The sequence below is a fragment of the Brevibacterium iodinum ATCC 49514 genome (genome assembly GCF_900169265.1).
Lineage (GTDB): Bacteria > Actinomycetota > Actinomycetes > Actinomycetales > Brevibacteriaceae > Brevibacterium > Brevibacterium iodinum.
Map to the genome: position 1 here is coordinate 115,344 of NZ_FXYX01000001.1, position 57,671 is coordinate 173,014.

At 62.9% G+C, this 57,671-nt stretch carries 52 protein-coding genes (2 of these 52 cut by a window edge); 25 read left to right on the top strand and 27 right to left on the bottom strand.

The window, feature by feature from the left end; genetic code table 11:
- The 6 genes from BI49514_RS00510 to BI49514_RS00535 all read left to right on the top strand — a co-directional run.
- On the top strand, positions 1 to 1,330 hold the 3' portion of the coding sequence (locus BI49514_RS00510) for an acylneuraminate cytidylyltransferase (protein WP_244195182.1). 164 nt of this gene lie to the left of the window's left edge; the window shows 1,330 of its 1,494 coding nt (coding positions 165-1,494); its start codon lies beyond the left edge, outside the window; it ends in the stop codon at positions 1,328 to 1,330.
- Entirely contained in the window at positions 1,327 to 2,214 is an 888-nt protein-coding gene (locus BI49514_RS00515) for an N-acetylneuraminate synthase family protein (protein ID WP_101543395.1), read from the top strand. Before BI49514_RS00510 ends, BI49514_RS00515 begins: the two co-directional genes overlap by 4 nt.
- A gap of 114 nt (positions 2,215 to 2,328) precedes the next feature.
- Positions 2,329 to 3,324, top strand: coding sequence for a glycosyltransferase family 2 protein (locus tag BI49514_RS00520; RefSeq protein WP_101543397.1), 996 nt, complete (start codon positions 2,329 to 2,331; stop codon positions 3,322 to 3,324).
- Positions 3,321 to 4,781 (top strand): polysialyltransferase family glycosyltransferase, encoded by a 1,461-nt coding sequence (locus tag BI49514_RS00525; RefSeq protein WP_101543400.1) that lies wholly within the window; start codon positions 3,321 to 3,323, stop codon positions 4,779 to 4,781. Before BI49514_RS00520 ends, BI49514_RS00525 begins: the two co-directional genes overlap by 4 nt.
- Positions 4,778 to 5,776 (top strand): polysialyltransferase family glycosyltransferase, encoded by a 999-nt coding sequence (locus BI49514_RS00530; RefSeq protein WP_101543402.1) that lies wholly within the window; start codon positions 4,778 to 4,780, stop codon positions 5,774 to 5,776. Before BI49514_RS00525 ends, BI49514_RS00530 begins: the two co-directional genes overlap by 4 nt.
- Positions 5,763 to 7,205: a DUF6716 putative glycosyltransferase gene (locus BI49514_RS00535; RefSeq protein WP_244195183.1), complete on the top strand. Its 1,443-nt coding sequence runs from the start codon at positions 5,763 to 5,765 to the stop codon at positions 7,203 to 7,205. Before BI49514_RS00530 ends, BI49514_RS00535 begins: the two co-directional genes overlap by 14 nt.
- 285 nt (positions 7,206 to 7,490) lie before the next feature.
- Here BI49514_RS00535 and BI49514_RS00540 read toward each other — a convergent pair whose 3' ends face one another.
- From BI49514_RS00540 to BI49514_RS16730, 4 genes are all read right to left on the bottom strand, one after another.
- Positions 7,491 to 8,003 (bottom strand): GtrA family protein, encoded by a 513-nt coding sequence (locus BI49514_RS00540; RefSeq protein ID WP_101543404.1) that lies wholly within the window; start codon positions 8,001 to 8,003, stop codon positions 7,491 to 7,493.
- A gap of 13 nt (positions 8,004 to 8,016) precedes the next feature.
- Positions 8,017 to 9,537: a hypothetical protein gene (locus BI49514_RS00545; protein ID WP_101543406.1), complete on the bottom strand. Its 1,521-nt coding sequence runs from the start codon at positions 9,535 to 9,537 to the stop codon at positions 8,017 to 8,019.
- The gene (locus tag BI49514_RS16725; RefSeq protein WP_244195184.1) at positions 9,534 to 9,887 is read right to left on the bottom strand and encodes a hypothetical protein; all 354 of its coding nucleotides are present in this window, start codon (positions 9,885 to 9,887) and stop codon (positions 9,534 to 9,536) included. Before BI49514_RS16725 ends, BI49514_RS00545 begins: the two co-directional genes overlap by 4 nt.
- 99 nt (positions 9,888 to 9,986) lie before the next feature.
- Positions 9,987 to 10,604, bottom strand: coding sequence for a glycosyltransferase (locus tag BI49514_RS16730; protein ID WP_244195185.1), 618 nt, complete (start codon positions 10,602 to 10,604; stop codon positions 9,987 to 9,989).
- Between the two features lie 385 nt (positions 10,605 to 10,989).
- Here BI49514_RS16730 and BI49514_RS00555 point away from each other — a divergent pair, with 385 nt between their 5' ends.
- The 5 genes from BI49514_RS00555 to BI49514_RS00575 all read left to right on the top strand — a co-directional run bounded on the left by BI49514_RS00555 (position 10,990) and on the right by BI49514_RS00575 (position 15,642).
- Positions 10,990 to 11,958, top strand: coding sequence for a methionine ABC transporter ATP-binding protein (locus BI49514_RS00555; protein WP_101543408.1), 969 nt, complete (start codon positions 10,990 to 10,992; stop codon positions 11,956 to 11,958).
- Positions 11,958 to 12,632 carry a methionine ABC transporter permease gene (locus BI49514_RS00560; RefSeq protein WP_101543410.1) on the top strand — a complete coding sequence of 225 codons (675 nt, stop codon included), beginning with the start codon at positions 11,958 to 11,960 and terminating at the stop codon, positions 12,630 to 12,632. The genes BI49514_RS00555 and BI49514_RS00560 overlap by 1 nt, the downstream gene beginning before the upstream one ends.
- A 65-nt stretch (positions 12,633 to 12,697) precedes the next feature.
- Complete coding sequence (locus BI49514_RS00565; protein WP_101543412.1) at positions 12,698 to 13,534, top strand: MetQ/NlpA family ABC transporter substrate-binding protein; 837 nt, start codon at positions 12,698 to 12,700, stop codon at positions 13,532 to 13,534.
- Positions 13,535 to 13,755: 221 nt separating this feature from the next.
- Positions 13,756 to 14,688 carry a class A beta-lactamase gene (bla, locus tag BI49514_RS00570; RefSeq protein ID WP_101543413.1) on the top strand — a complete coding sequence of 311 codons (933 nt, stop codon included), beginning with the start codon at positions 13,756 to 13,758 and terminating at the stop codon, positions 14,686 to 14,688.
- Between the two features lie 177 nt (positions 14,689 to 14,865).
- Positions 14,866 to 15,642, top strand: a complete 777-nt coding sequence (locus BI49514_RS00575; protein WP_101543415.1) for an NAD(P)-binding domain-containing protein — start codon at positions 14,866 to 14,868, stop codon at positions 15,640 to 15,642.
- A gap of 75 nt (positions 15,643 to 15,717) precedes the next feature.
- Here BI49514_RS00575 and BI49514_RS00580 read toward each other — a convergent pair whose 3' ends face one another.
- Together BI49514_RS00580 and BI49514_RS17230 are read right to left on the bottom strand one after the other, a co-directional pair.
- On the bottom strand, positions 15,718 to 17,424 hold the full coding sequence (locus BI49514_RS00580) for a formate--tetrahydrofolate ligase (RefSeq protein WP_101543416.1): 1,707 nt from the start codon (positions 17,422 to 17,424) through the stop codon (positions 15,718 to 15,720).
- Between the two features lie 149 nt (positions 17,425 to 17,573).
- A complete protein-coding gene (locus BI49514_RS17230; RefSeq protein ID WP_101543418.1) occupies positions 17,574 to 17,936 on the bottom strand; it encodes a MerR family transcriptional regulator in 363 nt (120 codons plus the stop codon).
- A 54-nt stretch (positions 17,937 to 17,990) separates the two neighbouring features.
- Between BI49514_RS17230 and BI49514_RS00590 the strand changes: the two genes are divergently transcribed.
- Positions 17,991 to 18,971, top strand: coding sequence for an alpha/beta fold hydrolase (locus BI49514_RS00590; protein WP_101543419.1), 981 nt, complete (start codon positions 17,991 to 17,993; stop codon positions 18,969 to 18,971).
- Positions 18,972 to 18,996: 25 nt separating this feature from the next.
- Positions 18,997 to 19,746: a class I SAM-dependent methyltransferase gene (locus BI49514_RS00595; RefSeq protein ID WP_101543421.1), complete on the top strand. Its 750-nt coding sequence runs from the start codon at positions 18,997 to 18,999 to the stop codon at positions 19,744 to 19,746.
- A gap of 46 nt (positions 19,747 to 19,792) precedes the next feature.
- Here BI49514_RS00595 and BI49514_RS00600 read toward each other — a convergent pair whose 3' ends face one another.
- Both BI49514_RS00600 and BI49514_RS00605 read right to left on the bottom strand, forming a co-directional pair.
- A complete protein-coding gene (locus BI49514_RS00600) occupies positions 19,793 to 20,941 on the bottom strand; it encodes an FAD-dependent oxidoreductase (protein WP_101543422.1) in 1,149 nt (382 codons plus the stop codon).
- 51 nt (positions 20,942 to 20,992) lie between these two features.
- Positions 20,993 to 21,463 (bottom strand): CueP family metal-binding protein, encoded by a 471-nt coding sequence (locus tag BI49514_RS00605; RefSeq protein WP_244195186.1) that lies wholly within the window; start codon positions 21,461 to 21,463, stop codon positions 20,993 to 20,995.
- Between the two features lie 309 nt (positions 21,464 to 21,772).
- On the opposite strand from BI49514_RS00605, the gene BI49514_RS00610 reads away from it, so the two are divergent.
- Positions 21,773 to 22,417, top strand: a complete 645-nt coding sequence (locus BI49514_RS00610; protein WP_101543426.1) for a YdhK family protein — start codon at positions 21,773 to 21,775, stop codon at positions 22,415 to 22,417.
- A gap of 9 nt (positions 22,418 to 22,426) precedes the next feature.
- Here BI49514_RS00610 and BI49514_RS00615 read toward each other — a convergent pair whose 3' ends face one another.
- Positions 22,427 to 22,684, bottom strand: coding sequence for a hypothetical protein (locus BI49514_RS00615; protein ID WP_101543427.1), 258 nt, complete (start codon positions 22,682 to 22,684; stop codon positions 22,427 to 22,429).
- Positions 22,685 to 22,723: 39 nt separating this feature from the next.
- The gene (gene galE, locus BI49514_RS00620) at positions 22,724 to 23,716 is read right to left on the bottom strand and encodes a UDP-glucose 4-epimerase GalE (RefSeq protein WP_101543429.1); all 993 of its coding nucleotides are present in this window, start codon (positions 23,714 to 23,716) and stop codon (positions 22,724 to 22,726) included.
- A 246-nt stretch (positions 23,717 to 23,962) separates the two neighbouring features.
- On the opposite strand from galE, the gene BI49514_RS00625 reads away from it, so the two are divergent.
- Entirely contained in the window at positions 23,963 to 24,487 is a 525-nt protein-coding gene (locus BI49514_RS00625; protein ID WP_101543431.1) for a Dps family protein, read from the top strand.
- A gap of 206 nt (positions 24,488 to 24,693) precedes the next feature.
- Here the strand turns inward: BI49514_RS00625 and BI49514_RS00630 are convergent, their stop codons facing one another.
- Positions 24,694 to 26,223, bottom strand: a complete 1,530-nt coding sequence (locus BI49514_RS00630; protein ID WP_101543432.1) for a deoxyguanosinetriphosphate triphosphohydrolase family protein — start codon at positions 26,221 to 26,223, stop codon at positions 24,694 to 24,696.
- Between the two features lie 162 nt (positions 26,224 to 26,385).
- Here BI49514_RS00630 and BI49514_RS00635 point away from each other — a divergent pair, with 162 nt between their 5' ends.
- Positions 26,386 to 26,565 (top strand): hypothetical protein, encoded by a 180-nt coding sequence (locus tag BI49514_RS00635; RefSeq protein WP_101543434.1) that lies wholly within the window; start codon positions 26,386 to 26,388, stop codon positions 26,563 to 26,565.
- Positions 26,566 to 26,654: 89 nt separating this feature from the next.
- On the opposite strand, the gene BI49514_RS00640 is transcribed toward BI49514_RS00635, so the two are convergent.
- The gene (locus BI49514_RS00640; RefSeq protein WP_101543435.1) at positions 26,655 to 27,344 is read right to left on the bottom strand and encodes an aminoacyl-tRNA hydrolase; all 690 of its coding nucleotides are present in this window, start codon (positions 27,342 to 27,344) and stop codon (positions 26,655 to 26,657) included.
- 364 nt (positions 27,345 to 27,708) lie between these two features.
- Here BI49514_RS00640 and BI49514_RS00645 point away from each other — a divergent pair, with 364 nt between their 5' ends.
- Complete coding sequence (locus BI49514_RS00645; protein WP_101543437.1) at positions 27,709 to 28,587, top strand: alpha/beta hydrolase fold domain-containing protein; 879 nt, start codon at positions 27,709 to 27,711, stop codon at positions 28,585 to 28,587.
- 46 nt (positions 28,588 to 28,633) lie between these two features.
- Here the strand turns inward: BI49514_RS00645 and BI49514_RS00650 are convergent, their stop codons facing one another.
- Positions 28,634 to 29,617 carry a YihY/virulence factor BrkB family protein gene (locus BI49514_RS00650; RefSeq protein ID WP_167443967.1) on the bottom strand — a complete coding sequence of 328 codons (984 nt, stop codon included), beginning with the start codon at positions 29,615 to 29,617 and terminating at the stop codon, positions 28,634 to 28,636.
- Between the two features lie 26 nt (positions 29,618 to 29,643).
- On the bottom strand, positions 29,644 to 30,729 hold the full coding sequence (locus BI49514_RS00655; RefSeq protein ID WP_101543441.1) for an AI-2E family transporter: 1,086 nt from the start codon (positions 30,727 to 30,729) through the stop codon (positions 29,644 to 29,646).
- A gap of 177 nt (positions 30,730 to 30,906) precedes the next feature.
- On the opposite strand from BI49514_RS00655, the gene BI49514_RS00660 reads away from it, so the two are divergent.
- The 4 genes from BI49514_RS00660 to BI49514_RS00675 all read left to right on the top strand — a co-directional run bounded on the left by BI49514_RS00660 (position 30,907) and on the right by BI49514_RS00675 (position 36,306).
- A complete protein-coding gene (locus BI49514_RS00660; RefSeq protein ID WP_101543443.1) occupies positions 30,907 to 31,956 on the top strand; it encodes a phosphatase PAP2 family protein in 1,050 nt (349 codons plus the stop codon).
- A gap of 130 nt (positions 31,957 to 32,086) precedes the next feature.
- Positions 32,087 to 33,889, top strand: a complete 1,803-nt coding sequence (locus BI49514_RS00665; RefSeq protein WP_101543445.1) for a DEAD/DEAH box helicase — start codon at positions 32,087 to 32,089, stop codon at positions 33,887 to 33,889.
- Positions 33,890 to 33,976: 87 nt separating this feature from the next.
- Complete coding sequence (locus BI49514_RS00670; RefSeq protein ID WP_101543447.1) at positions 33,977 to 35,443, top strand: cryptochrome/photolyase family protein; 1,467 nt, start codon at positions 33,977 to 33,979, stop codon at positions 35,441 to 35,443.
- Positions 35,440 to 36,306 (top strand): Rossmann-fold NAD(P)-binding domain-containing protein, encoded by an 867-nt coding sequence (locus BI49514_RS00675; RefSeq protein ID WP_101543449.1) that lies wholly within the window; start codon positions 35,440 to 35,442, stop codon positions 36,304 to 36,306. The genes BI49514_RS00670 and BI49514_RS00675 overlap by 4 nt, the downstream gene beginning before the upstream one ends.
- 22 nt (positions 36,307 to 36,328) lie before the next feature.
- Here BI49514_RS00675 and BI49514_RS00680 read toward each other — a convergent pair whose 3' ends face one another.
- Positions 36,329 to 37,873 carry an SDR family oxidoreductase gene (locus tag BI49514_RS00680; RefSeq protein WP_101543451.1) on the bottom strand — a complete coding sequence of 515 codons (1,545 nt, stop codon included), beginning with the start codon at positions 37,871 to 37,873 and terminating at the stop codon, positions 36,329 to 36,331.
- A gap of 94 nt (positions 37,874 to 37,967) precedes the next feature.
- Positions 37,968 to 39,008, bottom strand: coding sequence for a baeRF2 domain-containing protein (locus tag BI49514_RS00685; protein ID WP_101543453.1), 1,041 nt, complete (start codon positions 39,006 to 39,008; stop codon positions 37,968 to 37,970).
- Between the two features lie 183 nt (positions 39,009 to 39,191).
- On the opposite strand from BI49514_RS00685, the gene BI49514_RS00690 reads away from it, so the two are divergent.
- A complete protein-coding gene (locus tag BI49514_RS00690) occupies positions 39,192 to 40,157 on the top strand; it encodes an NADP-dependent oxidoreductase (protein WP_208634988.1) in 966 nt (321 codons plus the stop codon).
- A gap of 107 nt (positions 40,158 to 40,264) precedes the next feature.
- Here the strand turns inward: BI49514_RS00690 and BI49514_RS16445 are convergent, their stop codons facing one another.
- Positions 40,265 to 40,438, bottom strand: coding sequence for a hypothetical protein (locus tag BI49514_RS16445; protein WP_167443900.1), 174 nt, complete (start codon positions 40,436 to 40,438; stop codon positions 40,265 to 40,267).
- 168 nt (positions 40,439 to 40,606) lie between these two features.
- On the opposite strand from BI49514_RS16445, the gene BI49514_RS00700 reads away from it, so the two are divergent.
- Positions 40,607 to 40,837, top strand: coding sequence for a hypothetical protein (locus BI49514_RS00700; protein WP_101543457.1), 231 nt, complete (start codon positions 40,607 to 40,609; stop codon positions 40,835 to 40,837).
- Positions 40,838 to 40,931: 94 nt separating this feature from the next.
- Here BI49514_RS00700 and BI49514_RS00705 read toward each other — a convergent pair whose 3' ends face one another.
- Together BI49514_RS00705 and BI49514_RS00710 are read right to left on the bottom strand one after the other, a co-directional pair.
- Entirely contained in the window at positions 40,932 to 41,591 is a 660-nt protein-coding gene (locus BI49514_RS00705) for an ABC transporter ATP-binding protein (RefSeq protein WP_338063750.1), read from the bottom strand.
- 11 nt (positions 41,592 to 41,602) lie between these two features.
- Entirely contained in the window at positions 41,603 to 42,649 is a 1,047-nt protein-coding gene (locus tag BI49514_RS00710; protein WP_244195187.1) for a TetR/AcrR family transcriptional regulator, read from the bottom strand.
- Positions 42,650 to 42,881: 232 nt separating this feature from the next.
- Between BI49514_RS00710 and BI49514_RS00715 the strand changes: the two genes are divergently transcribed.
- Positions 42,882 to 44,699, top strand: coding sequence for a glycosyltransferase family 2 protein (locus BI49514_RS00715; protein WP_167443968.1), 1,818 nt, complete (start codon positions 42,882 to 42,884; stop codon positions 44,697 to 44,699).
- 105 nt (positions 44,700 to 44,804) lie between these two features.
- Here BI49514_RS00715 and BI49514_RS00720 read toward each other — a convergent pair whose 3' ends face one another.
- The 5 genes from BI49514_RS00720 to BI49514_RS00740 all read right to left on the bottom strand — a co-directional run bounded on the left by BI49514_RS00720 (position 44,805) and on the right by BI49514_RS00740 (position 51,112).
- On the bottom strand, positions 44,805 to 46,160 hold the full coding sequence (locus BI49514_RS00720; RefSeq protein ID WP_167443969.1) for a polysaccharide pyruvyl transferase family protein: 1,356 nt from the start codon (positions 46,158 to 46,160) through the stop codon (positions 44,805 to 44,807).
- Between the two features lie 27 nt (positions 46,161 to 46,187).
- Positions 46,188 to 47,612 carry a polysaccharide pyruvyl transferase family protein gene (locus BI49514_RS00725; protein ID WP_101543461.1) on the bottom strand — a complete coding sequence of 475 codons (1,425 nt, stop codon included), beginning with the start codon at positions 47,610 to 47,612 and terminating at the stop codon, positions 46,188 to 46,190.
- A gap of 101 nt (positions 47,613 to 47,713) precedes the next feature.
- Positions 47,714 to 48,820: an NAD-dependent epimerase/dehydratase family protein gene (locus BI49514_RS00730; RefSeq protein WP_101543463.1), complete on the bottom strand. Its 1,107-nt coding sequence runs from the start codon at positions 48,818 to 48,820 to the stop codon at positions 47,714 to 47,716.
- Positions 48,813 to 49,535: an IspD/TarI family cytidylyltransferase gene (locus BI49514_RS00735; RefSeq protein WP_101543465.1), complete on the bottom strand. Its 723-nt coding sequence runs from the start codon at positions 49,533 to 49,535 to the stop codon at positions 48,813 to 48,815. The genes BI49514_RS00730 and BI49514_RS00735 overlap by 8 nt, the downstream gene beginning before the upstream one ends.
- Entirely contained in the window at positions 49,517 to 51,112 is a 1,596-nt protein-coding gene (locus tag BI49514_RS00740) for a CDP-glycerol glycerophosphotransferase family protein (RefSeq protein WP_244195188.1), read from the bottom strand. The genes BI49514_RS00735 and BI49514_RS00740 overlap by 19 nt, the downstream gene beginning before the upstream one ends.
- A 429-nt stretch (positions 51,113 to 51,541) precedes the next feature.
- On the opposite strand from BI49514_RS00740, the gene BI49514_RS00745 reads away from it, so the two are divergent.
- Positions 51,542 to 52,822, top strand: a complete 1,281-nt coding sequence (locus BI49514_RS00745; RefSeq protein ID WP_244195189.1) for a CDP-glycerol glycerophosphotransferase family protein — start codon at positions 51,542 to 51,544, stop codon at positions 52,820 to 52,822.
- A 76-nt stretch (positions 52,823 to 52,898) separates the two neighbouring features.
- Here BI49514_RS00745 and BI49514_RS00750 read toward each other — a convergent pair whose 3' ends face one another.
- The 3 genes from BI49514_RS00750 to BI49514_RS00760 all read right to left on the bottom strand — a co-directional run.
- The gene (locus BI49514_RS00750) at positions 52,899 to 54,599 is read right to left on the bottom strand and encodes a glycosyltransferase (protein WP_167443970.1); all 1,701 of its coding nucleotides are present in this window, start codon (positions 54,597 to 54,599) and stop codon (positions 52,899 to 52,901) included.
- Positions 54,600 to 54,825: 226 nt separating this feature from the next.
- Entirely contained in the window at positions 54,826 to 57,474 is a 2,649-nt protein-coding gene (locus BI49514_RS00755; protein ID WP_101543471.1) for a glycosyltransferase family protein, read from the bottom strand.
- Between the two features lie 130 nt (positions 57,475 to 57,604).
- A protein-coding gene (locus BI49514_RS00760; RefSeq protein WP_101543472.1) for an acyltransferase family protein crosses the window boundary here: on the bottom strand, positions 57,605 to 57,671 show its final stretch. The gene runs 2,054 nt beyond the window's last position; 67 of the gene's 2,121 nt are visible here — the last part of the coding sequence; its start codon lies off the right edge, out of view — the gene reads right to left on this strand; the stop codon is at positions 57,605 to 57,607.

Below are 57,671 nucleotides of genomic sequence, written 5' to 3' on the forward strand. Positions count from 1 at the left end.
CATCCCGCTGAAGAACCTGCAGAAGGTCGCGGGAATCTCCCTGCTCGCCCGCGCCATCAACGCCGCCCAGGCCAGCCCCAGCATCGACCGTGTGATCGTCTCGACCGACCACGACGGAATCGCAGCCGAAGCCCTGCGTGCCGGCGCCGAGGTGGCCCACCGCCCCGCCGAGATCGCCGGCGACACCGCCACCAGCGAATCCGCGCTCATCCACACACTGTCGACCCTCGATGAAGACTTCGACATCACCGTGTTCATGCAGTGCACCTCCCCCTTCATCGACTCCGCCTCGATCGAGAACGCGGTGCGCACGGTCCGTGACGACGACGCCGATGTCGTCTTCTCCGCCGTCGAAGACCACTCCTTCCTGTGGCGCCTCGACGACGACACCCAGGCAGTGGCCGTCGGACACGAAGCCAGCTTCCGGCCGCGCCGCCAGGACCGCGCCAAGCACTTCAACGAAACCGGTGCGTTCTACGTCATGCGCACCTCCGGCCTCATCGAGCACGAGCACCGCTTCTTCGGCCGCATCGGCATCGAAGAGGTCCCGCCCGAGCACGCCCGCGAGATCGACGACATGTCCGACCTCACTCTCGTCCGCGCCATCGCAGCATCGCAGACCCAGGAAACCACTCAGGTCATCGACGTCGACGCCCTCGTCACCGACTTCGACGGCGTCCACACCGACGACGGCGCCTATGTCGACGAGGACGGAAACGAACAGGTGCGCGTCCATCGCGGCGACGGCATGGGCATCTCCCGACTCGTGAAGTCCGGCGTGCCCGTGATGATCCTGTCGAAGGAACGCAACCCCGTCGTCACCCGCCGCGCGGAGAAGCTGCGCGTCGACGTCGCCCAGGGCATCGACAACAAGGCCAGCATCCTCGACGCATGGATCACCGCCAACGACCTCGACCCGGCTCGCGTCGCCTACGTCGGCAACGACATCAACGATCTCGAGGCCTTCGACGTCGTCGGCTGGCCCATCGCCGTCGCCGACGCCCACCCGCGCGTCCTCGCCGCCGCCCGCGTCATCCTCGACACACCCGGCGGACGGGGTGCGGTGCGTGAGGTCTGCGACCTCATTCCCATCCCCGTCGAGGCGGCCGAACCCCTGCCGAATCCAACCCTGACCTCACTGCGGTCGCCCACCGGACACCCATCGACCTTGGCAGAGCACCAGTCAGGACACCCGGCCGGCCACCAGTCGGCGGCCCTGTCCGGCCACGCGTCCGCCTTCCCCGACCAGCAACCGTCCGTCCCGCGGCACCAGCCGCAGTTCACTAACCGCGCGGAGATTTCGCGTGCCAACCGAAAGCAGGTTTCATGACTGATCAACTCGCCCCCGTGGCCATCGGAGAGCACCTCGTCGGCCCGAACCAGCCCGTGTACATGATCGGTGAGATCGGCATCAACCACAACGGCGACGTCGACATCGCCAAGCAGCTCATGGATGTCGCCGTCACCGCCGGTGCGCAGGCAGTGAAGTTCCAGAAGCGCAACCCCGAGGTGGCCGTTCCCGAACACCAGAAGTCGAAGATGCGCTCGACCCCGTGGGGCGAGATGACCTACATCGACTACAAGCACCGCGTCGAGTTCGGCATCGACGAATACACTGAGATCGACCGCTATGCCAAGGAAGTCGGACTGCAGTGGTTCGCCTCCCCATGGGACACCGACTCCGTCGACTTCCTCGAGAACGAATTCGATGCTCTGACCTACAAGGTGGCCTCGGCCTCGCTGACGGACTTCGAACTGCTGCGCGCGATCGCCGCCACCGGAAAGCCCGTCCTGTGCTCCTCGGGCATGTCCGATTGGGAGACCCTGGACAAGGCCGTCGAGGTCTTCGACCGGGACAAGCTCGTGCTCATGCACGCCACCTCGACCTACCCGCTGCCGGCCGAAGAGGTCAACCTCAAGGCCATCCCGGCCATGCGCGAGCGCTACGGAGTTCCCGTCGGCTACTCCGGGCACGAACTCGGCCTCGAGATCTCGTTCGCCGCAGCCGCACTGGGTGCCGTGACCATCGAACGTCACATCACCCTGGATTCCTCCATGTGGGGATCCGACCAGTCCGCCTCGATGGAACCGCGCGAGTTCGCCTCCCTCGTCAAGGGCGTCCGCGTCCTCGAAACCGCATTCGGCGACGGAGTCAAGCGCGTCATGCCGGGCGAGGAATCGAAGATCGATTCCCTGCGCAAGGTCACGGCCTGAGCAAGCGGCTGAGCCACCTCGGCGAGGATTTTCTGCGCCGAGGTGGCTCAGCCATGTCCGATCCACTGATTTTCTGGTGGACCAATCCATGACCGCAATCTTCGGAGAAGGCCCGTGACCGATTTCGACCTGAGCATCATCATTCCCGCAAAAGATGGTGCCCCCTACCTGAGCACGCTGTTCCGCTCACTGAGGCAGCAGGGCCCCGTCTGGGACCGCACTCAGCTGATCTTCGTCAATGACGGATCAAGTGATGAGACGCCGGAGCTGCTCGATGAGTTCAGCACTTGGTTCCCTCATTTCGAGGTCCTCACCAACCCGGAGGCGACCGGACTTGCCAATGCCCGAAACAAGGGGCTGGCATCTGCCCGCGGAGAGCACATCATCTTCCTCGATGGGGACGACTGGTTGGCCCCGGGGCATCTGTCCTCGATGCTTGCCGCAGCACATAGGCTCGGAGTCGATTTCATCCGCTGTGACCATACGACGGTCGAGGGGACCAAACGGGTGCGCAAACTCGCGCCGATATCGGTGCGTGACGTGCCATTGGATCCCAAGGTGGGGATCCTGCCCGTCTACGAATCGACGATGGTCGACTATCCGTTCGCCTGGGCCGGCATCTTCCACCGGCGAGTGCTCGAACAGGGGATCCTCCATTTCCCGGAGAACTTCATGACTGCCGAAGACCGGTCCTGGATCTGGCGACTGCACCTGCAGGCCGAGTCCTTCGCCGTCGTCGATGCTCCAGGGATTCTCTATCGAAGAGGAATGGCGGGTTCTCTGTCGCGTGTCGTCGACATTCGACAGCTGGATTTCATCCGCGCATTCGGACAGATCTTCGATCTCGTCGCTGCCGAACCGGACGCCGACCGACTATGGCCGAAGGCCATCCGCAACTGGTTGGCAATCCTCGACCATCAGATCAATCGTTTCGCAGCGTCGCCGGCGTCCCTGCGAAACCAGTTGCGAAGGGGTGCACGAACGATTTCGGCGAAGATTCCGCCACAGTATCTGCGTGAGGAGTTCGTTCTGCAGAAACAGGGACGACAGCTCAACGTCAGCAGCTACCTCAATGACGCACCTTCGTTAATGCTGGAGATGGTGAAGTGAAACAGATCTTTCTGGCCTCGACCCTGTTCGAACTCGTCTGCTTGGCGGCAGGAATCGATGGCGGTGACTACGACCGGCCAGCGGCTCCGGCGCTGATGGGAACCGATGGATTCGCGCCCGAGGACACCCCGGCTCCGACCGAACGGATCCTTCTGGTCAGCAACAACGCCGTGGTCATGGAGCTCTCGGAAACCTTCGTCGATTCGCCGGGAGCCGCCTCGTTGATCGCCCGGTTCGATCGGGTCGTCAACCTCAATGAGGCGCTCGCGCCTCTGCACGTCCATCCTTCGTCATGGCGGCCCGATCATACGGATCTGCCGGTCGTGGAATCGTATCTGCGTAGCCGGTGGGGGTTGGACGAAACCGACGAGATCGAACTCGTAATCGAATCGCCCCAGGTCAACCCGGCCATTGCGCTTGGCCGAGTGTTCTCCCGCGCGACGATCAGGGTACATGCCGACGGGCTGATGAGCTTCGGCCCGACCCGCAATCAGATTCCGCTGACGAACGGTCAGCGCATGTCCGTGCTGCATTACTTGCCGCTGGTGCCGGGAATCTCGCCGAAACTGCTCCGCGAGTTCGGAATCGTCCACCGCCCACTGGGTGTTGAGTCGTTCACCGGTGTGGTGCGCGAGCTCGGCGAGCATTCGGCCGAAGCACTGGAGGACGAGCTGGGAGGGGTTCTCAGCGCCGCGCCGTCGAGCAAACGTCCGTGGGCACTGGTTGTCGGCCAGTATCTGTCGGCGCTCGGACTCATCACTTCTGAGGAAGAGACGCAGCTGCACATCGACATGATCGAGGCCGCCGCTGCGCGCGGAATGGAAGTCGTGGTGTTCAAACCGCACCCGGCCGCTCCTCCCTCGCAGACAGGACCACTGTTCGAGGCAGCACAGAAACTCGGGATCACTCTGCAACTTTTCGACCTGCCCGTCATGGCCGAGGTCATCATCGATCGTCTGGCTCCCGACCTGATCGTCGGCGGCTTCTCGACCGCGCTGATGACTGCTCGCCAGATCTATCAGGTACCTGCCCTGGCTGTGGGTACGGATCTGCTGCTCGAAGCCATCGCTCCTTATCAGAACAGCAATCGCATCCCATTGACGATCATCTCCGAGATCTGCGACGGCAGCACCCCGGAAAAGGCCGACGCACATCCGCAGCTGAGCCGTCTGCTCGCCGCCGTCACCTACTGCATGGCACCGACGCAGTCGCACGATCTGCGTGACGCGGCAACAGACTTCCTCACAGAGGTCTTCGACGTCAGCACAGGCCACGGCGAGTCAGCCGACCGATTCAGTCGCTATTTCAAGCGCCGACGCCTGACCGCGCTCGCTCTGCCGGGCAGCACGTCGAAGGCGTTTGCTCCTAAGCGGATGATCAAACGATCAGGAACGCTCGTGATCAAAGCCGTGGCAAGAAAACAACAACGCATCATGAAACGGATCCAACAGCGGTGACACCGAAGAAGCGCCGGAGCGCCATCGCTTTCGTCGAGTCCCCACTGCAGTTCCTCTCAGCTCTCGAATCCCACGAGCCGACCGAAGACCTGCTCATCCGGGCGCGGGCGAACGCAAAAGGAATGACGTCCTTCCTTGATGCTTTCGACACTGCCTGGCTGCCGAAGAACGTGCGCCTCGAGCGTGAAGGGGCGAAGCCGGGGGTGCTGCGGAAGACGAACTTCGACCGGATCTACCTCGGTGATGCGTGCTCGGGTCAGGTGCACAAGGCTTTGGCGTTGGCCTATCTCGAACGTCGAATGCCCGAAGTCGTCATCCTCGACGACGGATTGGCCACGTATTCGGCGATCGAGATTCTCACAGCCAAGCGCGGTCCGCTGGTCCGTCCACGACAGAAGCTCAAGGCCTCGCGCACAGTGATGGCCGCACACGTCGCCGATCGACTGCGCCACCTCGCCACTGTGGGCAAGCTGCGCTGGCACACGGCGCTGCCGGTGGCGAAGCCGCTGCGCAAAGCGTTCCTCAAATCCGGCGGCGAGATCACCCGCCACCAGTTCGAACACCTGCAGACACTGCCCACCGGCGGCAGCCATCCACGTGACAATCCAGTCATCGGTTCGTCGCTGGCCGCCGACGGACTCATCGACGCCTTCGCCTACCGCGCTTGGGTCGACGGCATCATCGACGCCCACGGGTCGATCACCTATTACCCGCATCGCCGTGAGACCGAGGAGTTCCTCGCCGATCTCGCCCGTGACGACCGGGTGCGGATCAAGCATCTCGGTCTGCCGATCGAGCTGCGGCTGATCAACCTGCCGCCGAGATCGACGATCCGCAGCCTGCCCTCGACGGCGGCGGTGTCCCTGGCTGTGCTCAACCCCGATGTCGACATCCAGGTCACCGAGATCCCCGCTGACTGGTGGACCGGTGCCTCACCCGATAGTCTGCGAAAGTCCCTCAACGCCCAGTCGGTCAAGGCAGATGACGATTCCTGAATCCAGCGACCCCCACTACAGCGGTCCCATCCTGCCGCCGTCACTCGCCGACGCCGCGCCTCGCCCCTCGCATCTGTCCGAGCGCACACGCGCGGACAATCAGTCGTCGCAGTCGACTCGCCCGGACGGGCCGGTGCTGCCGCCTCGGCGATCGGCCGGGCTTGAGCCTATCCGCATCCTCTCGATTTCCGACAGTGAGTCGTATCTCAAGTGGGCGACCCAGCTGCTATCGTCCCTGCCCGACGTGGAGGGACGCGTGTTCCTCGTCGACAATCCGATTCTGCCGACAGATGAGCAGATCGCCAGCGCCGTCGCCGGCACCGATTGGGAGCACCGCGAGGTTCCCGTCATCACGCGGGCCGACCTCGCTCAGGTCATCGCCGATCACTCCCCCGATATCGTCCTCGGCGCCGCCACCGGCCCGATCGTCGCACAGGTCTTCCTCACCGCGCACACCCGCACGGACCGTCCTGCCCTGGTCTCTGGGCTGCCCGGAATGGGTCTGCCGGCCAGCGGCAAGGGGATGAATTATCGCCGGCTGATGGATGCGTTCCTCGCCCATTCCTCCGCCGAGGTGGCCGCCTACACCCAGGCGAGCGCACGATCGCAGGTGCCCTGCGAAGTTCTGTTGGCGCGCTTGCCGATGCTGCGTTCGGAAGGCATTCCGCAGCTCGCGGCACCAGCGGAATCCCTCGCCGAGGCGCCCCCACCATCCGACGCCGCCGCGCCTTCCTCGGCGGGTGCCGCACGAACCGGTGCCCCTGCGGCCCCAAGGACTCTGCTCTTCGCCCCGCAGGCGAAGGTTCCGGCCGAGCGTGCCGACCGTGAGGCGATCATTGCGGCCCTGGCCGAGTTCGCCGACAGGCGCCCGGATTCGACGGCGGTCATCAAGATGCGGTCGCGTCCCGGTGAGTTCGAAACCCATCACGAACAGCATTCCTACTTCGAGATCATCGACGACTTCCGCACCCGCCGAGTACCTGGAGCGGACCGCATCGAGCTCGGATATGGTCCCCTCAGCGACTTCCTCACCGACGGCTCGGCACTGGTCACTGTGTCCTCGACTGCGGCCCTCGAATCCATCGATCGGGGCATTCCGACCCTGCTCGTCTCTGACTTCGGCTTCAATGCCGAGCTGCTCAACGAGGTCTTCGAAGGCTCGGGCGCCACCGGAACATTGGCCGATGTGGCTGCCGGGTCAATCGGATTCCCTGACCAGGAATGGCTGACCGAGAACTACTTCCACGCGCAAGACGGACAGCTGCGCCGAGACCTGGGGCTGTTGGCCACCCGAGCACGGTCCGGTCAACTGCCGAACCGTCGGTCGGCATTGCTCAAGCAGAAGCGGATGCTCATTCGAGCCGAACTGCGCACCGTCACCCCGGCCCCCGTCGTCAGCGCCTACCGCAAGCTGCGCCGCACCCGCTGACGGCGCGGCACCTGGCGCCCCGAGAATAGGTCACCAATGGACATTCGAGACCAAACATAGGTCAGCACCGGATAATTTCAGCGCCCGAGACTATCCGATAGCGACCTGGATTCTTGACCAGCGGCGAGCAGTTGCTCATCGGGGTCCCTAGGTGGTCCAAATGGTCACAGAAAACTGCGGCGGGCGCGACCATTTGTCCCACCCAAGCGGAGGTACGAGGAAGCGGGCAAGCACCCAAGCCGCCGGAAGAGAGGCGGAGCCAGCAGCGCGAGCGGCCGGTGGCGCTCAGCCCCGGTCGTCGGGGACCCGGCTCGATTCCTCCATGGGAACGACCACCTCGGTGTCGGGGGCCTGGTCCTTGAACACCCAGGTGCGGTAGGCGTAGAAGCGGAAGATCATCGCCAGTCCGATGCCGATGACATTCGTCGAGATGTTATAGGTGAGCTGGTCGCGCATATCGAGCAGGTACCAGGTCACACCGAGGGGGATGACCGTGATGATCATGCCGACGAGGTTGACCGCGACGAACAGGACGATGCCGCGCATGTTCGAGTTCGTGGTCCGGTCGCCGTAGGTCCAGAGCTTGTTGCCCATCCATACGACGATCATCGACAGGATCGTCGAGATGATCTTCGACTTGATCGGGCTGCCCTCGAGGAGGGCGGGAATCGGACCGAACCCGTACGCCAGAAGGTTCGACAGGCCGACGTCGACGATATAGCCGAGCCCGCCGACGGTGAGGAACTTGAAGGCTTCCACCGCCAGGCGCCGGAGACGGTCCGAGAATGACTCTTTCATAACTGCACTCAGTCTATGGCCCTAGGATTCGGACTTGCTGGATGCGGCGCTGAGCGAGCCAGAGGACGATCGCGAAGGTAACGGCGAGCGCCGGCCAGAACGTGTACCGGAAATGGTTCGCCGGCACGATCGGGAAGTACCCGAAGATGTAGCACAGCGCCGAGGCGGCCAGGACCGTGATCTCGGGCCAGAAGGACCGCGGCCGGTGGGCAGACGCGTTCAGTTCGCGACGGGTGCGGCTGCGCGATCGGTACTCGAGACCGAGCAGCAGAACGGCGACGAGGGTCCAGAACCAGGGCTTGAAGAGCATCGGGAAAGTTCCCAGCGCGAAGTCCTCGACATACGGTCGGAAGATGTAGTCAGCCTTTGCGCTCCCTGCAGGCAAACGTGCCCTCTGCGCATCGCCGTCCCAGTCGGCCTCCCAGTATTCGAGCTTCGAGGTGAAGAAGTAGGAGGAGTAGACCGATGTCCGATATTCGATGTAGCTGACCGGATGAGTCACGACTTCGTTCAACCACAGCGACTTCAGCTCATCCTGGTAGGCAATGGGACTGAAGGCCTTCCCAGTCGTGCCTCTGCCGTAGCAGTTCCAGTACGAGTCCCAGATCTCGCCCTTCTCCAGGCACTTGTCGCGGGCCGAACTAATGTGGTCGGTGAGTTCCTTCGGTGCCCCGGACTTCCTGAGTTCGGCGTCCGGCACGGAGAACATCACGTCGTCGAGGAAGATCTGTGAGATCTGGCCGGTCTTCGTCACTCCCAACTGCGAGGCGATGACAGCATCGGTGACTTTGACGCCTCCGCCGATGAGTCCGAGCACGATCAGCGACGAAACCGCCGTCAGCAGAAGCGGGCGTCCTTCCTTCGCGGCGTCTGCTGTCGGTTCTGAAGTCTCAGGTGACTCGGAGACCGTCGCGGCTGAGTCTCCGGAACGTCCTCGACGGTTGCGCCACAGCTGCATCAGGCACCATCCGCCGTACACGGCGATCGGCACGACCGCGAACACCGCGTTCTTCCGCACCCCCACCGCATAGACGAGGAGGGCCAGCGCCGGAAGCCTCAGCAGCCATGTCTTCGGGAGGAAGCGGGTGATCATGATGAGGACGACGGCGAGCAGGATGGCCACGGCCATCTGCGTGTCCTTCCACAGCGTCGTCATCTGGGAGACGACCCAAGGCGTGACCATGATGGTCGGCCCCAAGAGCGACACCCACCTCGGCGCCCCAGAACGGTGGACGAGCACCCCGATCCCCCACGCGGCCGCGGCCAGCAGACCGACCTGCAGCAGGAGCAGACTGCCCGGGTCTCCGGTGATGTCGATGAGGATTCGCCACACCGCGCTCATCACCGGCGGATGCCAATCGGAGTACGGGATCTTCCCGGTTGCCTGCAGGTACTGATTGGCGATATCGACGTTGACCCGACCGGGCCAGAACAGGCGCAGGAAAAGCGCCGACCAGATCGCGACGAGTACTCCGAGCAGCAGATCCCATGCCAGAGGGGACGTCAGCCACCTGCGAATAGCAGAACGACTCATGAAGCGAAGCGTGCCCGCACCTGCCGGCTCGGCTTCATCCGTGCTGCGTCGGCAAAGATCTCTGCCTCCGGAGCCGAGAACTCTTCGTCCGCGGGACCGGTCTGTCGCGGAGCCTGCCGCCGCGTGACGGGTCGTCCGGTCACGGCGGGCAGGCTGAGGTAGACCAGGCGGGAGGTTTCGCGACGAGCCCTGCGGAGACCGTCCAAGGTCAGGCCGACGCTGCCGAGCAGGAACGCCAGCCCCATGAGTGCGGTGGCAAGAATCGCAGTCGGGAACCTCGGCACCAGCCCGGTCTGCCAGAACTCCCACACCACGGGCAGACCGAAGACCAGCGACAGGGCGGCGAGCACGGCGGTGAGCGTGCCGTAGAACAGGCGGGGTCGTTCGTGGCGGACGAGAGCGGAGATGAGCCCGAGGATGCGGAACCCGTCCTTGAAGGTCGAGAGTTTCTACTCGCTTCCGTCGGGTCGGTCACGGAAGTCCACGGCCTCCTCGGTGGTGGGAAGGCGCAGCGACATCGTGTGCACGGTCAGTTCGGTTTCGATCTCGAACCGGCGGCTGATCGCGGGGAACGACTTGACGAAACGGCGGGAGAAGACGCGGTAGCCCGAGAGCATGTCGGACACCTGCGAACCGAAGAGCCACCCGGTCAGCCGGTTGAACATCTTGTTCCCGGCTTCGTGGCCGGGACGGTAGGACGTGGTCTCCTGATTGTCCTGGCGAACCCCGAGCACGTGATCGTAGGGGCCGGAGATCAGGGTGTCGATCATCTCGGGCAGGTGGGCCGCCTCGTAGGTGTCGTCGCCGTCGATCATCACGTAGATATCGGCGTCGATGTCGGCGAAGGCGCGGCGGACGACATTGCCCTTGCCGGGGACGTTCTCCTTGCGCACGATGGCACCGGCTTCGGCGGCGCGCTGGGAGGTGCGATCGCTCGAGCAGTTGTCGTAGACGTAGACCGTGATGCCGGGGACTGCGGACTTGAGGTCGCCGACGACCTTGGCCACGGTGATCTCCTCGTTGTGGCAGGGAACGATCGCTGCGATCCTGCTCGATTCTTCGTGCATTCACCGGTCCCGCCGTGGAGCTCGTCCGCGCGCCGGGTACACCGGGCAAGCGAACCTGTCGATCAACCACAGGTACGCCCCGGACATGGACATCGGGTTACGTCGGAGGAAAATGCTGCTGGATTCTGCCCCGACTTCGACCACCGTTCACCGTCTCGTCATCTCTGCCTCCCCGAGGCGGACCGCTGCGTTTCCCTCTTTCCGCAGTGAGGCCTTCGTCACGATAGGCCGCCTATGCGTCCTTTTATGACATCTCATGACAGCGCCGAGACGATTCCTTGTCATCCTGAATCGTCGGCCCTACTGGACCGTAGACCGACCCATCCCCATTTTTCTGCCGTCCACCACCGTGCGCGGCATTCGTCAACCACACGAGGAGGCGCCTGTGATCGAACTGCGCGCACTGCGGAAGGTGTTCGGAGAGACCGTCGCCCTGGAGGAGATCGACCTCTCGGTCCCCGCCGGAGAGATCCACGGCATCGTCGGCCGCTCCGGCGCCGGCAAGTCCACGCTCATCCGCTGCCTGACGGGACTCGAGTCCCCCACCTCCGGAACGGTGTCGATCAACGGCGTCGACCTCACGAACCAGTCCGGTGCCGGATTGCGCGAAGCCCGTCGCAGCATCGGCATGGTCTTCCAGCACGTCAACCTCCTCGACTCGAGCACGGCGCTGAAAAACGTCGCCCACCCGCTCAAGATCGCCGGAGTGCCGAAGGCCGAACGCCTGGACAAGGCCCGTGAACTCCTCGAATTCGTCGGCCTCGGCGACCGAGTCGACAACTATCCGTCCCAGCTCTCGGGCGGACAGAAGCAGCGCGTCGGCATCGCCCGAGCCCTGGCCGCAGAGCCGAAGGTGCTGCTGTGCGATGAGCCCACCTCGGCGCTGGATTCGACGACGACGGATCAGATCCTCGGCCTCATCCGCTCCCTGCGCGACCGCCTGGGCATCACCGTCCTCATCATCACCCACGAGATGTCCGTCATCCGTGAGATCTGCGACTCCGTGACGCTGCTCGCCGACGGGCGCGTGGCCAAGACCGGGAAACTCGCCGAGGTCATCGCCGAGCCCGGATCGGTCCTGGCCAAGGATCTCGTCCCCCTGCCTCCGGTCAGCATCGATGACGGGGCGGGCAGCCTCGTCGAGGTGTCACTGGCCGGAACCGATCTGCCCACCGTGCTCACCGCCGCGCAGAATGCCGGTGCGAGCGCCGAGGCGATCCTCGCCGGAGCCGTGGAAACGATCGAGGGCCGCCAGGTCGGTCGACTGCGCTTCTCCGTCGACTCGGCCGAGCAGGCGAAAGAGCTGATCAGCGCCCTGAAAGCCGATGGAATCTATGCGGAGGAGGCCGCCTGATGAACGATCCCACATGGTTCGACAACCCGGCGATCACCGATCAGATGTGGCCGGCAACCATCGAGACTCTGCTCATGACGGCCTGGTCGACCGGACTCGCCGTGCTCTTCGGACTGCCCTTGGGCATCTGGCTGTTCACCGCTTCGAAGGGCGGGCTGAACTCGAACCCGGTCGTCTATCGGGTGCTGTCCTTCATCGTCGACATCACGCGCTCGATCCCCTTCATCATCCTTATCATCGCCCTCATCCCCTTCGCCCGATTCGTCGTCGGTTCGGCGCTGGGCTGGCAGGCGACCGTGGTGTCGCTGACGATCGGCGCGATCCCCTTCTACGCCCGCCTGGTCGAGAACTCGCTGCGCGAGGTCTCCGAAGGCAAGATCGAAGCCGCACTGATGATGGGCGCCTCAAATGGGCAGGTCGTCCGCCAGGTCTACGTTCCCGAAGCGATGCCCGGTCTCATCGGAGCAGCCACGGTCACCTCGGTGACGTTGGTGTCCTATACCGCGATGGCCGGTGCCGTGGGCGGCGGCGGTCTGGGTGCGCTGGCGATCTCCTACGGCTACCAGCGCTACCAGGCGGACACGATGATCGCCTGCATCATCGTCCTCGTCCTCATCGTCACGCTCATCCAGTTCATCGGCGATCGGCTGGCCCGCACGGTCGACCACCGGTGAGCCGCCTCGGCGATATTCACCTCACCCGCACTCTTCACAACACACAGAACACATCAAGGAGAATCATGAAGACGAAACTCATTGCGATCGCGGCCAGCGCGACTCTGCTGCTCTCGGGCTGCGGACTCGTCGGCGGCGGCACCGACTCCGTCGGTGAGAAGGACGGCGACATCACGAAGCTCACCGTGGGGGCGACCCCGGTGCCGCAGGGCGACATCCTGCGCTACGTGGATGAGAACCTCGCCGAGGATGCCGGCCTCGACATCGAGGTCACCGAGTACACGGACTACACGCTGCCGAACAAGGCGCTCAACGACGGTGACATCGACGCGAACTACTTCCAGCACAAGCCCTACCTCGACTCCGAGGTCGAAGGCCAGGGATACGAGATCACCGGCTTCAAGCCCATCAACCTCGAACCCTTCGCGCTGTTCTCGAACGACATCAAGGACGTGGGTGACATCCCGAAGAACGCGAAGATCGGCATCAACAACGACCCGTCGAACCAGGGTCGTGCGCTGAAGATGCTCGAAGACGCGAAGCTCATCACCCTCAAGGACGGCGTGGACGCGATCGACGCGAAGCTCTCCGACGTCGAGGAGAACCCGAAGAACGTGAAGTTCGTCGAGGCCGACGCCGCACAGCTGGCTCGCACCCTCGAAGACGTCGACGCATCGGTCATCAACGGCAACAACGCCCTCGAGGCCGGCCTGAACCCGGCCAAGGATGGCATCCTGCTGGAGAAGGCCGACGACAACCCGTACGGCAACTTCCTCGCTGTACGCACCGAAAACAAGGATGACGAGAACATCAAGAAGCTCGACGAGCTGCTCCACTCCCCCGAGGTGAAGAAGTTCATCGAGAAGAAGTGGGCCGACGGCTCCGTCCTCCCCAGCTTCTGATCCCAATTACTACCCGACGGCGGCTCAGATACCTCGCGCGGGGTATCTGGGCCGCCGTCGGGTTGTTTGGGGAGTGCAACGTTGCTCGATTCGCGTAGGACCGCGATGACGGAGGAGACTGGTCGTTGCTGAGGTTCGAGAACGTACCGGGGGGGCCGTTCGAGCCTCGCCAGCGGAGACTGCCCACGTCGACTCCCGCAGGGAGAGAACGGAACGATTCGATGGCCGTACGAACTCTGCAGCTTCTCGCGTCGGCAACGTTGGTTGCCTTGGCAGTCAGCGGCTGTGCTGCCAATGAGGCACAGCCCTCGGCCAGCGCCGACTCCCACACCGAAACCACAACCAGCTCAAAGGACGCCTCCGCCCACCAAGAGGTCGAAGACCAACTCAAAGACCTTGAAGATCGCTACGACGCGAGAGTCGGCGTCAGCGCGGTCGATACCGGTTCCGACGAATCAGTTGATCATCGAGCAGACGAGCGCTTCGGTTTCGCCTCCTCTCTCAAGGTGTTCGCCGTCGCCGAACTCCTTGATCGCACGACGCCGAAAGAGCTTGAGAAGAACGTGACCTGGACACAGGCCGATGTCGACGAAGCCGGGTGGACACCGGTGACGGAGAAGCACGTCGCCGACGGACTGCCGCTGGAAGACGTTGCCGAGAGCGCACTGCGGGTCAGCGACAACCTGGCGATGAACATTGTGCTCGATGAGCTGGGCGGGTCCAAGGCCCTCGACGATGCCCTGGACAGGGCCGGTGACACGACGACCGAGGTGACTGACGAAGAGCCGGAGCTCAACGACGTCGAAGAGGGTGACACGGACAACACCACCACCCCGGCCGCTTTCACCACCGACCTGCTAGGCCTCCTCGACCCGCAGCGACTCTCGGACGATGATCGCAAAGTTCTCTTCGACTGGATGTCGGCGAACGAGACCGGCGACCCGCTCATTCGCGCTGGCGCGCCCGAAGGCTGGGTCGTCAGAGACAAATCGGGGCACTCAGGTGCGATTCAGAACGACATCGCTGTGGTCACGCCACACGATCGCGAGCCCACCGTCATCTCCGTGATGACAGAAACCGACGATCCCAAATCGGAGGACGGGCCGGCCCTGGTCGCCGCCGTCGCCGAGGTGGTGCTTAACGAATTCGAGTGAAGCCGACCCGCTCCATTTGCTACCCGACGGCGGCCCAGATCCCTTGCGCGAAGTATCTGGGCCGCCGTCGGGTTGTTTGGACACGCGTCAGCTCGCCTCCCCTTCGAGGTCCGCGCACCCGGACCATTGAGTCGATGACAGAATGCGAACAGGAACAAGCCACTCGAGGAGGAGCACATGACACGCATTGGTTTCATCGGAGTCGGAGAGATCGCCTCGGCGATAGTCGAAGGGCTTGCTGGCAGTGAGGCGAAAGCCGACCTCCAGATCTTCCTCTCCCCACGCAATGCCGACCGTGCAGCGAAACTCAGTGAGTCCATCGAGTCTGCCACGGCCTGCCAGAGCAATCAGGATGTCGTCGACCACAGCGACCTCATCGTCCTCGCAGTTCTGCCGCAGCAGACTGACGCAGTCCTGGACGAACTCGACATCCCTGCAGAGAAGACCTTGGTCAGCGCCGTCGCCGGCGTTTCAACGGACACGCTCGACACCCATCTTCCGCAATCCCCTACGATCGTGCGCGTCATCCCCCTGCCCGCCGTCCGCGAGCGCAAGGGAGTGACCGCCGTGTTCCCGGCCAACGACGCGGTCGAAAACATGCTGAGCCACCTCGGCGGATCGGTGACCGCGGCCGATGAGACGATGTTCTCCACGCTCTCGGCCGTGACAGCAACAATGTCGGCGCACTTCGCGTTCTTGCAGACGATCACTGCATGGCTCGTCAATCGCGGTTGGGACCAGGCGGATGCCGATCATTTCATCCGCGGCCAGTTCGTCGGTCTCGGCACCACCCTCGCCCAGACCACCGACCCCATCGACGACCTCGTCGCCGCACACGAGACGCCGGGCGGCCTCAACGAAATGCTCAATAACGCGTGGATGAACGAAGCCAACCGCGACTCTCTCGCAGCAGCTCTCGACGCCGTCTTCGATCGCGTCACGAAATCCGACTGACCCCTATTGCTACATGACGGCGGCTGAGCAACCTGGCGCCAGGTTGCTGAGCCGCCGTCGGGTAGTAATTAGCTCTTAGAAGAGGCCGGTGATGTTGCCGTCCTCAGTGACGTCGATCTTCAGCGCTGAGGGCTCGCGCGGCAGGCCGGGCATCGTCATGATGTCGCCGGCGATGACGACGATGAACCCGGCTCCGGCCGACAGCCGCACGTCCTTGACCTCGATGATGTGGTCGGTCGGCGCACCGCGCAGGCTCCCATCCGTCGACAGCGAGTACTGCGTCTTCGCGATGCACACGGGCGCATCACCGTAGCCCTCCTCGGTGAATTGCTTGAGCTTCCGCTTGACCTTGGTCGGCAGATCGACGTCCTTGGCCTGGTAGATCCGCTGCGCGATGGTCCGGATCTTCTCCTCCAACGGCAGGTCCAACTCGTACGAATACTTCGCCGAGGCAGCCGGATCCTCCGGTGCCCCGCCCGCAGCTTCGACGACTGCCTCGGCCAGGGCGATCGCGCCCTTGCCGCCATCGGCCCAGTGCGTCGACTCGACAGCGGCAACGCCCAGCCCGTCGAGGTGCGAGATCGCCGCGGCCATCTCCTCGTCGGTGTCGGTGGGGAACCGGTTGAAGCACACGACCGGCGTCAGTCCGTAGATCTCGCGCAGGTTCCGGCAGTGCAGTTCGAGGTTGCTCATCCCCTCCAGCACCGCTGACACATCGGGAGAGTTCACGTCCTTCACGTCGACTCCCCCGTGGTATTTCAGGGCTCGCAGCGTCGCGACGACAACCGCTGCAGAGGGCCAGATGCCGGCGGTGCGGCATTTGATGTCGAGGAACTTCTCGGCGCCGAGATCGGCACCGAATCCGGCTTCGGTCACCACCCAATCCCCCAACGCCAGGCCGGCTTTGGTAGCCAGCAGGCTGTTGCAGCCGTGGGCGATATTGGCGAACGGTCCACCGTGGATGAATGCCGGCGAATATTCCAAGGACTGCACGAGGTTCGGCGCCAGAGCGTTGCGCAGCAGCGCGGTCATCGCGCCTGCGGCCCCGATGTCCGCGACGGTGATGGGTTCGCGGGATCGGCTGTGGGCGAGCACGATCCGTCCCAGCCGGTCCTTGAGGTCGGCCAACGAGGTGGCCAGGCAGAACACAGCCATGACCTCGCTGGCGACGACGATGTCGAAGGCATCCTCGCGGGGCACTCCCCCGTTGAGTCCGCCGAGCCCGACGACGACTCCCCGCAGCGCCCGATCATTGAGGTCGACGACGCGGCGGAGGTGGATGCGCCGCGGGTCGACGTCGAGGTCATTGCCGAAGTGGATGTGGTTATCGAGCATGGTCGCGGCGAGGTTGTTCGCCGCCGCGATGGCCGCGAAGTCGCCGGTGAAGTGGAGGTTGATGTCCTCCATCGGCACGACCTGCGCGTATCCGCCGCCGGCCGCCCCGCCCTTCATTCCGAAGACCGGACCCATGCTCGGCTCCCGCAGCGCGAGCACGGCCTTGCCGACCTCGGGCTTCGACCGCGCGAGTTCGTTGAGTCCGTCGGCCAGGCCGATGCTCGTCGTGGTCTTTCCCTCGCCGGCAGGGGTCGGGCTCATGGCCGTAACGAGGATGAGTTTGCCATCCGTAGCGGTCTCGGACGCCTGGTCGAGGACGTCGATCGGCACCTTCGCCTTCGTCCATCCGTGGGGAATGATGTCCTTCGCGTCGAGACCCAGCCCAGCGGCGATGTCGACGATGGGATCGAGCTCGGCGCTGAGCGCAATATCCATATCTGTGGTCATAAGGCCATCATGCCCGTTCCGCGAGATTTTGTGACCATCACCGACCCGAGAATTCGCGCAATGTGCACCGAGTTCCGCCCACCGCAACATCAACCTCGCCGAGGCGGCCCCGCACCATCGCCTCACGTGCAATCCCAGCGCGGCCCACCTCACCCTGCGTACTCCGAGCAGTCCGGACACCGTGTCATGAGATCGTGCCGACAACTGCGGACGTGGAGGAGGAACTTCTCCGCTGAGTCGAGTGAGGTCCGCTGTGCACGGATCACCGACAGCCGATCAGCGATCACCTCCGCACGCCCTGCCTCACCGCGATGCAGAACCGCCCGGATCTCGGCGAGGCTCATGCCCACGCTCTGGCATGACAGCACGATCCGGCACCTGCTCAGGTGCTCTGACGAATAGTCACGGTGCCCGCTCGCAGTCCGGTCAGGCACGACGACGCCTTCATCTTCCCAGTGCCTGAGCACATGCGTAGCCGTTCCCAATTGCGCGGCCGCATCCCCGATCTTCATGACTCCATGATGACACCTTGACTTCAGGTCGACCTGAAGTTCTACCGTCGCTTCATGAACAACCCGGAAATCTGCATCAGCACCGACCGCATCACCTTGAGTGACGGCACCGAGGTCGCCACCACGACCGTCGAACCAGCGTATGACGGAGGCTCGGATCCCCAAGGCAGGGACCGCCTCGGCGAGGTGATCATCTGCCACGGGACCCCGTGGTCAGCGCGGATGTGGCTGCCGCTTGCCCGCGAGCTCGCGCAGACGAACCGCGTCCGCCTCTGGGACATGCCCGGCTACGGCGACTCGACTCCCGCCACATCCGGCGATTCCGTCCCCGGCCCCTCCGAAACGTCGGCACAGTCGACGGACAATCCCCTCGCCGAGGCCGCCCCCGCCGTCGATCTCGTCACCCAACGTCATCGACTGGCCGAGCTCATCGACTGCTGGGACGTCTCGAATCCCCACGTCATCGCCCATGACATCGGCGGCGCTGTCGCTCTCGGCGCACACCTGCTCGAAGGCTGCGATTTCGCGTCGTTGTATCTGCTCGACATCGTCACTCTCGATCCGTGGGGTTCGCCGTTCTTCCGCCTCGTCGCCGAGAACGAAAAGGTCTTCGCCGCCCTCGCACCTCGACTCCATCGCGCCTTGGTCCGCGAATACATTTCCGGGGCGGCGGCCATGCCAGCCGACGAATCGCCATCGGTCGAAGACCGTTCGAGTCTCAGCGAGGAATGGATCGCCGCACTCAGCGCACCCTGGCGCACCGACGCCGGTCAAGCTGCGTTCTACCGGCAGATCGCCGCGCTGCGCCCCGAGCACACGGCGCCCGTCGTCGACCGCCTCGGCGAGGTGCGCTGCCCGGTCCGTATCGGGTGGGGTGAGGACGATCCGTGGATTCCGGTCGACCAGGCCGATCGCCTCGCCGAGGCGCTTCCCGGAAACCCGCACGTGGCCCGGTTCCCGCACTCAGGCCACCTCGTGCCGCTCGAGGCACCGCACGATCTGTTCGTCGATGTGACCGCTTGGCTCGACGGGTGAGAGTCGTGTGCGCGAGGATGGACACATGCGCGCATTCGACGAGCTCGTCACCGAAGCACAGTCCGCCGATGTCACTGGCTGGGGATTCGACTGGCTCGATGGACGTGCCACCGAGGAGCGGCCTCCGTGGAGGTACTCGTCTCTGCTGGCCAGGCGGCTGTCGACGGCGACCGCGGCCCTCGACATCGACACCGGCGGCGGTGAGGTCGTCGATGAGGCACCGGTGCTTCCGCCGCGCATGGCGGTGACCGAGTCGCACCGCCCCAATATCGCTGTGGCCCGTCACCGGCTCGGTCCGCGAGGAGTCGATGTCGTCGAAGCCGACCCGCGCCGATTGCCGTTTGCCAATGGCAGCTTCGACCTCGTCACTTCGCGGCATCCCGTGAGTCCTGCGTGGTCAGAGATCAGCCGTGTGCTCGTCCCCGGCGGCACTTACCTCGCACAGCACGTCGGTCCGGCCTCGGCGTTCGAACTCATCGAGTTCTTCCTCGGACCGCTTCCCGAGAACCGCCGGGCACGGCATCCGCAGACAGAATCAGAAGCCGCCGAGGCGGCCGGACTCACCGTCGAAACGCTGCGCACCGCGCGCTGCCGCATGGAGTTCTACGACGTCGGCGCGATCGTGTGGATCCTGCGCAAGTGCCCGTGGTGGGTGCCCGACTTCGCGGTCGCCGACTACCTTCCGCAGCTGCGCGAGCTCGACACCCGGATGCGCCAGGGTCAGCCCTTCGTCGCCCATTCGACGAGGCATCTCGTCATCGCGTCAAAGCGCTGAGGCAGCCCCGCGCTAAGACACCGAGTCCCCGAGGCACCCCACCCGATCACATCGTCGAAGCGCCACCCACCCGGAACCGATCCGGAACATCGCCGGCACCCGTAGCGAGGTCGGCGGCAAATTCGCCGAGCAGCGGCGCGAATTTCGCCCCGTGCCCCGAACAGGCCGAGACGATGACGAGACCGTCAACCTCGTCGATGACGAAATCCTCGTTCGGGGTGTTCGTGAACAGGCACGTCGTCTCCGCATACGGTTCCGGAATGAGTCCCGGCAGGTTCCGCTTCGCATAGTCGATCATCCGAGTCCGCATCTCCTCGGTGATCTGTCCGTCCTGGTCAAGGGCCGAACCGATCACCTTCCCGCCGTTGAACTGCGCGAACTTCTGTCCCGCGAAACCGGCGTCCCGCCCGCCGGGCAGTCCGTAGGTGAACATCTCCCCGGATTTGTGGATGAACGTCGGCCAGTCGGTGCTCGGCCGACCGTCCGCACCGACATCGCGGTAGGGCATGTGGAACGCCTGTTCCTGCCGCACTTCGAATGTGGGCAGCGCCTCGTGGAACGCTTGCGGAAGACCAAGATCGCCGAGGAGGTCAGGCAGCCACCCGCCCGCCGCGACGATGACGCGGTCACCTTCGACAATGTCCCCCTTCGCCGAGGTGACACGGAAGCCGTCCGCGGATCGTCGGGCCACCTCGGTGACCGTCCAATCTGTGAGGATCCGGGCACGCCCGGTGTCCACCGCACGGTCGAGCATGGTGGTCACCGTGGTCTCGGCGTCGATGACGCCGGCGTCGGGGTGCCATAGCACGTCGGTGTCGAAGGCGAACTGCGGCCACCGTTCTGCGGCACTCTCAGGGTCGAGGACCTCGTACTCGACGCCAACCTCGTCGAAGATCTCGGCGAGCAGATCCGTGTGCTGGGCGTCGCCGAAGTCGAGAGCTCCGGTGCGAGTGATCAGCTCGATCCCCGATTTCGCCTCGAGGTCGTCCCACAGCTCACGGGCACGCACGACGAGGTCGGTGTAGAGACGATCCGGGTAGGCGTAACGGAAGATGCGGGCCGAACCGTGGGAGCTGCCGCGGTCGTTGGCCGGGGTATGCCGCTCGAGCACGGTGACGTCCTCGCCGCGCGCAGTCAGGGAATACGCGGCCGCGGCACCGGCCAAGCCCGCTCCGATGACGATGTGGTGGGTCACAGCAGTACTCCTATTGAGTGGGTGAAGATCGTCGGCCCGGCTGCCTCGTGACTACTTCAGCTTGAGGTCGGTCACGCAGGTGGGCCCATCGCTTCTCGTCGAAAACTCGGTCGCACCGGTCTTGCCCTCGGCGGTGACCTCGATGGTACCGGTGATGTCGGACGGCACCCAGAAGCCGACGAAACCGTTGTCGAAGGTCGTCGTCGACTGACCGACCACTGCTTCGCCTGAAGCCGAATCGGTGATCACCACATCGACGTCCTTCCCGCTCATCTCGCCGAGGCAGGTCGTGAGGCTGTGATAGAAGCAGTCGTGTGTCTCATCGACGAAGGGAGCGATGGACACGTAGCTCTTCCCCTTTGGCAGTGCCATCGTCGCCTCTTGCTGCCCGTCGGTGAGGACGAGTTCGTCCGGCTGCACCGAGGCCATGAGGTCGGCGGGCCTCTCGTCGACAGGCAGGCGATCGAGGTGATCGATGACTCCTGTGACATCTTCGTCGGCCAGATCGAGATCCGCCAGCATTTTTTCGGCCGAACCCGGCTGCACTGCCGCAGACTCTTCTGAGTCTGCCGATGGTTCGCTTCCAGCCCCGGGAGCAGAACACCCAGCCAGTGCAAGAGCGAGGGCCGCGGGCCCCAGCACGAATCGCGTCGTTCTCATATATTTCCCCATGTCACTACGGGTGCAGAGCACCTGATCCGTTTTGTCAATCATACCCATAAGGGGTATAGAGTGGCCCTGGCGGGTCCACGAGATGGGATGCCCTGAAAGGTTCCCATCTGCCGCCGAGCGAATCCGACGCGACCGTCTCACCGAACCAGGAGACCACTCATGAAGAAGCTCAATCCGACCGCCCGCCTCGCTGCGGTCACAGCAGCACTCGGACTGGCACTGGCGGGCTGCTCGACCGGCAGTGACGACGCCCAGGGGTCCGGTGGCGAAGAGTCCCACGGCAGCCACGAGTCCTCCTCGAGCGAAACCAGCAGCTCCGAACACGAAGATATGGCCAGCACCGAATCCGGACACGGATCAGGTGGGCACGAAGGGCACGCCGCCGATGGCGGCGACCCGCCGAAGGGAATCACGAAGGCCGCCGACCCGAAGTTCGACGTCGGCGACACAGTCGTCCTCTCCGCCGACCACATGCCGGGAATGAAGGGTGCCGAGGCAACCGTCTCCGGCGCTTTCGACACCACGACCTACTCGATCAGTTACACCCCGACCGACGGCGGCGACCCGGTCAAGGATCACAAGTGGGTCGTCCACGAAGAGCTCAAGGACCCGGGCAAGGCACCGCTGAAGAAGGGCGACAAGGCCACCGTCAACGCCGATCATATGCCCGGAATGAAGGGCGCCGAGGCGACGATCGACTCAGCGACGGACGAGACCGTCTACATGGTCGACATCAAGACCGATGAGATGGAGATGACGAACCACAAATGGGTCGTCGAAAGCGAGATGAAACCCGCGAAGTAACGGAGTGGTTCACCAGGTCCGACCAAATCGTGCGAGGCAGTGCCAGACCTTCTTGCTCTGCTGCCCGTCGAGGTCCCATACACGCCTGGCCCGTGCGACATGAATGGGGAGCAACTGGGTTGAGTTCGCCAGCCTCTCGATGATCCGCTGCGCGAGCTCGACCACATCCTGGCCCCGATATTCCGGGTGCGCGGCAATTTCGGCAACCTCGGCGACATAGCCGGGGTGAGTCTCGACGACGAGGCCGCAGCGGCCGGCTCTCTCCACGACCGCATGATCCTGTCGCGGATGGGTCCGGCTGGTTCATCAGTCCTGCTCGGGCAGCATCCCGGCGGCCTCGACGGCGCTGCGGACGATCTCCTCGAGACCGAACTCGGCCTTCCAGCTGAGCAGGGCGGAGATCCGGGTGACGTCGGCGACCAGTGCCGGCGGGTCACCAGCACGACGCTCGCCCATGTCGGGGACGATCTCACGGCCGGTCACCTCGGCGATGGTGTCGATGACTTCCTTCACCGAGGCGCCGGTTCCGGTCCCGACATTGAACACGGTCTCCGTGGTGTCGCCGGCCTTCATGTAGTCGAGGGCGGCGATATGCGCCTCGGCGAGGTCCTTGACGTGGACGTAATCGCGGATGCACGTGCCGTCGGGGGTGTCGTAGTCGTCGCCGAAGATGACGGGCGCCTTGCCGTCTTTCAACCGTCCGAGCACGATCGGGATGAGGTTCATGACGGCCGTGTCGGCGAGTTCGTTCCAGCCGGCGCCGGCGACATTGAAGTAGCGCAGCTTGACGGCATTGAAGGACGTTCCGCGCATCTGCGAGGCGGTGATCTGGTTGTCGATCATCCATTCGCCGATGAGCTTGGTCTGGCCGTAGGGGTTGATCGGGCGGCAGTCGAGGTCTTCGCCGACCATGTCGACGTCGGGCATTCCGTAGGTGGCGGCCGAGGAGGAGAAGACGAGCGAGGTGATCCCGGTGCGTTCCACGGCGGCAAGGATGTTCGTCAGGCCGCCGATGTTCTGCCGGTAGTACATGACCGGTTCCGCGACGGATTCGCCGACCTGCTTCTTTGCGGCGAAGTGGATGATCGAGTCGACGCCGTGTTCCCTGATCGCCTCGACGAGTCGGTCGGCAGCATCCGCTGCGGCCAGGTCGAGATGGACCACGGGCAGCCCCTCGACGCGAGCGCCGATCCCGGTGGAGAAATCGTCGACGACGAGGACGTCGTCACCGCGTTGGGTGAGCAGCCGCACCACGTGTGAACCGATGTAGCCTGCTCCGCCTGTGACCAGTACCGCCATGGCCGGCCTCTCCTTCATCTCGACGACTCTTCACTGTCAGAATGCTCGGTATCAGAATACGCGCTGAGACGCTGAAGCTCTGATTCGGGCTGAATGCGCGGTGGGAAAGCATCGTGCACGAAGACGTTGCATGTCCAGGCCGACCACCAGCCGGAGCTGACGGGGGTTACGCGTCATCTGCGGCAGCGTTATGGTGGTAATAGACTCCGGGTCAACGCGAAACCGGAGAGAACAGGAGCAAAAATCATGACACAGTCAGTGACAGTTCCCGACCCCCATGGCTCAGAGAAGACCACTCGCGAGAACGCCGAACGCGGCTTCATCGCCTCCGACGCCCTGACCAAGAACCTCCAAACGGTTCTGGTCGACTTCATCGCTCTGAGCCTGACTGCCAAGCAGGCGCATTGGAATATCGTGGGCACGAACTTCCGCGACCTCCACCTCAACCTCGACGAAGTCACGGACATCGCCCGTGCAGGCAGCGATGAGATCGCTGAACGCATGCGTGCCCTCCACGCCTCTCCGGACGGTCGCCCCGCGGTGATCGCCGAACAGACAGGGCTGCCTGAGTTCCCGAACGGAGAGATCAGCACCCACGACGCCATCGACCACATGGTCGCATCGATCGAGGCAACCGTGGCGTCGATGCGTGACTGCCATGACGAGGTCGACTCGGCGGATCCGACCACCGCCGACATCTTCCACAGCTACATCGCTCAGCTCGAGCAGCAGGCCTGGTTCATCAGCGCAGAGACCCGCACTCCCAAGTGAGTCGGTGCGACTGAGCAGCCACTCTGGTCTTCGGGCCGCCTCCCCGTCCTCACGGTCGGGCAGGCGGCCCTTCGTCGTCGAGGCCCGGCACCGGCATCATCGCCCGTCGATGATGCCGACGAGGTGTTCGGCAATGATCAGCACCGATGTGGGCCACGACCCCGGACAAGAGATCGCAGCAAGCCCCAACCCGGGCGGGCCAAAGACTACAACCCGCGCCCGGCCTCCCACGGCTCTTCCGAGGCACCGGTGATCAGGGCGTTGACCGACATCGCCTGCGCATCGGTGAACGAGGCGATATAGTCCACCACCGCCCGTGCCCGACCACGCCTTACGATCCCGGCCGCGCCTTCCTCCCCCAGCGCTTGAGGGTTGCGCGCGTACAGATCCGAATACTCCTGCGTGGCCGCCTCGACGGAATCGACCAGACGCCGGGGAATCCGCGTGGCTTCATCCGGGTCGAGCAGCCACTCGTGGAATCCCTCGACCAGGGACGCGATGATCCGCGTCTGCCCACGCTGATACACGGCCAGGTCAGACCGTTCGAGCACGAACCGCGAATGCACGAATTTCAGCACCACGACATCGTGCCAAGCCTCCTGGCTCAGCCGCACGTGACCGCTGCGGATATGCGGGTCCGGATCGACGACGATCGAGGCCTGCAACCGGTCGATCCACCGCCGGGTGAACCCGGTGACCGCCCGGTCCGCTTCCAATCCCCCGTCGTAGGGGACGCCGAGGAGTCCCTCGACGAGATCCCGGTTGACCCGCTCCACCGACTCCCGAAACGCCTCCTCCGAGGCAATCCACGGATCCTTCTCCCCGATGTGTCGCCGGATTGCTTCGAGGGCATGGCCGGGACGGCGCCGATCCAACTCCGCAGAGTCCAGGGCCGCCAACTCGCGATGATCGCGCAGCCACCGCCCGAGCTCAGCGGACACAGCCGTGTACTGCAGCACGTTCGACCGGTAGAAGTCGTCCAGGTCGTGCACCGCGTAGGCAATGTCGTCAGCGACGTCCATGACCGCGCACTCGAGCGTCTGCTGATACTTCCCGATCGCCGGGAACGCCGAGAGCACGTCCGCCATCTCTTCGACCTCAGTGTCGTAGGCGGAGAATTTCATGGCGCCCTCACTGACATCGTCGCCGACTCCGCGTGGCATCCGAGCCGCCGACGACGCCCGGTCGCCGGTCCATTCCCCGCGCTCCCACGGATATTTGAGCACCGCGGCCCGAATCGCGCGTGTGAGGTTGAGACCGCGCGCCGTGGCCTCGCAGCTGTCGAGGGCGGTGAGGATCCGAAACGTCTGCGCATTCCCCTCGAACCCGTCCTCGAGGCGCAGCACCTGCCGCGACACCCGGTCGAGTTCCTTCTCGCCGAGGTGGCCGAACGGAGGGTGCCCCAGATCGTGGGCGGCCGCGGCCGCCTGGACGACAACCGGATCACACCCGCCAAGGCGGTTGACCGTTTCCCGAGTCCCTTCGTCAGCGTTGTTCAACGTGATCGCGATCGACCGGGCCACCGCGGAGACCTTGAGCGAATGCGTCAGCCGGTTGTGGATGACGGTGCCGGAACCGGCCTGCGGAATGACCTGGGTGACCGAAGCCAGGCGGGAGAAGAACGGGGAGAACCGGATCCGTTCGATATCGACGCGGAACTCGTCCTCTCCGGGACGGGCCTCCTCGGCGACATTGCGATCGCGACCTCCGGACAAGTGAAATCTCTGTCGTTCCATGAACTCAGACTACCGATTCGCACCCTGAAGACCCTCTATTGCTACCTGACGGGGGCCCAGCAACCTGGCGCCAGGTTGCTGGGCCCCGTCAGGTAGCAAGGGGGTTATTGAGTCTCTTGTCACACTCGCGTATGGTCAGAAGACCTGTAGGAGGTAGTCACGATGACCGGAGTCAATGAGAATTTCTACCAGCCAGCGACCCAACCTGGTGACATCATCGAAGTCGAGGACGAAGAGACCGGTGAGATGGTCAAACACGTCATCTACCTGGACGAATTCGGCAACGGCACGAAGACGCGGCCGCTGACCGAAGACGAGGTCGAAGATCTCAACGAAGCCTGAACTTTCCCGAAACTGATCCCGGCCACCCCTCACCGAGGCGGCTTCCCGACTTCCCGTTTCACCGCGGACCCTGAGGGTGGGTCACGAACTCACCAACTGGCGCGGACGGTTTCCGTGGGGCCGTCGACTTCGGTGAAACCCGCGTCGACGACGCTGACCTGCTGTTCGTTCGCCGCCCACGCGTCCTTCGTCGCAGTCTGCACGCGCAGACTGAAGCCCGACTCACGCCAGCGGTCCCGCACATCGTCGGGCATCTGCTCGAACGCCAGCTGCGCGGCGTGTCCGCATTGCGCGGCGGCCTTCCCGGTCGTCAGCGTCAGCTCGGGAGAGAGCTCGATCGTCACGACCGCCTCAGCGGCGGGGATCGAGGATTCGCCCTCATCCGGGAACTCGGTGCCGCCGACCTGCAGCTTCTTCAGCTCCGGTGGCAGGGGTTCGACGGGGCCGGGTGCGAAGACGAACGCCTCGGCGGGAGCGAAATCGTCGGTGCCGCCGAAGGTCACGCTCACGCACCCGAGTGCCCGTGCGTCCTCGAGCTTCTTCCCGTCACCGCGACGCACGACCTTGCGGATCGCTCCGTCACGCCAGTATTCGACGGCCTCGTTCCAGTCCCCGCCCGGCTGTGAGCGCGGATCGTCGAGGAAGGTCACGACAGCACGAGAGGTGGCCTCGAGGACGTCGATGTGGCGAGCGATGGCGGTCTTGGACCGGCGCACGACGATCGGCAGTGACCAAGGGATTTCGTGGTCGGTCTCGTGCCTGCGTATGTGTTCGGTCAAGGGTTGGCTCCTGCAGTGTCTTCGGCGGTGAAGGACTGGTGTCACAGTCCCCTCGTCATAACAGCGACGATCGGCGGATATTCCGGATCTTCGCAGGTGAGTCCTACCGCGGCGGCCGACGCTGGCCTCGCTAAGCTGGGAATCATTGCCGCCGACCAAGAATGAGGCTGATGATTCCCGGCGTGACAGTCGACCCCGCGCTCACCGAAGCGCTGCTGGCCACTATTCCTGCTGACATCGTGGCGTCGATGTCGCCACAGATGCGCGAGGTCATGGCCGTCCAGGCCACTCGGCCGACGAGTGCCGCCGAGCCGGTGAGGATTTCGCCGCTGCCACCGGTGACCTCTCCTCTGCCGCTCGATCCTTGGCCGCCAAACGCGCCGAATACCGGACCGAACGCACGCTGTGGAACGAAGGCGGCCCGACCATGGCCCGCACCGATGATCACCACATCCGCACCGCCGGGATCGACGTTCCGATCCGCATCCATCGCCCCACCACCGAGGCGGCCCTGCCCGGTCTCCTGTTCCTCCACGGCGGTGGGTTCAGCCTCGGCGACCTCGATACACATGACCGGATCATGCGCGTGGTCGCCGCTGCCGGCGGCTTCGCCGTGATCGGAGTCGACTATTCGCTGTCGCCGGAGGTGAAGTTCCCACAGGCGCTGCACGAGTGTGCCGGGGTCGTCGACCACCTCGCCGGCCACGGTGAGGATTTGGGCATCGACGGCACACGTCTGGCCATCTCCGGAGATTCTGCCGGGGCGGTTCTCACCCTCGGCGCAGGTCTGCTTCTGCGCGATGAACCGGAGACCATCGGGGCGAATCCCGCGAGCTTCTCGGCTCTGCGCGCCCTCCTGCCCATCTACGGCAGCCACGGTCTCATCGACTCGGCCAGTCGCAGGCTCTACGGCGGCGACTGGGACGGCATGGGCATCCACGACCTCAGCAACCTCCTCGACGACTACCTGCCGACCCCGGAGGACGAACACTCACCGCTCGTCGCGCATCTGACCGCCGACCTCTCCGGTCTGCCGCCGGTATTCGTCGCGGCCGCCGGGCTCGATCCGCTGCGCGATGACTGCCGGGCATTGGCCAGGACCCTGCAGCGGGCAGGCAACGACGTCCGCTTCGAGGAGTATCCGCATGTGCTCCATTCGTTCCTCCACTTCGGTCGGATCCTCGACGACACAACCACGGTGCTCCACAACGCTGCGGCTTTCGCTGCACACCATCTGAACTGATTCGTGCGGTCGGCGCCCAGCGGACGCGGACGAGACGGGTTTCCGGTCAGCGGCCCGTGGCCTGGTTCCTCGGCCCCGAGTTGCTGTGACTGCGGTCAGCAGGACGCCCAGGGCTGCTGTGAGTGCCGTCACCAGGACGCTCCTGGCTGCCGCGATCCGAACGACCGCCTCCCCTCGGCCGTCGGAACAGCACGTCTGCGTCACCGTCGGACTGCCGTTGCCGCTCGCGTTCGATCTCGGCGTCGAACTCGGCGCCGAGGAGCAGCGAGAGGTTGACCATCCACACCCAGGCGAGCCCGACGATCACTCCCCCGATCGACCCATAGGTGACGTTGTAGCTGCTGAAATTGTTGATGTAGAGCACGAAGCAGGCCGACACGGCAAGCAGCACGAACATGGCGACGAACGCACCGAGGCTAACCCACCGGAACTTCGGCTGCCTGACGTTCGGGGTCACGTAGTAGAGCAGGGCGATGAGCAGCATGACGAAGAAGACGAAGACCGGCCATCTGACCACGTTCCAGATCAGCAGGGCAACCGCGCCCATTCCGATGAGCTCGCCGAGCGTTTCGGCGATAGGCCCGGACAGCACGAGCAGCAGCCCCAGAGCGGCCAGGACGATGAGCGTGACCACGGTCATCAGGAGCATGAGCGGCTTGAACTTCCAATACGGCCTGGTCTCCTCGACCCGGTAGACAGCGTTCAGGGCACGACCGAGCGCGCCGATGTATTTCGACGACGACCAGATCGCCAGCAGCAGGCTGCCGATGAGGGTGACTCCGGCCGAGGACGACTCGGTGAGTTCGACGATGAGCGGGCGGATCGCCTTGGCCGCCTCGGCCGAGACTCCGTGGACCACGGAGAGCACCGCCTTCGTGGTCGACTCGGCTTCCCCGACCACGCCGAGCAGCGACACCATGGCGAGGATCGCCGGGGCAGCAGAGAGCAGAGCGTAGAAGCTCAGCCCGGCTGCTCTGTCGAGGCACTCGTCGTCGAGCAGACGCCGAAGAGCGCCCTTGACGATTCGCACTCGATTCAACCGTGGCCCGGCCCGTCTCAACGCTGTCCCACTCTGTAGTCCTTGGCCGCGTGGATCATCGCATTGAGAGTCGCGATGACCGGCACGGAGAAGAAGGCCCCGGCGATGCCCGCCACCGCTGCTCCCGCTGTCACCCCGAGGATCACAGCCAGGGGGTGGATCTTCACTGTGGGCCCTGTCAGCCACGGCTGCAGGACGTGGCTTTCGAGCTGCTGGACGACGATGACGATCCCGAGCATGATCAGGCCGTGCACCCAGCCGTTGAAGAGCAGCGCCAAGCCCACCGCGACCGCTCCGCCCACGATCGCTCCGACGAACGGCACGAAGGCACCGAGGAAGACCACCATGGCGATCGGCACCGCCAAGGGGACGCCGAGGATCAGTGCGCCCACCCCGATTCCGATCGCATCGCTGGCCGCGACGACGAGCTGGATCCGAATGAAGTTCGTCAGCGTCTTCCAACCGGCCTCACCGGCCGCGGAGATCCGCGCATGCGCCTTCTTCGGCCAGATGTTGACGACCCAGGCCCAGATGCCGCGTCCGTCGATGAGCGCGAAGAGGGTGACGAACAGGATGATGATGACGCCTTCGATGACATGCGCCGCCGTCGTGCCCACCTCGGCGGCACCGGAGCCGAGACCGGCGGCGTTGTCCTGCAGCCACTTCCCCGAGGAATCGACGAGGTCATTGAGTTTGGCTTCGGTGATTCCGAACGGCTGCGTGGCCAAGAGCTGCTTCGCCGCGTCCAGGGTCGTCGCCACCTGCTTCTGGATCTCAGGTATCTCACTCCTGATCTGAAAGGTGATGAGGAGGACGAGTCCGGCCAACAGGCCGAGGACGACGACCCAGACTGTGACCACCGCCAACCATTTCGGCCACCGATGCCGCTGCAGGAACGTCGACATGGGGACTAGGAGGGCAGAGAGGACGAGGCCGGCCAGGAATGGAACGACGATCTGTGCGACCTGCAGTGCCACGAAGATCGCGACTGTGATTCCCGCGATGATCACCAGCAGGTATCCGGTGAAGCGGGCACCGAGTTTGAGTCCCTCGGGTATCGGGTCATCGCGATTCGGAGGCGCGTTCAATGGACCTTCTGTCATGGACCAACACTAATGCCGCGAGCCGCACAGTGGGTGGACCATTCTGTTCTGGCCCGCCGACACGGGCGAGACGGGGCTACGGTCAGCGGCTTCCGAGGAAAATCCGAAGATGTACCAAAAGTGAATCACTACGGTGTTCCGATGACCAGATTGCGACGTTGGCCCTACACTTTTGCCATGGTGCTCGCTCTCCTCGTCGGAGCGGCCGCCGTGTTCTCTTCCCTCTTCCTCGATCTCCCGCTGCGGGACCCCGACGGATTCCTCGGCCCCTCATACATCCGTCTGCCTCTGCTGGTTCTCGGATTCATCGGCGCCGGGCTGATCGTGGAAACGGTGAGGCGAAGCGGGTGGCGAAATCTGCCGACGTCTGTCGTCGACATCGCTAAGAAGGAGTGGAACACCCACCGGCTGCTGTGCATCGGCGCCGGGCTGCTGAGTTTCTACGTCTGCTACGTCGCCTACCGCAATCTCAAGAGCGTGCTGCCGGTGTACCGCGAGGGCACCCTCTTCGATCAGCAGCTGTTCCGCCTCGACCAGTGGCTCATGGGCGGGAACACTCCGGCCGTACTCCTGCACGAACTCCTCGGCACCGGCATCGCGGCGAACCTCCTGTCGATCGCCTACCTCGCCTACCTGCCGCTCATTCCGATCAGCCTCGGCGCGGTCCTCGTGCTCAATCGCAGACTCGCCGTCGGCGCTTGGTATACGACGATGTTGAGTCTCAATTGGGTGCTCGGCACCGTCAGCTACTATCTCCTGCCGTCGGTCGGTCCCGTGTTCAGCCACCCCGAGGTCTTCCGGGCGCTGCCTGCCACCGGAGTCAGTGAGCTCCAGGAGTCACTCATCGACACTCGCCTCGACTACCTGAGCAACCCGATCGGCAGTGACTCAATCCAGGGTGTCGCCGCGTTCGCATCGCTTCACGTCTCCGTCACCTTCGCCGCTGCTCTGTTCATGACGCTGACGAAACAGCATCGCGCCGTTCTAGCGTTCACCTGGATCTTCTTCGGTGTGACGGTCGTGGCCACCCTCTACTTCGGGTGGCATTACATCCTCGACGACATCGCGGGCATCGGCATCGGCGGGGCGTCGGTGGCACTCTCCGCATGGGTGACCGGGCACCGCAGAGCACGCCGACGGCCGGTCGCCGCAGTCTCCGAGCCTGATTCCGTGTCCGCCGCGAAGTCCGCGGATTCTGTCTCACGCACCGCCGGGGCTATACTGTAATCACCTGCGAACCCGTTTTCGGGTTCCCTGCGTCGTCAGGACGCCTCGTCTCTGCAGCTGGGTGAAAGAACCCGCGCATTTCCGAAGCCGTTTTCTCGCGGCGATCGAGAGCGCCGACAGCGCTCATTCCATGACCGGAAGCGGCTGCCTGCCACCTATTCACGGCACCGGCACGCCCTCCGGCACGTCGAAGGGCCACCCCATCACTACGTCACAGACTCGCACCAATCCCCGCAGCACCCGCACCCGCGGAGGCAGCAACAGAAACACCGCCACAACCGCCGCCGACGCCTCGGGCGATCGCACGAAGAAGGCCTCCCCAGCCCCGACCACTTTCGCCGAGCTCGGTGTCCCCCAGAAACTGGTCGACACGCTGAGCAAGGAGGGCAAGACCCAGGCCTTCCCGATCCAGCAGGACACTCTGCCCGACACGCTGGCCGGCCGTGATGTGCTCGGCCGCGGAAAAACCGGGTCCGGCAAGACCCTGGCGTTCTCCATTCCGCTCGTCACTCGCCTGGCCGAATCCGGCAAGGGTTCGCAGAAGTTCCGCCATCCGCGCGGGCTCGTCCTTGCTCCCACCCGTGAGCTCGCCACGCAGATCACCGAGGTCATCGATCCGTTGGCCAAGGCCGTGGGCCTGCGGACGACGACGATCTTCGGCGGCGTCAAGCAGCGTCGCCAGGAGGTCGCACTCAAGGCCGGAGTCGACATCGTCGTGGCCTGCCCGGGTCGCCTCGAGGACCTGCTCCAGCAGGACATCCTCACGCTCGAGAACATCGAGGTCACCATCCTCGACGAGGCCGACCACATGGCTGACCTCGGGTTCCTGCCCGGAGTCACCCGAATCCTCAACCAGACCCCGACTGAAGGACAGCGGATGTTCTTCTCCGCCACCTTGGACAACGACGTCGACAAACTCGTCCGTCGTTTCCTCCACAACGAGGTCCTCCACTCCGTGGATGAGGCGACCTCCCACGTTTCGGCCATGACCCACCACGTGTTCGAGGTGTCGGTCGACGACAAGAACGAACTCGTACACAAGCTCGCCTCCGGCACGGGCCGCCGCATCCTCTTCACCCGCACGAAGCACCGGGCCAAACGCTTCGCCCGCCAACTCACGGCAGCCGGTATCCCCGCGGTCGACCTGCACGGCAATCTGTCGCAGGGTGCGCGCGACCGCAACCTCGCCGCGTTCACCGATGGTGAGGCGAAGGTGCTCGTGGCCACAGACATCGCCGCCCGCGGCGTCCACGTCGACTCCGTCGAGCTCGTCGTCCACGTCGATCCCCCGACCGAGCACAAGGCGTACCTGCACCGCTCCGGTCGCACCGCACGTGCCGGCAGCGCCGGTGACGTCGTCACGGTGATGACCGCCGAAGAGCGCAAGGACACTCAGATCCTCCTGCGCAAGGCCGCCATCAAGGCGACCCCGCAGAAGGTCAACGCAGAGTCCCCCGAGGTGACCGAGCTCGTCGGTGAGATCGCCGAGTTCGTCGCCCCGCAGCCGAAGGAACCCGTCCAGCCGCGCAAGAAGACCGAAACTTCCACGTCGAATGGTCGTTCATCCCGCCGTCGCCGAGGTGGCCGTGGCGGACGCGGCGGAAGCTCGGGTCGCGGTGACGCCGGCAACGGCGGCAGCGACCGCAGCCGTGAGAACTCGGGCGCCACCGGTGGCGGTCGCAGCGGCGAATCGCGTCGCAGTGAGAGCGGCGGCCGGGGCGCCGGGCACACCGGCGAGAGAAATCGTCGTCGCGAGAACTCCCGCGGGGGCCGCTCCGGCAATGGCCGCTCGGGCGGTCAGCGCGCGGAATCTTCGGGTCGTCAGCCGAGCAGCCACCGCGCGTCCGAATCCCGCGGCACCAGCCCCGAGACTCGTCGCCGCAACCGCACCCGTGCCGGAGGCTCGCAGCAGGTCTACTCGACCAGCAGCTGACGTCCTCACAATCCAGTAACCCTGCTTGGATACTACACTTTGGTGTAGATGCCGACTGGGCGAACCAGCTGTGAGAGGAGTCTGCCGATGAGCCACGACCGCGAGTCCCTCACCCTCGTCTGGTTCCGCGACGACCTGCGCGTCGAGGACCACGAGGCCCTGACAGCGGCCTGCGGCGACGGGCAGGCGATCGGCCTCTGGATCAGAGAGTGCCGCAGCGACGACGGCCTGGGCCCACGCCCGTTAGGCGGGGCGGCCCGGTGGTGGGCGCACGAATCGCTGCGCGTCCTGGAGACCGAACTCGCACAGCTCGGCATCCCGCTGCTCTTCGCAGCAGGCTCGGCCGCCGACATCGTCCCGCAGGCGGCTGCGGACCTGAAAGTCGATGCTGTGCGCTGGTCGCGCCGTTATGCGCCGGCTGCACGTCGCCTCGACGCGCAGATCAAGACGGACCTGGCTGATGCCGGTCGTGCCGTGCACTCCCATACCGGCGCGCTGCTCGTCGAGCCTTGGACGGTCAACCCTCAGGGCGGTGACTTCTACAAGGTCTTCACGCCGTTCTTCAACGCTGTGCGCGATCGCAGCGTCGGCGACAGCCTCCCGGCGCCGCGCACACAGAGTTCTCCGACGAAGGCCCAGCGACAGGCTTTTGCCGGGCACTCCTGGGTGCGCGACCTCGACGATCTCGGTCTTCTCGACGGAACCGACACGGGCTCGGGCAGCTTCGCCTCGGCGAGGACTCCGCAGTGGTGGCGGACGACCGTGGCCGGGCACTGGAACCCCGGGTGCAGGGAGGCGGCCCGAGAGCTCGCCTGCTTGGGCGACGGGCTCGACGGCTACGCAGATTCTCACGATGTCCCCGCAGACCCTGACAGCACGTCAGGCCTGTCGCCGCGACTGCGCTTCGGCGAACTCTCCCCCCGCCAGCTGCTGGCAGCGGCCCTGGACATACCGGAGGTGAGGGACGATGATCGGCAGGCATGGATTCGCCAGCTCTACTGGCGGGAGTTCTCCTGGCACCTGACCTATCACCTGCCGGCCGTCGAATCCGAACCGATGCGACCTGAATTCGCGTCCTTCCCCTATGAGGACGACCCCGAGGCACTCGACCACTGGTGCAGCGGCACGACCGGGACCGACCTCGTCGACGCCGGCATGGCTCAGCTGTGGCAGACCGGGGGGATGCACAATCGAGTGCGGATGGCCACGGCGAGCTTTCTCACGAAGAATCTGCTGATCCACTGGTGGCACGGCGAGCAGTGGTTCTGGGACACGCTGGTCGACGCCGATGAAGCCAACAACCCGGTCTCGTGGCAATGGGTGGCCGGGTGCGGAGCCGATGCGGCTCCATATTTTCGGATCTTCAATCCCGAACGCCAACGTGAGCGTTTCGATCCCGACTACGAGTACGTGGGCAGGTGGTTGGGCCGCGGTCCGGGCGGTCTCACTCGGGCGGAACGCTCGCAGGGTGATCGCGAGCCGATCGTCGATCTCAAGGCATCGCGTCAGGCGGCATTGGCCGCCTATGACCGGATGAAGAGTGAGGCGAAATGAGCACGACGAACGGACGCAGGATTCTCATGGCCGGGTGCGGAGACCTGGGCACACGGCTGGGCCTGCGACTGGTCGACCAGGGGCACCGGGTGATCGGACTGCGCCGACGCGTCGCCGAACTGCCCGACGCCTTTGAGACGATCAGTATGGACCTCTCCGGATTCGGAGCTCCCGGCCGCGATAGGGTCGATGCCGCGGACCGCAGCGATCCGCGACTGGACGCACTCGATGCGGTCGTGATCACTCTGACTTCGGACGAACCGACTCGGACCGGATACGAACGGACCTACCTCCACGGGCTGAGAGGTCTCGCCCGCGTGCTCGGGTCACAGCCGGGCCGAGTCGTCCTGGTCTCCTCCACGCGTGTCCTAGCAGAGGACCCGACGCGTGTGATCACCGAAGACGCTCCACTCGCCCCAGGGTCCGGGCCGGGTGAGGTCCTCGCTGCGGCCGAGTCCGAGGCGGCCGAGCTCTTCGACCACCTCACGATCGTCCGCCCGGCTGGTATCTACGGACCTGGCCGCACCCGCCTCATCGACTCCGTGCGACGCGGCCAGCGGTTCAACCATCAGCGGTGGACGAATCGCATCCACCGAGACGACCTCGTTCTCGGCCTCGAGCGCTTGGCACTCGGCTCGGAACCGCCGGACCTGGTCCACGCTGTCGATTCGCTTCCTGCCCAGATGGGCGACGTCGCCGCCTTCATCGCCGGCCGCCTCGGCGTGCCCGTCCCCGGCCATGCCGACGACGAGAAGCCGAGCGGCAAACGGATCGACGGAACTCGCTTCGGCTCACTCATGGGCGAACTCGGCTATCCCACCTACCGGCACGGCTTCGCTTCGATGCTGACGACAGCCCCCTGATCATGAACAAAACCGGGAACGTTCAGGCTCGGCGCCGCGCCTCGGCTGCGATGTTCTTCGCCATGGCGGGGAAGATGAAGCGATGAAACGGGGCGACGAGGGCCCAGTAGATGCGGCCTCGCACTCCAGTGGGGATGAAGGTCGCCGTCTGGTGATACTCACAGCCTTCGACTGAGTCTGTCAGAGCGAATTCGAGCCACGCGTGACCGGAGACCTTCATCTCGGCGCGCAGCAGAAGACGAGAGTTCGGCTCCAGCTGTTCGACTCGCCACCAGTCGACGGGATCGCCGATGCGCAGGCTGTCGGGCAGCCGTCGGCCCCGGTTGAGGCCAGCGCCTCCGACTGCTTTGTCCCAGATCCCACGAATCTTCCATGCCAGCGGCCACGAGTACCAGCCATTGGTCCCACCGATGCCCTCGATCACAGGCCACACCTCGGCTGCGCTGACACCGCTGATCGTCGTCGACCGTTCATCGGTGAAGATGCGCCGGCCGGACCACTTCGGATCACTGGGCGACGGCTGGGCCGCCTCGTCGAGCTCTCCGGCGTCGGCGTCCCAGTTCGTATCCACGGCACCTTCGATTTCACGGCGCAGGGCGAGTCGGACGGCGTCGGCGAACCCGATGAGCCCGGACTCGGGCGGCGGAATGACGGCATCAACCTCGTGCGACGAAGCCACCGCGTCTTCCTGCAAGGATTGGACGAGCGGCAAGGTGAGGCTGAACGGCAGCGGGGTGACCAACCCGACCCAGATGCCTGACAGCGTCGGTGCGGGAAGAGGCAAAGCGATGACGTGGCGGGGCTTGAGCCCTGCGACGGCAGCAAAGGTACGCATCACGTTCGCATAAGTGAGGATCTGACGTGAACCGATGTCGAAGGACCGGTTGACCGCCTCCTGCACATCGGCTGCGGAGAGAAGATAGTAGAGAGCGTCACGAACCGACAGCGGCTCGACACGGTTGGACACCCAGTCCGGTGCCGGCATCCAGCGCAGGGTCGTGGCGAGGTGGCGGATCATCTCGAACGAAGCCGATCCGGAGCCGATGATGATGCCGGCGTTGAAGACGATCGCGTCGACTTCGGAGTCGAGCAGAATCCGTCCGACGTTCGCTCGTGAACGCATGTGCTTCGAGAGCTCACGTCCCTCCGGATGGAGCCCTCCGAGGTAGACTATGCGGCGCACGCCGGCAGACGCGGCCGCGCTGGCGAAGCGCCTGGCCGCCTCGGCTTCGGCTGCCTCGAAGTCCCCGCCGGAGCCCATGGAATGGACAAGGTAATAGACGATATCGATGCCGCCGAGGCTGTCATCGAGACCGCCACCGGTGTCGAGGTCGACGGTTCTCACGTCGACGTCGGCTGCCCATGGAACCTGCTTGAGCTTCTCCGGTCGCCGCACCCCGACCCGAACCTGGTGCCCGGCCTGCAGCAGTCGCGGCACAAGGCGACCGCCGATGTAACCGGTCGCCCCGAGCACGAGCACGCGCCGCGGGGTGCGGGTTTGGCGGATGACTTCGTCGCCGAGCGACTTCGGGCCGGGCGGGGTCAAGCGTTCCGTCGGGCGATTCATCAGGAGATCCTTCCGGCCTGCCGAGATCGGCTGTCACGGACCAACCGTACACATGTAACCCATTGACTACTGCCGACCATCGTATAGCTGCTGCTCAGTCCGCCAGCGCAGCGCCGACGTTGTAGCGGAGGATCGCAGCAATGCCGTCGCTCATCGGGTCGTGACTGAGACCGATCTCAGCTGAGGACAGGATAGCCGCGGAGACGATCTCCGCTTCTCCTGCTGAGGCCTCGGCATCATCGAGCAGAAGGACCGCCGCTGCTCCGCGTTCCACTGCCTTTTCGACTTCTGCTCGCCCTTCGACCGCACGGCCGTGTGCTTTGCTTTCGCCCAGACGCTCCGAGTTCTCAGACTCTCGTTGCTCGGCGAGCCTCGTCACCAACGTCCTGATGGCCACGTCAATCGCCTCTTCGGCACCTTCGTCTTCATCGCCGCCCTCGGAGATCTCGTGAAGCATCTCCTCGGCTCGTGCCGACAGCTCAGCCTTGACGGCAGTTCTGCCCTGCACCTCTCCGGCCAGAACGAGTGCGTCCGACGCGTGGTCTGTGATGAGACGGTCGACGAAGTCGGCGACACTGCGTGCATTGTCCTTGATGATCTCGTCGACACGGCGCCGGATCTGGTTGTGCGAGTATGCTCCTCGCCGCGGCTTGTTGATGTCTTCGTCGCTGTCGCCGGTGACGTGGACCGACTCCGTCTGGGTGCGTTCGCGATCCGGGGTTACGCTCAGCTCACGAATGGCCGCTCCGTCCTGGCCGGCGATGACGAGGACGACATCGAACTGTCTGCACTCCTGTCGGAGGAAGGCTCCAAGCTCCGGCGCCTCGCCGTAGTGGGCCGAATCTCCTTCCCCCAGCGCCGCGTCCCAGTGTTCGTCCAGCAGAACTCCCTGTGAGCTCGCGACGATGGTCCGACCGTCTGTGTGCACCTTGGTGGGTTCGTCGGCGAGGGTGATCGCATCGATGGATTCGAGGAGAGACTCCTCTGCCCCGCTTTCGGACAGCTGGTCTCGCAGCTCCGACCACCGCAGGCGCAGCTGCGTATCGGCATCGGCTGATGGGGTTCGTCCTTCAAGGTAGACGGTGGCATATGGCCCGCCGCTCTCGACGACCGTGCGCAAGTGATTGTGGTTCATCCCCTGTTCCTCCTCAGCGTCTGTGGCCGTCTGACCTGCCCCCGCGGGGCTCGCCGCGCTGCGCGCGGTGTTCTCAGCGTGGCATTGTGGGGGGACCGCTGTAAACAGTCTTGACAAACCGGGGTCGCGCATTTATTGAAAAAGTCAGGCCAGCTACGGCTTCTGAGGTGACACAATGGGACCATGAACACCGATACAAACACCGAAACGATGATGCGCGCCGTCAGCCAGCAGACTTTCGGAAGCGCCGACGTCCTCGAAATCGCCGAGATCCCACGACCGAAGCCCCGCCCCAACGAAATCCTTGTGAAAGTCCACGCTGCGGGTCTCAACCCGACCGATTGGAAGCACCGTTCCGGCCACGGCTTCGTCGACGATCTGCCATTGGTGCTCGGCTGGGACGTCTCCGGAGTGGTCGAAGCCGTCGGCATCGGCGTCGCGACGTTCGCGCCCGGAGACGAGGTGTTCGGCATGCTGTCGTATCCGTTTGGGCTCGGCTCCCACGCCGAATACGTCGCCGCCCCGGCCAGATTCTTCGCGTCGAAACCCCGATCGGTCGACCATGTGCAGGCGGGAGCACTCCCCCTCGCCTCTCTGACCGCTTGGCAGGCGCTCGTCGACAACGCCGGCTTACAGCCCGGACAGCGTGTGCTGATTCACGCGGCCGCAGGCGGCGTCGGGCACATAGCCGTACAGATCGCGAAATCGCTGGGCGCATACGTGATCGGAACCGCGAGTTCGGCGAAGCACGGCTTCCTGCGCGAGCTCGGCGTCGATGAGGTCGTCGACTACCGTACAGAAGACCTAACCGAGCGAGTGCAAGACGTCGACGCGGTGCTCGACACGATCGGCGGTGACACGGCAATGCGCTCCCTGCACACGCTTCGAAAGGGCGGCTGTCTCGTGTCGCTCATCCCTGTCGGCTCCGCTGATCTCCTTCGCGAAGCAGATCAGCTCGGAGTGCGAGCACTGCGGATGCTCGTGGACTCCTCGCGCAGCACACTGGAAACCATCTCCGGGCTTGTCGACGACGGTGCACTGCGTGCCACAATCGCCGGCACTTTCCCGCTCTCGAAGGCAGCAGAAGCCCATCGAGAGGGCGAGACCAACCGCACCACCGGCAAACTCGTACTCACAATGGACGAGTAGGCCAAGCGCAATCTGGTCAGTTCCTCAGTCGAAGCGGCACTACGCTCACTGCCGTGACGAAGGGCCCGGCACCTGTGCATCGGTGCCGGGCCCTGCGATCACGAAAGTCAGTAGTGTGCTGGCGGATCGCTCGCGGGGAAGGACTCTTCCTCCCACTCATCGACCAATACGTCCTCTTTCTCCTTCGACGCGGAATCCGTGCCGGGCTTTTCCGCAACGTCATCCCTGGCTCCCTCGGGGGCCGCTTTCGGATCCTTCTCGTCTTCGCTGAAATCGCTCATCACGATCATCCCTTCTCTATCGAGTGTACGAACCTATGCTGACACTCTTTGGTCCAACTGGATAGGGGGTGCGGGCATATTGACGTGAGGCATTACGGGGGTGCCGCTCGGCCGAGGCCCCACGTAGACTGATCACCTGTCCGCGCTCTCCAGCGAAAGGTGACCAGAATGTCAACCGACGACAACAGCACCGAAAGCAGCACATCAGACAGCATGCGCAAAGCTGCGGAGAACCTCGATCACGAGGCCGGAGGTGCACCGTCATCCGAGTACCTCGACAAGGTCGATCCCGACGACTTCGGCCGCAACGATGAAACCGGCGAGGATGAGGACCGCGACGAGGATGGAGCCTCCGACGATAACGCATCGGCGAACGGTTCTGCCTCGACTGATCGCTGACGACCTTCAGAGCATCGTCGGCTCACAACACAGTTTGGGGCGGATAGCACCTGTTTGAACAGGTGCTATCCGCCCCAAACTGTGCCACAAGCCCTCAGAACTTCGGCACGTCGGCGATCAGCGCCCGCGTGTATTCGTGCGATGGATCCTCGAGCACCGAGGCAGTCGGCCCGTAGTCGACGATCTTGCCCTTGTTGAGCACAGCAAGATTGTCCGCGATGTGCCGGGAGAGTGCGATGTTGTGCGTGACGAAGAGCATCGCCAGCTTCCGTTCCTCCCGCAGGCTCCGCAGCAGCGCCACGATCGAGGCCTGCACGCTGACGTCGAGCGCCGAGGTGATCTCGTCACAGACCATGACCGATGGCGCGTTGACCAGCGCACGTGCGATCGCTGCCCTCTGCCGTTCACCGCCGGAGAGGTCACCGGGACGTCGGTGATAGAACGTCCGTCCCAGCCGCACGGAATCGAGTGCTTCCTCGACGGTGGTTTTCCGGCTCGCGGCCGTTCCCTGACCGCTCATCTCCAAGGGCACCGTCAGCGACTGGCCGATGGACCGCCGCGGATTGAGCGAGGAGAACGGCGACTGGAACACGTACTGGATGCCCACGCGCTGCTCGTTCGTGCGTTTGCGCGTCGACCGTGCCAGTTCCGCGCCGCGCAGTCGAACAGATCCCTTGTAGTCGTCGTTGAGCCCGGCGACCGCGGATACCGCGAGTCCGGCCCCCAGCGCTTGTCTTCGGTTCGGTGTGTTCATGTGCCTTCTTCCTAGGACGTCGAATCGGGTCCGCCTGCTGCGGCGACTCGCTCTGGCTTCGGGATTCGGGGGTCTGGTGTGGAGGTGTCACCGTCGGCGAGGACGTGGGCGACGAGGTAGTTCTCGAGCATGGCCAGCGCCTCGTCATCGGTGATGGGCATGTGCTCGGTGGTACGGGCGACGCCGAGGCCGTCGATGAAGATCGCCAGCGCCTTGACCATGAGAGAGGTGTCACCGGTGCGGATCGCGCCCGATCGCTGCCCGGACTCGACGACCGCCGTGATCATTCCGAGCCATTCGCCGTAGACAGCAGTCAGGTTCGCGCGGGCGCCTTCGTCTGTGGCTGCACGTGCCCAGCATTGGAGCCAGATCGACCACACGCGGCGGATCTTCCGGTCGACTCCGGCGTGGAGTCGAGCAAAATGGCGAAGGACGGCAGCGGGGTCGGCGGGGTCGTTGAGGTGGCGGGTCTGGGCGATGATGTCCAATGAGTGTCGCAGGGCCGCCTGCAGCAGCTGGTCCTTCGTCCGGAAGTGATAATTCACCGCCGAGGCGGTCATGCCGGATGCGCGGGCGACGTCCTCGGTGCGCACTTTGGCGATGCCGAGGTCGGCGTAGAGCTCCCAGGCCGCGGCGATGATCGTCACCCGGCTGCGGGTGCCCTTCGACATCCATTCCTGTTCGGAGGCCGGACCGAGGGCCGCTTCCCCATCGGCTTGCGCCATGCGCGTATCACCCGCGAAATCATCTGCGAAATAGTCGGCGGGTGATTCGCTGAGCGAAGGAGGAACGTCGGCGACCATTGTTCGCCGAGGCGGCCGGGCCGTTCGCCCCGTCGTCAGCCAATCCGTGGTGACCCCGGTGAGTTCGGCGATGTGAGAGATCTCCTCTACCCGGAATTTTCGTGTTCCAGCGAGGGATTTCGACAGTTTGCTCGCGTCGAGGCCGATGCGCCGGGCGACTTCGCTGTGGCTGACCCCCGCGTCTTTGATGGCGATGCGGACACGGGCGACCAGCGACGTCTCTGTGCTTTCAGCACTATTGCTTGTCGTGACCACCACTACAGTCTGCACAGAAGTTGCGATTTTGGCAATATACACTGACAGATTTAATAGTTTCGAGTGGCTCAGCCTCAGGGGCAGTCAGAAGCGAACGTTCGATTTGCGCCGTCGACCAGGGCCCTCACATTTTCATGATCCACGCGCCTCCACAGATTCACGCAACAGCAGATGTAGCATCGTAGCTTGCGCGAGTTCCCCCGCGACATGTGAACACTGCTATGGAGCCAAGATGACTGAATTGCCCGCAAAGACAGGCCCCAACCCAACCGGGATTGATGTCAGCGTGGTCATCCCTGTGTACAACTGCGAAAAGTACATCCAAGAAACGGTCGAATCCGTAAGAGCCCAGGACATGCACGCCGGAGCACTAGAAATTATTGCTGTGGACGACGGGTCAACAGACGATTCACTGAACATCCTCAACAAACTGGCCGCGGACTGCACCGACCTTCACGTCCACTCGACCCCCAACAGCGGGTCTGCTGCTGCGCCCCGTAACTTTGGACTCGAACGAGCCCGTGGCCGCTACGTTTTCTTCCTCGACGCGGATGACAAATTCTCCCCAAATGCACTCTCCCGGCTGACCGAGGTCGCGGACACCACAGGCTCAGGGGTCGTACTCGGCAAGATGGGACTGTTCGGGGAGAAGAGGGCCGGCAACGTACCTTCGACTGCTTTCGGTAAGACACTGTTCGCCGTCGATTTCATCGATTCCAAGGCACATTCGACGCTCGGAGCATGGAAACTTTTTCGCAGGTCGATCTTGATGGATAATGACATCCGATTCCCGCTCGGCTACAAGATAGGCGAAGATCAACCGTTCACGATGAAGGCCTATCTTCACAGCCCGCACATTTCGATATTGGCTGACCAGGTCTATTATTGGCTCCGAGGCAGAGACGACGGAACTAATATCACCGCAACTGGTCAACCTCCGAGTAAGCATCTCTGCCGAATCCTCACGCTCATTAAGACGATCGTCGACAATACCGAGCCAGGCGAGCGTCGTGACCATCTACTCCGGCGTCCGATCATCGGAGCAGCAGGGGTCAAGTCTGTGTTCGGAAAGAAGATGCTTGCCGCTCACGACCGAGCTGAACGTGAAGCCATGGTGAAGGAATTCCGCGAAGTAGTCGCGCCCCTTTGGAACTCAAACATCCGTGACCACGGCGTGCCCGAGTCACAGATCCTGGTGGATCTTGCCGTTCGGGGCGACATCGACGAAATTGAGACCGTCAGTCGTCTTTTGGCGCACAAGAAGCCAGTCCCTCTCAGTTTCGATGAGGAACACGCACAACTGGTCTACGAACCCCGCGCGGGTGACAGTGTGGGCGACCTGCGAGTCAGGCTCCACCAATCACTCGAGTCGATTACTTCGACGGCAGACGGGATCATTATCCGGGGCGAGTTCGGAGTCGCCGGCTTAGGCCGCGCTCCTGACAGCGCCCACATCATCCTTCGCCACCGTAAGCTAGGAACAAAGATCACGTCCAAGATTGACATTTCTCGGACGTACACTCGGAGCTTCGGTACTCGCGTGAGATTTTCGACCGATGTTCAGATTTCGAAGTTGGCCGATTCCGGCATTTGGGAACTATTTATCAAAGCGAAGTGGTCATCAATGGTGGTCCGTGAACGTCTCGGGATAGCCCGGACAGCAGGGATGGATACTGCTCCGATCATAATCGGCGACCCGGTCGAAGGCGTCGTATTCTTCGATCAATCTGACGGACTTTCCGTCGACTTGGGACCCACTGAGAAGCATCTCGATCCCGTCAAGAGACATGAGCTGCACGTCGTTGATCAGTTCGAAGTCGGACGTTCAGTGGTCTTCGTGATCAGCGGCCCGGTTTCGAACATGAAGGCCGCGTCCTATCAAGCAGACGACAAGTCCAAGTCAAAACCTGCCAGATTCATCGTCCATTCAACTGATCAAGCGTCAATAGTCATCCCTCGCTCAGCTGCAAAAAAGCAGGGCTGCGCGATCGAGTTGAAAGATGCAGAAGGGAATTCAGTCGAAATAGCACTGACTGAGCTCAGAGACTGAGAACGCAATCTTCTGAGGACGAATCAGCTCCTGAACAGAACAGGCCGCAACCACCCGTTTACGCATCGGCCGTCATCTCCGCTGTCTGCCGAATCTCGGGACGCACTATCGCTTCAATCCACGCTTCAGCCGAGTCCTCACACTTCGCAGGAGCGACTGCGGCTGTGTGCGACCGGACTGTCCAACGGACGGTTTCACTGCGTTTGCGGCAATCTTGTCCTGGTAGAAGCCATACGATCGACGAAGCTTACGTCGCATCTTCTCTTGGTATTGCTTACGTGATGTACCCGCATAGCGTGGCAGCTTCTCTCGGAGCTCCTCAAGTGAGTAGGGTTCGATCTGTTCGCTGGGCTTGAGGATGCCTTTCAATCCTGAGAACAGGGTTCGATAGACCGAGATCATGAAATCGTCGTCCTTCTCCACGCCCTCGCTCATAGCTCTGTCGAGGGCGCTGAGAACTGTCGAAGGCTTCCAATCTGCCGACTCCAGCGCTCGTTCCGGATAATCGACAGAACGATAGAAATCCGGAACCTTGAAATTCCACGTCAGCCCGATTGAAGGGATGTCGAAGGCGAACGAGGTGATCGACGCGTGAAGACGATAGGCGATGACACCATCACAGCTGCGAAGCTGTTCGATGAGCTCTTCTGGCGAGTTGAGAGTGACGGCAGCTTTCTTCCCCTGCACCCCGTGGTGTCGAACCAGAGAATCGAGGAAGATCTCATCGTCGAAATGACCAGTGGTGAACAGTCGATAGTCGTCGCCTCTCGCTGTCAGCTCGTCGATCACCCCAAGCCAGAAATTGCGCTGATCTGCTTCACTGAAAGGAATTCCGTTGTCGGGGAACACACCGGACCTGGTGACGACGAGGCCGATACGTTTCCGGCTGCGTCCAGGCGGATCGTCAATTGGACGCACCTTCTCAAACACCGAATCAGCGAAGACAGCGGGGTCAGACACGAGCGCTGTAGGAATCCCTGTCCCCTCAACATATTTCTGTGTCGATTCCAGATCGTCTCTGGTGGTGATCTGGCGAACGACGGGTTTCCTCAGCGCACTCTGCAGCGCCAGCGAACGTTCGTCTGCGTCATTGTAGGGCTCCACGCCGATACTGGAGAAGAGCACAGGGACCCCGTACTCCTCGGCAAGTTCGACCGTCCGGATAGTTCGCCGGTAGAAGACTTGGTAGACGTAGTTGAATAATGGCGCTCCGCCGAAGACTACTACGTCAGCCCTGGAAATGGCACGTCGAGCCGACTCGAGCAGAGACTCGTCACCCGTGCTCATGTATTTCTTGCTGATGATGCTGGCTGCTCGGCTGCGAACGATAAACGACTGTGATGCAATTCCAAGGTTCTCTGCAGCCGCTTTCAGCAGGCTGATTACAGAGGCTTCAATAATCTGATCACCGATATTGTCAGAATCTCGGTTAGTCAGCAGCAGAACTTCAGTGCGTGCCACGATTGGCTCTTTCTCTAGCGTCCACAATCAATCCGTTGACTGTGCTTTGTCATATAGCTTCTGGTAGTTCTCGTAAGTACGACGCAGCTTCCGGTTGACCTTATCGCGGTAGCCTTTGGGGCCAGTAGCCAACTGCCGGGGCATCCCTTCCCATAGCTCCGAGAATTCGTAGGGGGTTGCAGGATTGCCGGGAGCGAGCACGTCTCGGATCCCGTTAAACAGGGTGTTGTAGACGGACTTGAGGAATTCTTCGTCTTTGACGATGCCTTCCTTCATTGCGCGCTCGATCGCGGTAACGACCTTCTCGGCTTGCCACTCTTCCGGACTCAGCGCGCGATCCCCATAGCCCACGGATTCGTAGAAATACGGCACCTTGAAGTTCCACGACAGTCCGATAGAGGGAACGCCGAGTGCAAACGACGTGATGCTCGCATGCAGCCGATATGCAATGACCCCGCTACACCCACGCAGTTCGCGAATGAGTTCGTCTGGAGAATTCACCGTGACTGCAGCCTTTTTAGCCGGAATACCAGAGGACTTGATAAGGGTGTCGAGGAATACCTCATCTGAGAAATGCCCAGTGGTGAAGAGACGGTAGTCGTATCCCTTCTCTTCGAGCAGTGCGATCGTCTCGAGCCAGAATCTACGCTGATCATCTTCACTGAAGTCGATGCGGTTGTCAGCGAAAATTCCCGCCCTGGTGACAACCAGGCCGATACGTTGAGGCTTCGGCTTCGGTTCCGCAGCAACTGGCGCTTTGGCAACAGGTTGAATCGGGGCGGTCGCGGGCTTAGCCACGTTGGATCCAGCTGACCGGGCGACAATGCTTTTGACGATTCGCTTGAGTTTCCGCTTTGCTCGCACGGGAACGGACGGCACTGGCTTAGGTGCCGGGGCAGGCTCAGGTTTCTTGCGATAAACGATATCGGCCAATACTGCGGGGTCGGCAACATGGGCAACCGGTACGTTTGTGCCTTCGGCATATTTGCGCAGTGATTCGATGTCATCTCGCGTGGTGATCTGCCTGACCACCGGAAGTTCAAGCGCCTTTTTGAGAGCCTGGCTCTTTTCGTTCGTCGCATCGAACTTCTCCACACCGATACTCGAGAAGATCACAGGCACGCCATACTCTTGCGCGAGTTCCAGAGTGACGATCGTTCGACGATAGAAATTCTGATAAGCATAGTTGAAGAGCGGGGCCCCACCGAAGATGATCAGATCAGCTTTCGAGATCTCGTCCCGAGCCGCTGTCAACAGCTCTGGGTCTTTGGTGGCCATGTATCTTCTCGAGATGATTCCTGCAGCACGGCTTGATATGACGAAGTCATCGGTGCCGAAGCCAAGATTCTTCATCACGCCTTTGATGATGGACAGGACTGTGGCCTCGATGATCTGGTCTCCGACATTGTCCGAATCACGGTTTGTCAGCAGAAGAATTCTGGTGGGGCTCATAGTCGTTCAGGTCTCCTCATCAATGCAACGATCAACGTCGTTACCGAGATTGTGGCACGTCGTGCCGGCTGGTGAGTGCAACAAGTATCGCGTGTTTTCTCTCAGACGATGACTGGACCATCTTCAAACGTCTGAATTGTCCGGGATACGCCGTCGGCAAGCGATGTTCCTACGACCCAACCAAGACCGGTGAGCTTTGCTGCGTCCAAACCGAGTGAGGCAACCGGAGAAAACGATCGCCCGTCCTCCGGATTGACGAAATCCAGCTCGAGCTTCTTTTCCGGCCGTGCCGCGGCAAAGGTCTCAGCCAGCTCACGGATGCTGATGTTCCCAGCGGGATCGGCGACGTTGTAGACCTGTTCCTCACCATGCAGATCGGCAAAGAACAGCCCCTCCACGGCGTCCGCAACGTACGTGTATGTCCGCGTCGCCGCACCGGCGCTCATCATCCGCACATTGCGGCCGCTAACGACGTCGGCGAGGAAATCCGCCTGTACGCGACCGTCATCAAGGGCCATCCCAGGGCCATAAATATGCCCGAAACGCAGGCTAAGTCCCCTGATACCGAACTCATCAGCATAGGCAGCCAGCGCGGTCTCGGCGATGCGTTTGCCTTCTGAGTAACTGGCGCGCGGCGCGAAATGCTGCAACGTTCCCTCGTCGTCTTCGCTGATAAGGCCGCTGCCTTTGACCGCCCCGTAAACCTCCGACGAGGACAGAAGGACAAAGGACCTCCCGCGTGCGTCGACAAGAGCGTCAAGGAGGTTGATCGTTCCGAGGGTATTCGCCTTAAGAGTCGTGACGGGGGACGACTTATGTAAGCTCGGTCGAGCCGGAGAGGCGCCGTGGAAGATCGTCGAGAACTTGCGTTCGAAACTCTTCGTGTCGATGACATCGCCAGGCAGCAGGGTGAAATCTGAGCGCTCAATCGCGGAGCCGAATCGCTTTACTGCCTTGTGCCGGTTGCGCACCATTCCCGTGACATGGAGTCCGAGGTCGTAGGCATCGTTCGCGGCCAGCAGTGAACCGACAATGTACATCGGGATCATGCCGGAGGCACCAGTAACGAGAATCTCCGCATTCCGGTACTGTTCCCATGGCAGCCGAGCCGAGGCGATGCGTGCGACGTCCTCGGAGAAGACAGGAGTGTCGAACAGAACGACGTCGGTAACTCCGGCCGTTGAGACGACCGCTCGCTCATCACTCACCGCCGAAGGCCTCCCTGTCCTCGATGAGCGTGAGGAAGGTCCGGCACACGTAGTAGTCCGAGGCAGTAGTGATCTTAATATTCGTCCGCGGCCCTTCGACTCGGTGCACGGTATATCCGAAACCGTTCATGAGCGTGCATGTGTCGATAGAGTCGTTCTCCCCTTCAGCGACAGCACGGTCGTATCCTGCAAGGACGTCCTTGAGCGGGAATGTCTGCGGGGCCTGGGCGGTCCACAACGGGTCCCGAGGAATGACCTCTTTGATGCCGGCGCCTTCTTCGACGACGACTGTCTCTGTCATCTTCGTACAGGTAACTGCCGAACCGAATTCACGAGCACTCTCTATGTTCCGTGAGACGAGGTCTGCATCGATTAAGGGACGGACACCGTCGTGGATGAGCACGATGCTGTCCGGGTCATTGTGTTCAGCGACGACCTTGAGCGCATTGTGTCGCGATTCCTGGCCTGTCGATCCGCCGTCGACGATCCATTGCACCTTGTCCAGCTCGTAACGTTTGACCAGGCGTTCCAGGTGTTCCCGATACTGCGGAAGAATGGCCACGGCAATGGCATCGATCTCGGGATGCTGCTGGAAGATGTCGAGCGTGTGCACGATCACCGGTCGGCCGTGGATCTCCAAGAACTGCTTCGGACGTGAGCTGTGCGCCATTCGAGCGCCGACGCCTCCTGCGAAGACTACTGCGATGTTTGCCATTGGTTCTCCTCGTCCTCTTCTTCGGTCTTATAGCTGCCGTCGGAATCGTTGTCCGTCGGGTCGTTGAGCTGGTCTTCTTGCCCGGGCGCGCCGGGATCTTCCTCACCGACACGTTCGGACATACGGTGATCTTCGTCTTCGGAAGGCACCTGTGGTTCCGTGGCAGGCTCGCTGAGGATGAGCGTGTCGATCACTCGGTCGGAGTTGTTCGTGTCCACGTAGTCGAAGTTCTCTTTGACGAACTCCTTCGTCGCTTCGTTGCTCAACTGGGGACGGCGGAGCAGTTCGACGAGTTCGTCGAAGGTCGTAGCGATGCTTCCCGGGGCGGCTTCCCGGTAGTCTTTGTGCATTCCTCGCGTCGCAGAATAGGTATCGAGATCGTAGGCGAAGAAGATCATCGGGCGCTCGAGCAGCGAATACTCGTAGATGACCGACGAGTAGTCAGTGATGAGCACGTCCGAGATGAGCATCAGATCGTTGGTGTCCGCGCAAGACGCGACGTCGATGAGTCGGTCGCTGAATTCCTGTGGGATCGGAGCCGGATCAGGCACGAAATGATGCTGTCGGAACAGCACGACGGAATCGTCGCCGCACGACTCGTACAGCTCCCGGAAATCGATCTGGTCGTAGTCGTAGTGGGCGTCTCCGGAGCCGCGACCGCGGAAAGTAGGAGCAAAGAGGATCTTCCTCTTGCCTTTCGCCGTCGGGAACTGCTTTTCGAAGTCGACACGGACCTCTTCTGCACGTCCTTCTCTAAGGAAACCGTCGATACGAGGCAGACCGGTCGCGAGGACTGCTTCTCTCTCGATGCCGAAAGCTTCGCTGTAGACATCCCGCAAGTGCTGGGAACCGCAGATGGCATACGAATAGAGGCGATGGGCGTTTCGCAGATTCGGTGAACCGTACTGCCCGAAGCGGCTGTAGCCCACTGACTTGAATCCGCTTCCTGCGTGCCACAGCTGGATGATCTTCTGTTCATCTCGGTTGCCCAGGTCCTTGAGGATGGCGAAGTAGTCATCGATGAGGATGGTGTTCGCTTTGCCCATCTCCCACGCCAGCGCGAACGCACTCTGGCGGCTGCTGGTGCGGCCGGTACGGAACGAATAGCCGAAGTTGAATTGCGAATCGAGACCGCGTTCGAGCATGCGGTCATGTACGGCTTTGAGGTTGCCCTGCATATTCGGACGGGCCTCGGAGGCGAACAAGATGTTGCTTCCATCAGACGGCCGTTTGTAAGCAGAGATGGAGAATACGGTGCGCAGAGCCTTCCGCTTGGTCTTCGTCCACTTCTTGCGTGCCTTCGACTTCAGGCGTGCCACTTTGGACGAGGGCTTGCCCCCGGAACGTCCGAAGGAATACGTGCGCATGAGGAAATATGGAGCCGCCTCGTCGTCGGAGATGCCGAACGTCACAGTGTATGCGGAGAAGTTCTTGTTGTAGACGAATGCTCGTGAAGCGTCCCCGAGCTCTTCAGATCTCGCCAAGGGGTAGGCGGCAGGAAGGTTCTCTTCCCCGCGTCGAGCCACGAGGTAGTACGTCCCATTGGGAACCTGAGCACGACGATTGAACTGGGTCACGTTGATCGTGAGCTCGTAACGCCCCTCCCCCAGAGGTTCTGCACGAACCGGGAGTTCGACCTCATAAGGTCGCGAGTTCGGGGTCAGGAAAAACGAGTCAGGGGCATCGCCGGAAACCCTGACGACAAATGTCAGAATCACACGTTCCCACGAGATTCTTTCAATTGTCAGCTCATCTACCACAGGTTCCCCTCACCAGCATGATTTTGCAATGCTGACGCAACTCGTTCACTCTCAATTAACGTTGATAGCCTAGCAGTTTGCCTGTGGCAGTCGGTAACTCAACGACACGCCCGCGGACCGCATCCGAGCCGATGGCTTCGTGTTCTCATGGGCAGTCATGAAACGATATTCTGGCCGAGTCGTCGGTTGCATCTAAGGCATTGAGCCGTTGCGAATCCGAATTCACAACTGCAAGGAGTTCGAACAGTGGCTAACCCGGTCCGATGGGTCGCACGTACCGCGTTGCGTTCTAGCGCGTGGAAACGCACCAGCAAATGGATCAGGGGCGCTGAGAAGTGGAACCGCCTCGAAGACGAATATGACGGCAGCTATGTCAAAGCCGATGTCGTCGTCTACTTCGGTGACCGCAGCTCGAAGTTCTACCAACTCGAACAGTGGATCCCGGTCCTCGAGGAGCTCCATAAGGAGCACAGGGTCGTCATCGTCGTGCGAAAAGGTTCAGCCTTGACCAGCGTGCTGGAAACCACTCACCTCCCCGTGGTGTTCAAACGAAGGTTCGATCCCCTGCAGACCTTCTACCACGCCAATGACTTCAAGCTCGCTCTTTACGTCAACAACGGAATGACGAATTTCCAGTCGCTCAGCTTTGCTCCGATGGTCCATGTCCACGTCAATCATGGTGAGTCCGACAAGCTGAGCATGGTGTCAAATCAGGCCAAGGCCTATGACAAGGTCTTCATTGCCGGCGAGGCCGCTGTTGAACGACACCGCAGGGCTCTCATCGACTTTGATGAATCCCAGCTAGTCCGAGTCGGCCGGCCCCAATTGGATATCGAAAGGCCGCTCGAGCTCGAACCTTCGTCGGCCAGGACGATCATGTATGCGCCCACGTGGGAGGGCGAGAATGATGCGAACAACTACACCTCGGTCGATCGCTTTGGTCCGCAGATCGTCGAAGCCGCCCTCCGGATTCCCGGTGCGCGTCTGATCTACAAACCCCATCCGCGCGTCGAGACGTCCAAAGACCCGTACATGGTCGAAGCGAATGCGCGGATCCTCAATCTCATCGAGGCTGCCAACGCGTCCATCGACGACGAGACTCTGCAACACCAGGTGCTCATGCAGGGAGACATCCTCGGCATGTTCGACACGGTCGACCTGCTCATCACCGATATCTCCAGCGTCGGACTCGACTTCCTCTATCTCCACCCGGATAAGCCGCTCGTTCTCACCGACCGTCGCGGTGACACCGAATCACTCAATGCCGAGGCGCCGATCAGCCGCGCCGCGCCCCTCATCAACGATGAGTCGATCGGAAGTGTCGAATCGCTGCTCAAGGAGATGCTCGTGCGCGATTCTTCAGCAGAGATCAGGCATGAACTCCGCCGCCACTATTTCGGCGACGGCGAACCAGGATCATCGACCGTTCTGTTCACCGAGGCGGTGTCCAGGCTGATCGCCGATCGTACGGCTGCGCTGCAGAGCTACCACACCGAGAGCGTCAACGCCGAGGCCGACGACGAATAGTCGCGACCGGACTCGGCCAGCGGGTCATCGCCGCGGTCAGCGCGTCACCGGAACAGGCGGACGCCAGAAGCTCGAATTACTTCCGAGGTCTCACCGAGAGGTTCCCGTGCTTCGTCGCATACCATTCGCTGGCTGTCGCAGTCGTGACGCGGAATCGCTTCGGAGTGCTGATTCTCCGCTTCGATGACCACAGATCATGGGGTCGGCGAAGAAAGACGTCGAATGTCTCACCAGCGGACTCGGAAAAGCTCTCATCGTCCACGTCGAACGCAAGCACCGTTCGGTGCCCGAACCGGCGGAATGAGATCTCGGACTGGTGGCAGAGGAAGAACGTACTGAGCTCTCTGCCTGCGACGACCAACTGAAGTGTCTCGGCAACCGATTTGCGGATCCCGCCGATCTCGACCTCGACTCTGCATCCTCCCGTTATCGGTGTGCAGGTGAGCTTCCTGGCCCTGACCGACGGAACCTCATATTCGCTGCCGACCGCTGGGAGATCAGCGAGCCTCATTTCGGCTAACGCTTTCCGCCAACGAAGGTATCCGGCTTCGGGGAGGTAGCGTTCGACGGAGCTCACCGCTGCTCGACGCATGGACTCGACTTCGCTGGGCTCCAGGGAGAGGAATTCCTCTATCTGATCGGCCAGTGCGTCGATGTCGCTCCACGGCGTAATGAAGCCGTTGTCGCCGTGATCGATGAGATCCTGCGGCCCGTAGGTGATGTCATAGACGATGGGAACACAGCCGGCGCCCATCGCCTCCAGCAGCGACAGCGGCAGACCCTCGCTTGTGCTGGTGAGCGTGGAGAACGACGCCGACGTCAATCGTTCATGCACATCATTGACGTAGCCAGGCAGAAAGACGCGATCGGCGACGTCGAGTTCATCGATGAGGGTTTCAAGCTTCGGCCTCGCGGGTCCCTCTCCGAGCACGGTCAGGGAGACTGCTATACCGCGGTCGCGCAGCTTCGCGACCGCGCGAATCGGGTGATCGATGCGTTTGAGGTCGATGAGGTTCGCGACCATTACGGCATTCCCCATGTCTCGCCGCATCGGCGGATCAGAGACGACTGATCCTTGCGGCAGCTCCCCAGTCAGCAGTCTGATGTTCTCGCCAGAGAAGCCCATGGCGCGAATAGCTTCGGCCTGCTGCTGTGTCTGCACTCCGACGATGTCGAATCGGTCGAAGTTGCGCATCGTATCTGTACGGGCCCTCAGGGGCTGCCCGTGATTACCGTTCCATGGGTGGCTGAGATGGCTTCCGTGGAGGAAGAGGATGAGTGCGAAGTCGCGGTCCGAGATTTCGTGGATGAATTCGCTGACCTTCTTGTCATCGACGATGACGACTGCCGGCGACGTCGTCACGGTCGCTGTGATCCACGCATTGTAGAAATCGCGCGGCCGGCGCCACTCGACCATCGGCTCCCCCGACGGAGAATGCAGGATGAATCGTCGGCCCAGTTTCGGATCCTCGATGTCAGCGAGCAGCAGACTTCCGTCGCCTCGCAAATAGTTGCGCCGGATGACTCGACCGGTACGCGAGTTGCGGAACACGTCGTAGAAGGGGGTGATGTTCTCGAGCTCGCCGTCCTCGTCGGGGATCGGCATCCTCGGGGGTTCTCCCTCAAGGCGGGCCAGCTCGGCTTCGCTTCGTCCGCGAAGATCCTGCCAGATGTTGACGAGCTCGACATCGTCTCGCATCTTCCCCTGTGCGATCAGCCGGTCCCTGATCTCATCGGTGTCCATGCGCGGACTGAACGCGAGAATGGTCTGCGACAACGGGCTTCCATAGTTCTGGAAGCTCCGAATCCGACGCAGCGCAGCCGTCGTCATGCCGCCCATGGATTCCGGGATGCCCCACAGTACGTTGTATACGTGGACTGCGTCGGTCCCGAATGCGGGACCGACTGGTTCAACGTCTCTGCCACTGCCGTCTGGGGTCGTTTGGGCTCGCAACCTCATAAGTGGTACCTTTCCTCAACGCTCATCGACGACGGTCGGACAGTCAGCGCGTCAGCGCCATATGGCCGAAGTGGCGAGCCTGGCGGCGCCAATTGACGATCTTGGGAGCGTCCGCTGCTTCCCACTGGGCATGGATGTTCCAGTCGTCGCCGAGGTCGGCATACCGGCCTTTCACGATCATCTGCATCGCGTCGATATAGCTGAGACCGTTATGCTGCACGAGACCGAGGACTCGTTCGACGACTCCTTCGCTGCGCAGCTCGGTCAGATTGAGCACGGCGATCTGCGGGTCGAACGGCACGAAATCTTCGCTCATCCCCGCGTGGCTGGCGAAGACGAAGTCGAGGGCACCCGTGTGATCGTCACCGAATGTGCTCGCGATCCGTCGCATCAGTGTGAGACCGCTGGATCGGCTCTTTCTGACATCATGTTTCGCAGCCAGCAGCGTGTCCTTGAAGTCGACGGTCGAGAGCTCGGTGATGTCCGCGGACACCTCGGCGGCTGCGGGGACGACGATGAGTCGCTCGTGGTCTGCGAACAGCGCAGGCAGAACTGCCGCCAGCACATCAGGCGTGTTCTTCTCCTCGCCCAATGCCACAGACGGGAGGATGTCGATGCTTCCCTGGCTGAGCTCGCTGCGGATCTCGTCGACTTCGGCTGAGGTCAACGCACCGTTCGGCAGCCACACGCGGTAGGCGGCTCCCGCGTGGGTCTCGATAGTGCGGAGAGCCTGCCCGACCAACGGTGCTTCGCCCTGCTCAACAGTCATGACGATGTCAGTGACCTGCGCTTCGGGGACGGGTCGTTCGATACCGCTCAGCGCCGAGGCAATTGACCCTCTGTCTGCAACGGGCAGTGACGATTTGGCCAGATATTCGTCTGCGAACGCCATCTCGTCTGCTGTGATCTCGACCCACTTTGCGTAGATCTCGTCTTCGGATGCGCCGTTTGCGATGAGGGGCAGCAGCACAGCGAGTTTGTCGAGGATTCCATTGCGGATGGCATCGAACTCGGCAGCATCGATGCCGATGAGTCCGCCGAACCGGGAATCGGACTTGTTCTTGGGTTCGAAGTCGACGTCGGCCCCGACCGATCGTGCCGGCAGATTCGCGTGCAGGCGGGAAGTGAGGACGTGCTTGTACTTGTAGGCGTAGTCAGCGACCCAGTTGCGTGCGAGTTCGAGGTTCTCCGGGAACGACTTGTCGCGGATCGCGGTAACCGTCTGCTTCTTCTTCGGTCCCTTGTTGTCCTTCGGCCAGTCGACGCGCAGCGTTCCCGAGCGACGGTCAGGTGAGGCTGCGGGGAAGAGAGTGTCGACGGTCGTCGTCAGGCAGCCGGAGAAGAAGGCGGGAACGCCTACTGCACGCAGAACAGCGACAGACTGCCAGTCACGGCACCCGACCGGACCGTACTTCTTCAGATAGGCGATTGCGTCCGGCGTGAGCATCTCGGGGTACCGCACGAAGACCGACAGCAGAATCGGGCGCAGATTCGGGTGGAACGGAATATTGAACGATTTCCCGAAGATGTCATGCATGTACCAGCCGAAGGCGATGTACCAGGTGTCCTCTGGGATGTCCTGATAGACGTTGCCGTCACGATAGACCTCGACCAGGTTGAGTTCAGCCTCAGGCCCCGCGTATTTCCGTTCTTCCTTGACCGACTGACGGAGCTTTGCGAAGAGGTCGGTCAGACCGGTGTCTCCTGTGAAGCTGAGGTTCTCATAGCGGAGCAGGTGTCCGATCGACGCGATCGTCTGGATGTAGTCGCCGATGTTCCGCGAGCGGATCCCCGGCTGGTCATAGCTGAGGACACCGAAGTTGCGCTTTCCGGCGGTGGTTGGAAGTGGCTCGAGGTGCTTTCCTCCCGGCAGCCAGTCAGGCATGCGGTTGAGTTCGTAACGCACGGCCGAATCGGCGTCGTCCTCCATCTGGTCGAGACGAGCTTCGACCAGAGTCCGAACGTGATCGAAAGCGTCGATGCAGAAGGCCGATTCGGCCGTGCGCAGCACTGCCTTCGCGCTCCACCGGTCGGTCTCGCCCGCTTCATCCGCGCTCTCCAAGAGCGGCAGTGCCTCGTGTCCGAGCGTGTCGATCGCGGTCGGGTAGTACTCCTCGGCGGCGGCGACGATGATCTCCCGGTCTTCGATCTCCTCGAACTGTGCCCATGCGACCTCGGGGTCGGATGACCGCTGGTAGGCCAAGCCTAAGAGAACTCTTCCGGCTTCCTCGGTGGAGGGATTGCTGCGGAGGTTGAGCCCGATCGACACGGTGTCGGCCAGGTGTCCGGCGGCGACGAGAGACCGTCCGGCCTTCACGACAGCGGAACCGAACGACGATCCCTGGGTCAGGGCTTCGGATAGTGCCGCGTGGGCCTTGAGGCGTGCCAGCTGCCGTGCCTTGGCGTCGACCTCGCGTGTGGATGGGGCGACAGTCCATCCATCGGTGTTCTCTGCTGTCGCACCGTGCAGTCCCGTTGCCAGTTTCCGGTAGGCACGAGCGGTTTCGGTCGCGATCTTCTTCGGCTTGCCGGACGATTTTCCAGCACCGGTCGCACGCTCACGCACGTACTTGGTCCCGGAGGCTCGTTCGACCACAGGCAGAGCACGCCGTGCGATCCCGTGGACAACGGGTTTCACCAGCTCTCGTCCCTTGCTGAGGTAGCGGTCCGCGGCGTTTCGTCCAGTGGTCACTCGTTTCGTCCTTTGCAGAGGTTTCGGTGAACGGTCGTGGGCTCAGATATGAGGCTCAGAGTCAATCAGCCACACGATATCGAACTTCACTGTCAGTTCGATGAACCAGTGACCGTCTTCCTTCCGGAGGTCAGTCGAAGGTGTCCAAACCTGTCCGGCTGAGTCTCGCACCGAGCTGGGGTGCGAGAGTCTGCGCA

Bases quoted from the DNA above. Each gene is read 5' to 3' on its own strand.
- BI49514_RS00735 (WP_101543465.1), bottom strand. From the start codon at position 49,535: ATGGCAAACATCGCAGTAGTCTTCGCAGGAGGCGTCGGCGCTCGAATG.
- BI49514_RS00690 (WP_208634988.1), top strand. From the start codon at position 39,192: ATGAACACCGATACAAACACCGAAACGATGATGCGCGCCGTCAGCCAG.
- BI49514_RS00535 (WP_244195183.1), top strand. From the start codon at position 5,763: ATGACGATTCCTGAATCCAGCGACCCCCACTACAGCGGTCCCATCCTG.
- BI49514_RS00625 (WP_101543431.1), top strand. From the start codon at position 23,963: ATGACACAGTCAGTGACAGTTCCCGACCCCCATGGCTCAGAGAAGACC.
- BI49514_RS00605 (WP_244195186.1), bottom strand. From the start codon at position 21,463: ATGCTGGCGGATCTCGATCTGGCCGACGAAGATGTCACAGGAGTCATC.
- BI49514_RS00670 (WP_101543447.1), top strand. From the start codon at position 33,977: ATGAGCCACGACCGCGAGTCCCTCACCCTCGTCTGGTTCCGCGACGAC.
- BI49514_RS00575 (WP_101543415.1), top strand. From the start codon at position 14,866: ATGACACGCATTGGTTTCATCGGAGTCGGAGAGATCGCCTCGGCGATA.
- BI49514_RS00610 (WP_101543426.1), top strand. From the start codon at position 21,773: ATGAAGAAGCTCAATCCGACCGCCCGCCTCGCTGCGGTCACAGCAGCA.
- BI49514_RS00725 (WP_101543461.1), bottom strand. From the start codon at position 47,612: ATGAGCCCCACCAGAATTCTTCTGCTGACAAACCGTGATTCGGACAAT.
- BI49514_RS00580 (WP_101543416.1), bottom strand. From the start codon at position 17,424: ATGACCACAGATATGGATATTGCGCTCAGCGCCGAGCTCGATCCCATC.
- galE (WP_101543429.1), bottom strand. From the start codon at position 23,716: ATGGCGGTACTGGTCACAGGCGGAGCAGGCTACATCGGTTCACACGTG.
- BI49514_RS00705 (WP_338063750.1), bottom strand. From the start codon at position 41,591: ATGAACACACCGAACCGAAGACAAGCGCTGGGGGCCGGACTCGCGGTA.
- BI49514_RS00665 (WP_101543445.1), top strand. From the start codon at position 32,087: ATGACCGGAAGCGGCTGCCTGCCACCTATTCACGGCACCGGCACGCCC.
- BI49514_RS16445 (WP_167443900.1), bottom strand. From the start codon at position 40,438: ATGAGCGATTTCAGCGAAGACGAGAAGGATCCGAAAGCGGCCCCCGAG.
- BI49514_RS00560 (WP_101543410.1), top strand. From the start codon at position 11,958: ATGAACGATCCCACATGGTTCGACAACCCGGCGATCACCGATCAGATG.
- BI49514_RS00545 (WP_101543406.1), bottom strand. From the start codon at position 9,537: ATGAGTCGTTCTGCTATTCGCAGGTGGCTGACGTCCCCTCTGGCATGG.
- BI49514_RS17230 (WP_101543418.1), bottom strand. From the start codon at position 17,936: ATGAAGATCGGGGATGCGGCCGCGCAATTGGGAACGGCTACGCATGTG.
- BI49514_RS00590 (WP_101543419.1), top strand. From the start codon at position 17,991: ATGAACAACCCGGAAATCTGCATCAGCACCGACCGCATCACCTTGAGT.
- BI49514_RS00685 (WP_101543453.1), bottom strand. From the start codon at position 39,008: ATGAACCACAATCACTTGCGCACGGTCGTCGAGAGCGGCGGGCCATAT.
- BI49514_RS00565 (WP_101543412.1), top strand. From the start codon at position 12,698: ATGAAGACGAAACTCATTGCGATCGCGGCCAGCGCGACTCTGCTGCTC.
- BI49514_RS00715 (WP_167443968.1), top strand. From the start codon at position 42,882: ATGACTGAATTGCCCGCAAAGACAGGCCCCAACCCAACCGGGATTGAT.
- BI49514_RS00700 (WP_101543457.1), top strand. From the start codon at position 40,607: ATGTCAACCGACGACAACAGCACCGAAAGCAGCACATCAGACAGCATG.
- BI49514_RS00515 (WP_101543395.1), top strand. From the start codon at position 1,327: ATGACTGATCAACTCGCCCCCGTGGCCATCGGAGAGCACCTCGTCGGC.
- BI49514_RS00680 (WP_101543451.1), bottom strand. From the start codon at position 37,873: ATGAATCGCCCGACGGAACGCTTGACCCCGCCCGGCCCGAAGTCGCTC.
- BI49514_RS00540 (WP_101543404.1), bottom strand. From the start codon at position 8,003: ATGAAAGAGTCATTCTCGGACCGTCTCCGGCGCCTGGCGGTGGAAGCC.
- BI49514_RS00660 (WP_101543443.1), top strand. From the start codon at position 30,907: ATGGTGCTCGCTCTCCTCGTCGGAGCGGCCGCCGTGTTCTCTTCCCTC.
- BI49514_RS00655 (WP_101543441.1), bottom strand. From the start codon at position 30,729: ATGACAGAAGGTCCATTGAACGCGCCTCCGAATCGCGATGACCCGATA.
- BI49514_RS00635 (WP_101543434.1), top strand. From the start codon at position 26,386: ATGACCGGAGTCAATGAGAATTTCTACCAGCCAGCGACCCAACCTGGT.
- BI49514_RS16730 (WP_244195185.1), bottom strand. From the start codon at position 10,604: ATGCACGAAGAATCGAGCAGGATCGCAGCGATCGTTCCCTGCCACAAC.
- BI49514_RS00630 (WP_101543432.1), bottom strand. From the start codon at position 26,223: ATGGAACGACAGAGATTTCACTTGTCCGGAGGTCGCGATCGCAATGTC.
- bla (WP_101543413.1), top strand. From the start codon at position 13,756: ATGGCCGTACGAACTCTGCAGCTTCTCGCGTCGGCAACGTTGGTTGCC.
- BI49514_RS00595 (WP_101543421.1), top strand. From the start codon at position 18,997: ATGCGCGCATTCGACGAGCTCGTCACCGAAGCACAGTCCGCCGATGTC.
- BI49514_RS00675 (WP_101543449.1), top strand. From the start codon at position 35,440: ATGAGCACGACGAACGGACGCAGGATTCTCATGGCCGGGTGCGGAGAC.